The following is a 55,837-nucleotide window of genomic DNA, read 5'->3' as shown; positions in this document are numbered from 1 at the left end:
AGGCCGGCCTCGTCGGTGTTGAACACGTAGATGAACGGCTTGGCCGTGAGCAGCTGCAGCGACGCGACGTCGGCGAGGTCGAGCCCCTCGGCCTTCGCGCCCTGGAAGAGCGTCGTGCCGGACTCGAGGATCTTCTGCGCGGTGGTGGCGGCGGCGAACAGCGCGGCGTCGCCCCGCTTGATCTTGACCTCCTTCTCCATCCGCGGCAGCGCCTTCTCCAGCGTCTGGAGGTCGGCGAGGATCAGCTCGGTGGAGATGGTCTCGATGTCGCCCTCGGCGTCCACCGAGCCCTCGACGCGGACGACGTCGCCGTCGTCGAACACGCGCGTGACCTGGCAGATCGCGTCCGCCTCGCGGATGTTCGCGAGGAACTTGTTGCCCAGCCCCTCGCCCTCCGAGGCGCCCTTGACGATGCCCGCGATGTCGACGAACGACACCGTCGCGGGCAGGATCCGCTCGCTGCCGAAGATCTCCGCGAGCTTGTCCAGCCGCGGGTCCGGGAGCGGGACCACGCCGACGTTGGGCTCGATCGTCGCGAACGGGTAGTTCGCCGCGAGCACCTGGTTGCGGGTCAGGGCGTTGAAGAGCGTGGACTTGCCGACGTTGGGCAGGCCGACGATGCCGATGGTGAGTGCCACGTCGGGAGAGTCTACGTGGCGGGGGTCAGCGGGCCGCCCGGGCACGCTCCTCGAGGGTCGTGAGGTCACGCTCGACGAACTGCAGGTGCGCCCAGTGCTCCCGGGCGACGACGCCGAGGCTCTGGTGCACCGCGCGCGTGAGCCCTTCCGGCGCCCACGGCGGGAGCCGCGGGGCGTCGACCGTGACGTCCGTGCCGGCGAGGTCGTCGTAGGTCGCGTACACCTCGGCGATACGGTCGGCGTGCGCCGCCAGGGTCTCCTCCAGCGACGGCGCCGCGGCCAGGTCCACCCCGAGGGCCGCCACCTCCGGCTCGTACTCGGTGAACGGCAGCCCGGCGTACCAGAACGGGTCGTCGATCCCCCGCAGCCCGTACCGGATCCAGCCGTCCATGGCGAACACGAGGTGCCGCAGCGTCTGCGCCGTCGACCACTCGCCGTCGACCGGCTCGTCGACCGCGCCGGGCGCCAGCGCCGCCGCCCGCGCGAGGTGCGCGTCCCAGGCGCGCAACGCCGCGTCCAGCGACGCGCGCTGCTCGGCGAGGTCCGCCGACCGGGCCTGCTCGCGCCCCGGGTACCGCCGGTTCAGCTCCGCCTCGATCAGAGGCGCGACGTCGACGCCGTTGACCCGCAGCCCGGTGATCTCGCCGTCGAGGTCGGCGTCCGTGAGGTCGACGCCGCGCATGACGGCTCCGGGCATGAAGCTCTGGTCGAACCGCACGCCGTCGAGCTGCACGAGGCGGAACGTCGAGCCCGTCATGTCGGCCTCGACGAACCGGGCTCCCCGGAGCTCGTCGTCCGGCCCGAACCGTGCCTCAGCGCTGACCATGCGACGACCGTAGGTCCGGGCACCGACACTCAGACGTCGACGTCCTGGTGCCAGGACTCGGTGACGTAGGACGTGCGCCAGCCCCAGCTCTCGTACAGCGACGCGGCGCCGGTCGGGCTGTCGGCGTCGACCTCGAGCCCCACGCGGTCGCGGCTCCGCGCCGCCGCGTCACGGACGACGGCGAACAGCAGCGCCGTCGCCACGCCACGCCCACGGGCTCGCCGGTCGGCGCCCAGGTACTCGATGTAGCTGCCCTCCTTGCCCGACGGGCCCGACGGCAGGACGGCGCCCACGAGGGCGCCCATCGGCTCGGGCGGCGCGTCGGGCCGCTGGGGGTCGGAGACGAACGCCAGCCACCAGTGGTCCCACCGGTGCCCGGGGTCCGAGCGCAGCCGCACCAGGAACTCGCCGAAGCTCTCCCGGTAGGAGTTGAAGTGGTCCTCGAACGCGCTCTCGAGCACCCGGTGCACGGTCTGCAGGTCCTCGGCGACGGGCATGCCGTCGTCGTGCGTCGCGACGCGCCGCACCGTCACGCCCGGGCGCGGGTCCGGCAGCACGCCCCGGTGCGCCTCCTCCGCCACGACGGGCCGGGACATCTGCAGCCACGAGCGGGCCTTGGCGTACCCGGCGGCGGCGAGCCAGCCCTGCTGGGTCGTGTCGCCCGCGAACGCGCCGGCGTCGAGCTGGGTGCGGTGCACCCCGCGCTGCGCCGCGAGCTCCCTCCCCTGTCGCGCCGCCCAGGCGTAGCCCGCGGCCGCCAGGTCGTCGGCGGCCGGGGTCGCGCGGTCGACGTCGACCCCCACGACGACGCGGCCCGCGGCACGGTCGTGCGCCCACGCCCAGCCCTGGACCACGCCCTCGGGGTCGCGCGCCACGACCTGGCGGCGCGTCCACGACACCGGGCCCGCCACCTCCGCGGCGAGCGCGTCCTGGTTCACGACCGACGAGCCCGTGAACGGGGCGGCGACGGCCCCGCGCAGCTCGCCGAGGCGAGGCAGGTCGGCCAGGTCGGGGGCCGACGTCGTCCAGCCGTCGGGCAGGGGCAGGTGCTCGAGGTTCTCGGAGGTCACGCGTCCCATTGTCGCAAAGGGTCCCTTGAGCTCCCCATGACCGCCTCGTCACGAAGTCCCGCGCGAGCCCGCCGGGACGTCACCCGAAGGCCATCACCTGCTGCAGCAGCTCGGGGAGACGGCGGTCGTAGGTCCGGGCGCCCCAGCGCACGCCCAGCAGCAGCACGAGCACGCCGGTGACGAGCCCGACGCCGAGCGCCGCCCAGCCGAGGGCCGCCTGGGGCAGCAGGATCGCGGGCAGCGCGAGCGCGAGCGTGGGCACGCTCACCGCGAGGATGATCCCCATCGTCGCCATCTGGGCGAGCATCGTCGCCATCGTGGCGCCCTGCGGCGACTTGAACGGGCTCTCCCCCGGCTTCGGCACGGGATAGACGAGCCGCGCGGACACGGCGCTCGAGATCCCGAGCGACGCGCCCAGCGTGCCGGCCGTGAGGCCGAGCATGGCGGGCAGCGCGTCCCAGCGGCCGGCGACGGCGCACCCGACCACGGCGAACGCGACGCACAGGGGCAGCCCCGCCACCAGCACGGGCAGCACGCGGCCCCACCGGTCGGTCCTCCCCCGGACACCGGTCGCGACGTGCAGCGCGAACGCAGTGTTGTCGTAGCCGACGTCGTTCGAGATGCCGAAGCCGAGCAGCCACGCCGCCAGGGGCGCCATGAGGAGCAGGATCACCCCGCCCGCGCCGTTCGTCGTCCCGACGGCGAGCAGCACCAGCGGCAGCAGCGGCACCATCGCGATCGACGCGGCGTACCGGGGGTCGCGCACCCAGTAGGTCGCGGTCCGCGCGGCGACCGCCCCCAGCGGCGTGGCGGGCAGCCGGCCGAACCAGCCGAGACCCTTGGCCGCCGTGGCCGACGAGCCGCCGCCGTGCGGCGTCACGAGCTCGCGGGCGAGCGCGCGGTCCCACACCACCCAGGCGAGGGCGAGCGTGGCCAGGCAGATCGCGACCCGGGCCACGAGGAGGGCCCACGCGCCGTCGTGGACCGCCGAGGCCAGGGCCCACGGCGCCCCCAGCGGCGTCCAGCCCACGACGCCGGCCAGCGGTGCGATCGCCGCCCCCAGCGCGTCCGCGCCGGCCCCGTCCACGGTCACCTCGACGCCGTCCGCCAGCCAGCCGACCGCGGGCCCGATCAGCAGGAGCGGCACCACGGCGACGATCGCCAGCACCTCGCGGTACCGCCGCGAGTCGAGCAGCGGCGCGAGGGCGGTCGTCGCCGCCCGGGAGCCCACGACGCACAGCGCGGTGGCGAGGACGCCGCCGACCAGCGCCGCGACGAGCGCGGCCGGCTGCCGCCACCAGGCGAAGGAGACGCCCAGCGCGCCGAGCGTCGTGACCGCCGCGGGGATCGACACGAGCCCCGCCAGCGCGAGCCCGGCCAGCAGCGTGCGCCGCGGGATGGCGAAGGTGACGAAGCGCCGCGGGTCGAGGGTCGCGTCGACCCCGAACGCGAAGACGGGCACGACCCACCACGCGAGGACCACGAGCGCGCCCGCCAGGGTGAGGACGTGGCCCGTCACGACCGGGTCCGCGGTGCCTCCGGCCACGGCGGCGGCCACCACCAGGACCAGCACGCCGAGCCCGTACAGGGACCCGATCACCAGCCCGATCGTCTGCCACACGCTCCGGCGGAACGTGTTGGCCAGGAGGGTCAGCTTGAGGCGGACGAGCTGCGCAACCACGCCAGTCCCTCCGACTCCCGACGGCCGCCGACGAGGTCGACGAAGCGGTCCTCGAGGCTCTGCTCCCCGCGCACGTCGGCGACGGTGCCGGCCGCGAGCACGTGCCCGCCGGCGATGACCGCCACGTGCGAGCACATCCGCTGCACCAGGTCCATGACGTGGCTCGACACGACGACCGTGCCGCCGTCGGCCACGTACCCGTGCAGGATGTCGCGGATGTTCGCGGCGCTGACGGGGTCGACCGCCTCGAACGGCTCGTCCAGCACGAGCACGCGCGGCGCGTGGATCATCGCCGACGCCAGGCCGATCTTCTTCGTCATGCCGGCGGAGTAGTCGACGACGAACGTGTCGCGGTCGCCGACGAGGTCCATCGCCTGCAGCAGGTCCTCGGTGCGCTCCGCGACCGTGGCCCGGTCCAGCCCGCGCAGCAGGCCCGCGTAGGTGAGGAGCTGCGCGCCGGTGAGCCGGTCGAACAGCCGCACGCCGTCCGGCAGCACGCCGAGCGCGGCCTTCGCCTCCTCGGGCCGGGCCCACAGGTCCGTGCCGTGGACGTGCACGGTGCCGAAGTCGGGCCGCAGCAGGCCGGTCGCCATCGACAGGGACGTCGTCTTGCCCGCGCCGTTGGGGCCGACGAGGCCGAAGAACGAGCCGGTCGGGACGTCGAGGTCCACGCCGGCGACGGCGATCTTCTGGCCGAACCGCTTCCACAGGCCGCGCAGGCTCAGGGCGGCGGCGAGGTCGGGCGGAGGGACGGGGGCGGGGGCGGCGGGCGGCGGCCCGGTCTGGTCGCTCACGGGTCAACCGTAGTGCGCGGAGCGCCGCGTGGGGGCTGGGACGTGTCGGTGCCCCATGACACCGTGTGGCGCATGACGACGAGCCTCGCAGTGATCCTCATCCTCGGCGCCCTGGGCGTAGGAGTGCTGGTGGGGTGGCTGGGGCACGCGACCCGCGCCGCCAGGGCGGGCCGGTCCGACGAGCTCCAGCGGGTCCAGGAGCACGGCGAGCTCGAGGTCCTGCGGCGCGACGCCGCCGAGCTGCGCAGCCGCCTCGGGCAGGCGACGCAGGAGAGCGAGCGCCGGCTGGCGGAGCAGCGCGCGCAGTCCCGCGAGGAGGCGGACCGGCGCGTGACGGAGGCGCGCGAGCAGGCCGACCGGCTGCTCACCCAGGTGCGCGAGCACCTCGAGGAGCAGCTCGCCGAGGCCAAGGGCGACCAGGAGGCCGCGGCACAGCGGTTCCGCGCGCTGGCCAACGACGTCCTCACGGCGAACCAGAAGCAGTTCCTCGACCTCGCGGACGAGCGGCTGCGGCGCAGCACGCAGAAGAACGACGAGACGCTCGCGCAGCGTGAGCAGGCGATCCGCGCGCTGCTCGACCCGATGAGCAAGACCCTCGACAAGGTCAACGCCCGCGTCGACACCGCCGAGCAGGCGCGCCTCCAGGGACACACGGCCCTCACGGAGCAGCTGCGCCAGCTCGAGACGGTCAACTCGCAGCTGCGCGTCGGCACCAGCGACCTCGTCTCGGCGCTGCGGTCCAACCAGACGCGCGGCGTGTGGGGCGAGCTCCAGCTGAAGCGGGTGGTCGAGGCCGCCGGGATGGTGGACCACGTCGACTTCGAGGCGCAGGTGCACCGCACGACGGCCGAGGGCGACACCCTGATCCCCGACCTGGTCGTGAGCCTGGCGGGTGGCAAGAACATCGTGGTCGACGCCAAGGTGCCGCTCAGCGCGTACCTGCGCGCCCAGCAGGCGGAGAGCCCCGCCGACGGCGACAAGGAGCTCGACGCCCACGCCAAGGACCTCGCCAAGCACGTGGACGTGCTGGCGGGCAAGGCCTACTGGGCGCAGTTCGACGCGGCGCCCGAGTTCGTGGTGCTGTTCGTCCCGGCCGAGCCCATCCTGGCGGCGGCGGTCGAGCGCCAGCCCGACCTGCTCGAGACGGCGATCCGCAAGCGGGTGCTCGTCGCCACCCCGATGACGCTCGTCGCCATGCTGCGCACCGTGGCGTACGCGTGGCAGCAGGACGCCATCGCCGAGGACGCGCAGAAGGTGCTGCAGACCGGCAAGGAGCTCTACGCGCGCATCGTCACGATGACCAAGAGCATCACCAAGCTCGGTCAGTCGATGACCGCCGCGACCAAGCACTACAACTCGTTCGTCGGGTCGCTGGAGACCCGCGTGCTGCCGCAGGCGCGGCGGATGGTCGAGCTCAAGGTCGTGGACGCGGGCCAGGCCATCGAGCCGCTCAAGGCGGTCGAGGACACGACCCGCGCGGTCACCAAGCCCGAGCTGCTGGCGGTCGAGGAGGGCCTGGTCGTCGACCTCGGCACCCTGACCGCGGACGGGGACCGCGACGACTCGGTCGAGTCGCTCGTCGACGCCGCGCAGCGCGACCTCGAGCGCGCGGCCGGGGCCGCGGAGAAGGGCGAGTCGGCCGCCGGCTGAGCCGCGCGACCGGCGGCGTCAGGCCGGCTCGACGGGCAGCGCGGTCCGCGCGCCGCGACGGGGGCGCTTCTCCTCGTGGCCCGCGGCCTTGAGGCCGCGCGCCAGCTCGCGCGGCAGGGAGAACATCAGGTCCTCGGTGGCGGTGCGGACCTCCTCGACCGCGCCGAAGCCGTGGCTGTCCAGGTGCGCGATGACGTCCTGCACGAGGATCTCGGGCACCGACGCGCCGGACGTGACGCCCACCGTCGTCGCGCCGTCGAGCCAGGCGTCCTCGATCTCGGTCGCGCGGTCCACCCGGTACGCGGTGCGGGCGCCGGCCTGCAGCGCCACCTCGACCAGCCGCACCGAGTTCGACGAGTTCGCGGAGCCCACGACGACGACGACGTCGCACTCCGGGGCCAGCTTCTTCACCGCGACCTGGCGGTTCTGCGTGGCGTAGCAGATGTCGTCGCTGGGCGGGTCCTGCATCTCGGGGAACCGGTCGCGCAGGCGGCGCACGGTCTCCATCGTCTCGTCCACGGACAGGGTGGTCTGCGAGATCCAGACGACCTTGTGCGGGTCGCGGACCTGCACCTGGTCGACCTCGTCCGGGGAGTTGACGACCTGCACGTGGTCGGGCGCCTCGCCGGCGGTGCCCTCGACCTCCTCGTGGCCGGTGTGGCCGATGAGGAGGATGTCGTAGTCGTCCTTGGCGAACCGGACGGCCTCCTTGTGCACCTTCGTCACCAGCGGGCAGGTGGCGTCGATGGTGTCCAGGCTGCGGGCCGCGGCGGACGCGCGGACCGCGGGCGAGACGCCGTGCGCGGAGAAGACGAGCCGCGCGCCCTCGGGCACCTCGTCCGTCTCGTTGACGAAGATCGCGCCGCGGTCGCGCAGCGTCTCGACCACGTGCTTGTTGTGCACGATCTCCTTGCGCACGTACACGGGCGCGCCGTACGTCTCGAGCGCCTTCTCCACCGCGACCACCGCACGGTCCACCCCCGCGCAGTAGCCGCGGGGCGCGGCGAGGAGCACGCGCTTGGTGGTCGTCGGGGTGGCGGGGGCCGGGCTGGTCACAGTCACGCGGCCAGTCTAGGTGGGCGGGTGTGGACGTCCTGTGACGGGCGCCTGACGGCCGCCCGAGGAGCTCGTCGGGGGCGTGGGGCATGCTGGACGGCGTGTCGGACACGTCCCAGCCGGAATCCCGGACAACAGCCCAGCCGCAGCCCCTGCCCGAGCTCGCCCGCGACACGACCGTGGAGCGCCCGTGGCCGGTGCGGCTGCTGTCCGCGAAGATCCGGGACTACGTCGCGAGGATGTCGTCGGTCTGGGTCGAGGGCCAGGTCGTGGAGCACACCTACCGCCCCCGGGCGGGGATGCAGTTCGTCACGCTGCGCGACACCGACGCCGAGGCCTCGCTGCCCGTGCACCTGCTGTCGCGGATCTACGAGGGTCTCCACCACAAGCCCGAGGTGGGCGACCACGTCGTGGTGCAGGCCAAGCCCGAGTTCTGGGTCAAGACCGGTCGCCTGTCGATGCGCGCGACGGCGGTGCGCCAGGTGGGCGTCGGCGAGCTGCTCGCCCGCATCGACCAGCTCCGTCGCGTGCTCGCGGCCGAGGGCCTGTTCGACCTCGACCGCAAACGCCCTCTGCCGTTCCTGCCCGCCGTCGTGGGCCTCGTCTGCGGGCGCGAGTCGAAGGCCGAGCACGACGTCGTCGTGAACGCGCGCGCCCGCTGGCCGCAGGTGCGGTTCGAGATCCGCGAGGTCGCGGTGCAGGGCGTCGACGCCGTGCGCGAGGTGAGCGGCGCGATCGCCGATCTCGACGCCCGGCCGGAGGTCGAGGTGATCGTCGTGGCGCGCGGCGGCGGCTCGGTGGAGGACCTGCTGCCGTTCAGCAACGAGGCCCTGGTGCGGGCGGCCGCAGCCTGCACGACGCCGCTGGTCAGCGCCATCGGGCACGAGACCGACACCCCGCTGCTGGACCTCGTCGCCGACCACCGCGCGTCGACCCCGACGGACGCCGCGAAGCAGGTCGTGCCCGACGTCGCGGAGGAGCGGCTGCGCCTCGACCAGGCGCGCCGGCGGATGCGCGCCGCGGTCTCGGCCCGGGTGGAGCGGGAGCAGCACGGCCTCGACGCGCTGCGGACGCGGCCGGTGCTGGCCCGGCCCCAGACGACGGTCGACGTCCGCGAGCGCGAGATCGCCCAGCTCGTGCGGCACGCCCGCCACCGGCTGGACGCCGCGCTGCTGCGCGCCGCGGGCGAGGTCGGGCGGCTCGAGGCCCAGGTCCGCGCGCTCTCGCCGCAGGCCACGCTCGAGCGCGGGTACGCCGTCGTGCAGCGCGGGGACGGGCACGTGGTGCGCGCGGCCCGCGACGTCGCGACCGGCGACGCGGTGCACGTGCGCGTCGCCGAGGGATCGCTGGAGGCCGCCGTCACCGCGACGGCCGCACCCGCGCAGCCCGCCTGAACCGGTCCGCGAGCCGGCCGAACGCCGCGGCCAGCTCGTCCCCTTCGAGCACCTCGACGTCCATCCCGAGCTGCGTGATCCACAGGGCGAGCCGGTCGGGGTCGTCGCTGCCGACCTCGACCCGGCAGCTGGACGGCCCGGTCTCCTCCACCTCGAGCGGGGAGCCGACCTTCGCGACGACCTCCGCGGCCGATGCGTGCACGAGGATCCTGGCCCGGTAGCGCCACGTCGCCCGGCCCACCCGCGCCACGACGTGCCGCAGCACCACGTCCTCGGGGATGACGCGCGGCCGGAACCGCGACCCGGTGGGCGGGCGCAGTGCGATCCGGTCGGCACGGAAGACGCGCCAGTCCAGGCGGTTGAGGTCCCAGGCCAGCAGGTACCAGCGCGACCCCCAGCGCACCAGGCGGTGCGGTTCCGTGTGCCGGGACGACTCGGAACCGTCGTGGGTGGTGTAGCGGAACCGGAGCCGTTCGCCGGCCCGGATCGCGGCGGCGACACCACCGAGCACCTCCAGGTCGGGCGCCGGGTCCCCGTCCGGCACGACGCTCGTCGCCTCCCGGACGGCCTCGACGCGCCGCCGCAGGTGCGCGGGCATCACCTGCTCGACCTTCGCGAGCGCGGTGAGGGCGGTCTCCCCCTCGCCGAGCGGCCCGTGCGCGGCCGCGGTGAGCCCGATCGCGACCGCCACCGCCTCGTCGTCGTCCAGCACCAGCGGCGGCATCGCCGACCCGGCGGCGAGCCGGTACCCGCCGGCGACCCCGGGCCGGGCCTCGACGGGGTAGCCGAGCGAGCGCAGCTTGCCGACGTCGGTGCGCACGGTGCGGGTGCTCACCCCGAGCCGCTCGGCGAGGTCTCCGCTGGTCCAGTCGCGCCGCAGCTGCAGCAGGGACAGGAGCTGGAGGAGCCGGGCCGAGGTCTCGAGCATGTTCGGAGCATCTCACCCATCGCGGAAGCAAGTCTTCCGCGATTGCTGCGAGCGTGGAGCCATGACCGAGAACACCGCAGACACCGCCCTCGTCCCCTTCCGCGTCGAGGTCCCGCAGGCGGACCTCGACGACCTGCGCGACCGGCTGGCCCGCACCCGCTGGCCCCTGCCCGTGCCCGGCCGCGACGACCGCACGGACTTCGGCCGCGGCATCCCCCTGCCGTACCTGCGCGAGCTGGCCGCCTACTGGCGCGACGACTTCGACTGGCGCGCGCAGGAGGCCGCCCTGAACGCGCACGAGCAGGTCACGACCGTCGTCGACGGCCAGACCTTCCACGTCGTGCACGCCCGCTCCGCGGACCCGGACGCGATCCCGCTGCTCCTGTGCCACGGGTGGCCGGGGTCGTTCGTCGAGTACCAGCGCCTGATCCCGCTGCTCACGGACACGTTCCACGTCGTCGTCCCGTCCCTGCCCGGGTTCGGCTTCTCGACGCCGCTGTCCGGCACCGGCTGGGAGGTGGCGCGCACCACCGAGGCCTACGCCGAGATCATGACCCGCCTCGGGTACGACCGGTTCGCCGTGCACGGCACCGACATCGGGGCCGGCACCACCGGCCGCCTGGCGGGCCTGTACCCCCAGCGCGTGATCGGCACCCACGTCGGGAGCGACGGCCGGTCGCTCGGCATGGTGGGCACCGCGTATCCCGCTCCCGACGGGCTGACCGACGACGAGGTGGCGCAGATCGACGCGGTCCGCGCGCGCGACGCCGCCGAGCACGGCTACTTCGAGATGCAGAACCACCGCCCCGACACGATCGGCGCGGCCCTCACCGACTCGCCGGTCGGTCAGCTCGCCTGGGTCGCGGAGAAGTTCCAGACCTGGACCAACCCCGCGCACCCCACGCCTGCGGAGTCCGTCGACCGCGACCAGCTCCTGGCCAACGTGTCGCTGTACTGGTTCACCCGCAGCGGGGCGTCGAGCGCCCAGTTCTACTACGAGGCGTCGCACTCCGGGCTCGACTGGCTCTCCGCCTCCGACGTCCCGTCCGCGTGGTCCGTGTTCGACACGCACCCGCTCATGGCGAAGGTGTTCAACGGCTGGGGCGCGATCGACCAGTGGGTGGAGCACGCCGAGGGCGGGCACTTCCCCGCGATGGAGGAGCCCGAGCTGCTCGCCGCGGACCTGCGCGCCTTCTTCAGCGGCCGGTCGTGACCGGCGCCCGAACCTCCGACGCGCGTCACCGTGCGCGGGCGACCCGCCCCTCGTCCCAGACGGGCTCCGGCGTCTCGCGCACGGTGCCGTCCGCGCCGAACACCAGGAACCGGTCGAACGAGCGCGCGAACCAGCGGTCGTGCGTGACGGCGAGGACGGTGCCGTCGAACGCCTCCAGGCCGTCCTGCAGCGCCTCGGCGCTGGCCAGGTCGAGGTTGTCCGTCGGCTCGTCGAGCAGCAGCGCGGTGCAGCCGGCGAGCTCGAGCAGCAGGATCTGGAACCGCGCCTGCTGCCCGCCCGACAGGCGGTCGAACGCGCGGTCCGCGGCGACGGTCAGCTCGTAGCGGCGCAGCACGGACATCGCCGCCCCGCGGTCGCGGGCGTGGTCCTCCCACAGGATCTGGGTGAGCGTGCGCCCGAACAGCTCCGGGTGGGCGTGGGTCTGCGCGAAGACGCCGGGCACGACGCGCGCGCCGAGGCGCCACTCGCCCGTGTGCGCGACGTCGTCGCCCCCGAGCAGCCGCAGGAAGTGCGACTTGCCGGAACCGTTCGACCCGAGGACCGCGACCCGCTCGCCGTAGAAGACCTCCAGGTCGAACGGCTGCATGAGCCCCGTGAGCCCGAGCCGCTCGCAGGTCAGCGCGCGCACCCCCGTCCGGCCGCCGCGCAGGCGCATCCGGATGTCCTGCTCGCGCGGGGGCTCGGGAGGCGGGCCGGCCTCCTCGAACTTGCTCAGGCGGGTCTGCGCGGCGCGGTAGCGCGACGCCATCGCGTCGCTGTTCGCGGCCGCCTGGCGCAGCTCGCGCACCAGCCGCACCAGCTGGGCGTGCTTCTCGTCCCAGCGCCGGCGCAGCTCCTCGAACCGCGCGAACCGCTCGCGCCGCGCCTCGTGGAACGTGGCGAAGCCGCCGCCGTGCACCCAGGCGTCGGCGCCGGACGGCGCGGGCTCGAGGGAGACGATGCGGTCGGCGACGCGCGCCAGCAGCTCGCGGTCGTGCGAGACGAACAGCACGGTCTTCCGGGTGGCACGGAGCTGGTCCTCGAGCCACCGCTTGCCGGGCACGTCGAGGTAGTTGTCGGGCTCGTCGAGCAGCAGCACCTCGTCCGGCCCGCGCAGCAGCGCCTCCAGGACGAGCCGCTTCTGCTCGCCGCCGGACAGGGTGCGCACCTCGCGCCACCGTGCCTGCTCGTACGGGACGCCGAGCGCGGCGACGGTGCACACGTCCCACAGCGTCTCGGCCTCGTAGCCCTGCGCCTCGGCCCAGTCGGCGAGCGCCTGCGCGTAGGCGAGCTGCGCGGGCTCGTCGTCGACCTCCATGATCGCCAGCTCCGCGGCGTCGACGGCGCGCGCGGCGTCGCGCACCCGCGGCGGCGCGACGTCGACGAGCAGGTCGCGCACGGTCGTCTCGTCCCGCACGGAGCCGACGAACTGCCGCATGACGCCGAGCCCGCCCGTCACGGTGACGGAGCCCGCCTGCGGTACCAGGTCGCCCGACAGCAGGCGCAGCAGGGTGGTCTTCCCGGAGCCGTTGGGGCCGACGAGAGCCGTGGCGCTGCCCTCGGGGACGCGGAACGAGACGTCGTCGAGCAGCGTGCGCCCGTCCGGCAGCACGTGCTCGACGTGCGCCACCTCCAGATGACCCATGCCGCGCACGCTGCCCGACCGCCGGGCCGCCCGCAAGGCATTTCCGCCCGCAGCGCGGACGACGTCGGCGGCCTGTCGGCGAGGTGATGTTGACTGTCCCTCGTGACCGATGCGAACCCCGGTGCCCCCGACCTGCCCGCCGACGTCTCCGCCCTGACGTACGAAGCCGCCCGCGACGAGCTCGTCCAGGTGGTCGCCCGGCTGGAGGCCGGCAGCGAGCCCCTCGAGGAGTCGCTCGCACTCTGGGAGCGTGGCGAGGCGCTGGCGGCGCGCTGCCAGCAGTGGCTCGACGGCGCGCGCGAGCGGCTCGCGGCGGCGCAGGCGGCCTCGTCCGCTGCCGACGCCACCACCGAGGACGAGGAGGAGGACGCGTGAGCGCGCACGTCCTCGCGGTGGGCGAGGCGCTGGTCGACGTCGTGCACCGGCCCGACGGGACCAGCGAGGAGCACCCGGGCGGCAGCCTCGCGAACGTCGCCCTCACCCTCGGCCGCCTCGGCCGCGACGTGCGGCTGGCGACCTGGCTCGGTCGGGACACGCGCGGCGACGACGTCCGGTCGTGGCTCGCAGGGTCCCGCGTCGCCCTGGCCCCCGGCAGCGACGGCGCGTCGCGCACGAGCGTCGCGCAGGCGACGCTGGACGAGGCGGGCGCCGCGACCTACGAGTTCGACCTCGACTGGCAGGTCCCCGCCGGCGCGGGTGCCGGCGACGACACGCTGGCCGTGCACACCGGCTCCATCGCCGCGATGCTCCCGCCCGGGGACGCCGACGTGCGGGGGCTGGTGGAGGTCGCCCGGGCGACGTCGACAGTGACCTATGACCCCAACGCGAGGCCCGCGATCATGGGCGACGCCGACGTCGTGCGGCCGCGGGTCGAGGAGATCGTCGCGCTCTCGGACGTGGTGAAGGTCAGCGACGAGGACCTGGCGTGGCTGTACCCGGGCCGCGAGCCGCTGGACGTCGCGCGCGCCTGGCAGGCCACCGGGCCGGCGGTCGTCGTGGTGACGTTCGGCGGCGAGGGTGCGACGGCGGTGACGGCGGCCGGCGAGGTCGCCGTCGCAGCCCCGCGGGTCGACGTGGTCGACACCGTCGGCGCGGGCGACTCGTTCATGGGCGCCCTCCTGGACTGGCTGTGGGGTGCGGACCTGCTGGGCGCGGCCCGGCGGGACGCGCTGCGCGCCATCGACCGCGCGGCGACGGCCCGGATGCTCGTGCGCGCCGTGGCCGTGGCCGCCGTGACCGTCTCCCGGGCCGGCGCGAACCCGCCGTGGCCGCACGATCTCATCGGGCCGGACCGCGTGCGGGTCGGCGAGCACGGAACTGACGAGCGCGGAACAGACGAGCACGGAGCAGAGGAGCACTCATGACCCTGACCCCCACCGAGGCCTGGACCCGCCTGCGGGCCGGCAACGGCCGCTTCGTCCGCGACGAGCCGGAGCACCCCGACCAGGACGCCGTCCGCCGCCACGAGCTGCGCACGGTGCAGCACCCGCACACGGTGATCTTCGGGTGCTCCGACTCCCGGGTGGCGGCCGAGATCATCTTCGACCAGGGCCTGGGCGACGTCTTCGTCGTGCGCACCGCCGGCCACGTGGTGGACACGACCGTGCTCGGCTCCATCGAGTACGGCACGGAGGTGCTGCACACGCCGCTCGTGGTGGTGCTGGGGCACGACTCGTGCGGCGCCGTCGCGGCGACCGCGCACACCCTCGCGACCGGCGAGCAGCCCCCGGGGTTCGTGCGCGCCGTGGTCGACAAGGTCATCCCGTCGGTGGCGGAGCTCACCAGCCGGCAGGGCGTCACCGGGCCGATCGACCCGGACGTGCTGCGCACGGAGCACGTCAAGCACACCGTCGCGCTGCTGCGCGGCTACTCGGCCGCGATCGGCACGGCCGTCGACGAGGGTCGCCTGGCCGTGGTCGGCGTCGTCTACGACCTGGACGACGGCAGCGCGCGCCTCGTGGCGGTCGACGGCGAGGTCGGCGAGCAGCCGGCCGCCGCCTGACCTCCGCCTGACCGTGACGAGCGGGTGGCCCCGCCCGCTCAGGCCCGTGCGGCGGCCGCCAGCAGCCGCCGCACGGTGCCGAGGGTGCGTGTCGTGGCGACCCCGCCGGTGAGCCGCTCGACGACGGAGTTCGGGTCGCCGCCCGTCCCCGGGCCGCCCCGCACGACGGCGAGCACCACGCCCGGTCGGGCGGCGACGAGGTCGAGCAGGTCGCGCGGGTCCGTCCAGGGCAGGTCGACGGTCAGCGGCTCCCCGCCGTCCACGAAGGTCAGGGTGTCCCGGTACGTCCGCTCGTCGCGGGTGAGCGCGAACGGGTCTCCGTCGATCGCCGCCGCCACGTCGTCGAGCGGGCGCACCAGCGCGGGGTGCGCGTAGCCGGACCGCTCGGCAAGCCGCGGGGCGGCGGCCCGCACCACCCGCTCGGCCGCGGAGGGGTCGCCGCCCCCGTCGGGCTCCCCCGGGTCGAGCAGCACGGTGCCGTTGGTCTGGAACGACCGCACCGACCGCGCGCCCGCGTCCAGCAGCGCGGCCTCCAGCTCGGCGCGCACCGGGCTGCCGCGGTGTCCCAGGTTCATCGCGCGGTAGAGCACCACGTGGGTGAACGTCACCCCGCGATCCTCCCGCGCCGCACCGACGACCGCACCGACGACCGCCCCGAGAACGCACCGCGTCGGAGTGATCCGGCTCACGACGGAACGCCCGCGCGGGTGCGGCACGATAGAGGCATGACTTCCGACACCGTCGTCCCCGGCGCGTCCGGCGCGGGCGAGACCGAGTACCGCATCGAGCACGACACGATGGGCGAGGTGCGCGTCCCCGCGCACGCGCTCTACCGCGCGCAGACGCAGCGGGCCGTGGAGAACTTCCCGATCTCCGGCACCCCCCTCGAGCGCGGGCACATCGAGGCCCTGGCGCGCGTCAAGAAGGCCGCCGCGCGGGCGAACGCCGAGCTGGGCGTGCTCGACCAGGACGTCGCGGACGCCATCGTCGCCGCGGCCGACGAGGTCGCCTCGGGCGCGCACGACGCGCACTTCCCCGTCGACGTCTTCCAGACCGGCTCGGGCACGTCGTCGAACATGAACACCAACGAGGTGCTGGCCACGCTGGCCACGCGCTCGCTCGGCAAGGACGTGCACCCGAACGACCACGTCAACGCCTCGCAGTCCTCCAACGATGTCTTCCCGACGTCGGTGCACGTCGCCGCCACCGCCGGCGCGATCCACGACCTGGTCCCGGCGCTGAAGCACCTGGCCGACGCGCTGGCCGCCAAGTCCGACGAGTTCGCGACCGTCGTGAAGTCCGGCCGCACGCACCTCATGGACGCCACCCCGGTCACGCTCGGCCAGGAGTTCGGCGGGTACGCCGCCGCGATCCGCTACGGCGTCGAGCGCGTCGAGGCGGCGCTGCCCCGCGCGGCCGAGGTCCCGCTGGGCGGCACCGCGGTCGGCACCGGCATCAACACGCCTGCCGGCTTCCCGCAGCGCGTCATCGAGCTGCTCCGCGAGGACACGGGCCTGCCGCTGACGGAGGCGCGCGACCACTTCGAGGCGCAGTCGGCGCGCGACGGTCTCGTCGAGCTCTCGGGCGCGCTGCGCACCATCGCCGTGTCGGTCACCAAGATCTGCAACGACCTGCGCTGGATGGGCTCGGGCCCGAACACCGGCCTGGGCGAGATCGCGATCCCCGACCTCCAGCCGGGCTCGTCGATCATGCCGGGCAAGGTCAACCCGGTGATCCCGGAGGCCGTGCTCATGGTGGCGGCCCGCGTGATCGGCAACGACGCCACCGTCGCCTGGGCGGGCGCGAGCGGCTCGTTCGAGCTCAACGTGCAGATCCCGGTGATCGCGCAGGGCGTGCTGGAGTCGATCCGCCTGCTCGCCAACGCGTCGCGCGCGCTCGCCGACAAGACGGTCTCCGGCATCACCGCCAACGTGGACCGGGCCCGCGCGTTCGCCGAGTCCTCGCCGTCGATCGTCACGCCGCTCAACCGCGTGATCGGTTACGAGGCCGCGGCCAAGGTCGCGAAGCACTCGGTCAAGCAGGGCCTCACGGTGCGCGAGGCCGTGATCGACCTCGGCTTCGTGGAGCGCGGCGAGGTCACGGAGGCCCAGCTCGACTCGGCCCTCGACGTCCTGTCGATGACGCGGCCCCCGCAGGCCTGACCCGAGCACGACGACGGCGGCAGTCCCGGAGAGCGGGGCTGCCGCCGTCGTCGTCCTCCCGCAACCTGGACTCGGGGTTGGTAAGGCTAACCTCACCTGCTACTGTCGGCGTACGCGGGGAGGCGCCCCTCGGGGCGCGGGGCTGGGGGGTTCCACCTGAGACGTGCGGCGCCTCCCCGCACAGCACGTCGTCACGCCGGACGACCGGGTGGTGGCTCAGTAGTCGCGCGGGTCCAGCCGGCGCAGCACGACGGCGAGCAGGCGGCCGAGCTCGGCACGCTCCGTCTCGGACAGGTCCACCAGGGCCGCGCGCTCGTGCTCGATCTGGCGCGGGAACAGCTCGTCGACGAGCTCCTCCCCCTCCACGGTCAGCGCCACCAGCACGCCCCGCTTGTCGCGCTCGTGCACGGCACGCTCCACCAGCCCGGCCCGCTCCAGCCGGTCGAGGCGCTTGGTGATCGACGCGCCCGGCGACCCCGTCATCGTGGTGATCTCGCCCGCCCGCAGCGGGCGGCCGGAGCGCCGCAGCGCCGTGAGGACGTCGAGCTCGGCACGCGTGACGTCGCGAGCCGCGAGATCCCCGGACACCTCGACCTCCAGCAGGGCGGCGATCCGGCGCACCCGCGCGCCGACGTCGGCCGGGGACGTGTCGACACCGGGCAACCGCTCGGCCCACTGCGCGCGCACGCGCTCGATGTAGTCCACGGCGACAGGATAGAGGTCACACCGCTACTCCTTCCATGATGATTTACCTGTGAACTATCATGGTCGGCAATGCCTCCCACCTCCTCCCCCGTCCTGACGAGCGCCCGCGACGTGCTCGACCCCGCGCACCTGCGCTCCGCGCTCCGCGTCAACCCCGCCGACGCGACGCTCGCGGCCGCGCTGCGCGTGGGCGCCGCGGCCGCCGTCGTCCTCGCGCTCAGCGCCGCCGTGGGGCGCACCGACCTGGCGGCCTTCGCGTCCCTCGGGGCGCTCGTCATCCTGTACGGGCGGTACGAGCCGTACCGGCGCCGCGCGTCGCTGCTGGCCGGCGTCGCCGCCGTGTTCGTCGTGGCCTTCCTGCTCACGGCCTCCCTCACCGCCGCGGGCGCCCCCGTGCTCGTGGTCCTCGCGGTGGTGGCGCTCGTCGCCGGCGCGACGACGGCCCTGTGCACCCTGGTCCGCACCGGGCCTCCCGGGGCGAGCATCGTCGTCTTCGCCGCGGCGGGCGGCATGGTCGGCCCCCTGGCCTGGAGCGACGTCGGCGAACGGGGCGTCGCGTTCGCCCTCGGCACCGCCGTGGCATGGGTCGTCGGGATGAGCGGCTGGCTCGTGCGCCCGAGCGCACCGGCGCGCCTGGCCGTCCGTCGGGCGGCGGACGCGGTGCGGAGGTCGCTCGACGCCGGCCCCGACGCCCCGGAGGCCGCGCGGGCCGCGTCGGCCGCCGTGGCCCGTGCCGGCGACGTGCTGGCGGACGACCTCTCCTCCCGGCGCACCCGCGACACCGCGCGGGTGCTCGCCGCCGAGCTGGCCGCGGTCGCCGCGGCGCTGGACGCGCCGTCCGCCGCCGCGCCGAGCACCTCGGCCGCGCCCGCCGACGCGCTGCCGGCGCGCCGCCGTCTGCGCGACGACGTCCGCGCGGGATGGCGCGTCCCCGGCTGGCGGCTCGCGGGCGTCCGCGTGGTGCTGGCGAGCGTCGTCGCCGGTGCGGGCACGCTCGCCGCCGGCCTGAGCCATCCCGCGTGGGCGCAGCTCGGCGCCACGGCCACGCTGCAGGGGGCGAGCACCCGCCACGCCGTGGTCCGCGCGCTGCAGCGCGGGGGCGGCACCGTGCTGGGCGCCCTGCTCGCCTGGCCGCTCCTTTCGGCGCACCTGTCGTTCGCCGCGACCTGCGTCGTCGTCGTGGTGCTGCAGGTCGTCACGGAGGTCGTCGTCGGGCGTCACTACGGCCTGGCGATGCTCACCATCACCCCGATGGCCCTGCTGATGACCTCGCTCGGCGGGTCCGTCGACCCCGCGGGGATCGCGGCCTCGCGCGCCCTCGACACCGTGCTCGGCGCCGTCGTCGGCGTGCTCGCCGTCGTCCTGGTGCACCCGCGCCGCCGGCCGGCGATGCCGGCAAAGGCCTGACCGGCGGCGCGGCGCCCCGTCAGATCTCCAGCGACTCCAGCATCTCGGTGACCAGCGCCGCGACGGGCGACCGCTCGGAGCGCGTCAGCGTCACGTGCGCGAACAGCGGGTGGCCCTTCATCGCCTCGATCACGGCCGCGACGCCGTCGTGCCGCCCGACCCGCAGGTTGTCGCGCTGCGCGACGTCGTGCGTGAGGACCACGCGCGAGTCCTGCCCGATGCGCGACAGCACCGTGAGGAGCACGTTCCGCTCCAGGGACTGGGCCTCGTCGACGATGACGAACGCGTCGTGCAGCGACCGGCCGCGGATGTGCGTCAGCGGCAGCACCTCGAGCATCTCGCGGTCGATCACCTCGTCGACGACGTCGGGCGAGACGAGCGCGCCGAGCGTGTCGTACACGGCCTGGGCCCAGGGGTTCATCTTCTCGGACTCGGACCCGGGCAGGTAGCCGAGCTCCTGACCGCCCACGGCGTACAGCGGGCGGAACACGATGACCTTGCGGTGCTGCCGGCGCTCGAGCACCGCCTCCAGCCCGGCGCACAGCGCCAGCGCCGACTTGCCGGTGCCGGCGCGCCCGCCCAGCGACAGGATCCCCACCTCGGGGTCGAGCAGCAGGTCGATGGCGATGCGCTGCTCGGCGGAACGACCGTGCACGCCGAAGACGTCCTGGTCGCCGCGGACGAGCCGCACCGTCTTGTCGGGCGTCACGCGCCCGAGGGCGGAGCCGCCCGGCGAGTGGATCACCAGCCCGGTGTGGCACAGCAGCGGCGACGCGGCCTCGACCACCTCCGGGTCGAGGGCGGCCAGCTCCACCTCGCCCCCCTCGTACAGGGTGCCCACCTGCTCGTCGGCGACGTCGATCTCGCGCATCCCGGTCCAGCCGGAGTCGACGGCGAGCTCGTGGCGGTACTCCTCCGCGCGCAGGCCGACCGCCGACGCCTTGACCCGCATCGGCAGGTCCTTGGAGACGACGGTGACGTCGCGCCCCTCGGCCGCGAGGTTGGCCGCCACGGACAGGATCCGGGTGTCGTTGTCGCCCAGCCGGAACCCGGCGGGCAGCACCTGCGGGTCGGTGTGGTTGAGCTCCACGCGGAGCGTGCCGCCGGCGTCGCCGACGGGGATGGCGGCGTCGAGGCGGCCGTGCTTGAGGCGCAGGTCGTCGAGCATCCGCAGCGCGCTGCGGGCGAAGTAGCCGAGCTCGGCGTGGTGCCGCTTGGCCTCCAGCTCCGTGATGACGACGACCGGCAGGACGACGTCGTGCTCGGCGAAGCGGTGGATCGCCCGAGGGTCGGACAACAGCACGGACGTGTCGACGACGAACGTGCGCGGGGCGGTGCCGTCCGGGTCGACGGCGTCGACGGTGTCGCGCTCAGGGACGGGTGCAGTTCGGGCCACGGCGAGCTCCCTCCAGGTGGACGGGCGGCCGCCCCGGGGGCGCCGCGCGGCGCCGGACCGGAGCCGGCCCTCCCGCACGGAGCGTGAACCCCATCGGCTGGCCTCCCCGAGGACGGCTGGACACCGTCCCTGCCGCCAAACTACGACGCTGTGATTCGCGCCACCACCCCCGCGTCGGCGGGTCGGGAAGTTGTCACCCGGCGTTCACGCCCCGGACCCCGCCGCGACGCACGCGGGCAGGGCGAGCACCATGGAGCCGTGACCCCGAACCCCTCCAGGCCCACCGACGACCCGACCGCCTGGGTCGTGCTGCTGCGCGGCGTGAACGTCGGCGGCTCGCGCCGCGTGAGCTCCGCCGACCTGCGCGAGGCCGCCGCCACCGCGGGCCTCACCGACCCCCGCACCTACGCCAACAGCGGGAACCTGGTCGCGGTGGGGCCGGCGGACGACGCCGACGTCGCCGAGCGCGTCACCGCCGCGCTCGCCGCGCAGCTCGGTGGCGACCTGCGCGCCGTCGCCGTGACGGCGGAGCGCGTGGCGGCGTTCCTCGCCGCCGACCCGTTCCCGGACGCCGTCGCCGACCACCCGGCCCAGGTGCAGGTGCACGTCTCCCCCGCACCCGTGGACGCCGACGCCCTCGCGCGGCTGGCCGAGGGCCGGCCCGAGCGGTTCGCCGTCGTCGACGGCGTGCTCTACGTGGACTACGTGGCGGGCATCGGCCGGTCGAAGCTCACCCCGGCGGCGATCGACAAGGCCGCCGGTACCTGGACCACCGCCCGGAACTGGAACACCCTGACCAAGCTGGTCGGGATGGCCCGCGAGGCGACCTGACGGACGCCGGGGCCGGGCACCCGCCGCGGACGTTAGGCTGGCCCGCGGGTGAGCCGGGAAGTCTGGTCGGTGGCACCGGCTGCAACGCCGGGAGACCAGCGACCCCACGACCGGACAGGAGAAAGAACCCTGACCTCCGAGACCGCCACCCAGCCCCTCGGCACCCGGCTCCGCCGCTTCGCCTCCCGCGAGACCACGGGCGGGGCGCTCCTCATCGGCGCCGCCCTCCTCGCCCTGATCTGCGCGAACGCCCCGTGGCGCGAGTGGTACTTCGCCCTGTCCGAGGCGGTGCTCGGCTTCGACCGGCTGGGGCCGCTGTCCGTGCACCTCGACCTCACGGTCGCGGAGTGGGCGGCGGACGGCCTGCTCGCGATCTTCTTCTTCGTCGTCGGCGTGGAGCTCAAGCACGAGTTCGTCGCCGGCAGCCTCCGCAGCCCGAAGGAGGCGGGCGTGCCGATGCTCGCCGCCGTCGGGGGCATGGCGGTGCCCGCCGTCCTCTACTCGGTGATCGTCGTCGCGCTGGGCGAGCCCGGTGCTCTCCAGGGGTGGGCCATCCCCACGGCCACCGACATCGCTTTCGCGCTCGGCGTGCTGGCCGTGTTCGGCAAGGGCCTGCCCGCCGCGGTGCGCACGTTCCTGCTCACCCTCGCGGTGGTCGACGACCTGCTCGCGATCATCGTCATCGCCGTCTTCTACACGGAGTCCCTGAACTTCGGCTACCTCGCCGCCTCGCTCGCCGTGATCGTGGTGTTCGGGCTGGTCGTCCGGTCCCGGCGGCCGTACTGGTGGATGCTCGTGCCGCTCTTCGCGGTGGCCTGGGCGTTCATGCACGCCTCCGGGGTGCACGCGACCGTGGCCGGCGTGCTCATGGGCTTCACGGTGGCGGCCCGGCCCACCCACGGCGAGGCGGTCCCGCGCACGCACCGCTACGAGCGGGCGGTCAAGCCGTGGTCGCAGGGCGTCGCGCTGCCGGTCTTCGCGTTCTTCGCGGCCGGCGTGGACCTGGTCGACGGCGGCGGCGTCACCGAGATCCTCGGGCAGCCGGTGGTCCCGGCGATCACCGTCGGGCTCGTGGTGGGCAAGCTGATCGGGGTGCTGGGCACGACGGCGCTGGTCACGCGCCTCACCCCGCTCCGGCTCGCGCAGGGCATCGGCGTGCGCGACCTGCTGCCCGTCGGCTTCCTCGCCGGCATCGGGTTCACGGTGGCGCTGCTCGTGTCCGAGCTGTCGTTCGGGCACGCGTCGGAGCACACGGAGGGCGCCAAGGCCGCCATCCTGCTGGGGTCGGTGATCGCCGCGGTGCTCGGCGCCCTCACGTTGCGCTGGGACGCCCGGCGGGCCCGCACCTCCGACATGAACCTCGACGGCGTCGACGACGCCGTCGCCGACTTCATCGGGGACGAGAAGGACCGCAGGGAGCACTGAGGGCGGCCGCGGCGCGGGCAGGGACCCGCGGCGCGGTGCCGCCCGCGAGCGCCGGCTCCCGCTGTGCCACGGCGGCTGCCCCCGATGCCGTCCGCGGCGCGGGCGCGGCACGACGGCCGCGGGCGGCCCAGGCCGTGAGGACGCGGTCGACGACGAACCCGAGCAGCGTGCCCACGACGATCCCGACGGCGACGGCGAGCAGCGGGTGGTCGCCCAGCGGCTGGGCGGCCACCACCCCGAGCAGCACGGACCACGTCGCCCACGCCAGGGACGCGACGGCCGACAGGCCCATGAAACGGCGCCGCGAGAACCCGACCGCGCCCGCGGTGACGTTGACCGCCGTCCGCCCGACCGGCACGAAGCGCGCCCCGAGGACGACGGACGCGCCGCGCCGCTCGAAGGAGCGGGCCGCCCAGGCGACGGCGCGCTGCCCGCGCGGGCCGCGCAGGAACGGGACGCGCGACGTGCCCAGGGCCCGCCCGAGCGCGTAGGCCACCTGGTCGCCGCACCAGGCGCCGAGGGCCGCGACGAGGACCACGAGCGCGAGGTTCACGCCCTGTCCGGTCTCGGCGCCCACCGCCATCATGATGATCACGGTCTCGCCGGGCACGGGCGGGAAGAAGCCGTCCGCCGCGGTCGCCCCGAAGAGCGCGGGGAACGCCCATGCGGAGGACACGAGCGCGAACAGCGTGCTCTCCAGCTGCCCCCAGACCTGGGCCAACCCGGTGGCGATCGCGTCGATCATGCCTCCCACCCTGCGGCGCCGGCCCCGCCCGCGACCATGGGGTGTGCCCCCGGTTCGACCCTGGGGGAACCCTGAGGCGCCCCGGTCAGCCCGGCCGGCCGCCGACGCCGAGGAGCGCCTCGCGGCTGCGTGCCACCTGGTCGCGCAGGGCCTCGAGCAGCGCCGCGACGGCGGGTCGCCGCCACGACTCCGGGTGCACCACCGCCCAGTACGGCAGCCGGTCGCGCACCTCGCCCGGGAGCAGGCGCACCAGGTCGGCGTGCCGGTCGGCCATGAAGCACGGCAGGAACCCGACGCCCGCGCCCGCCCGGGTGGCCTCGACGTGCACGAAGACGTTGGTCGACGTGAGCGCGTCGCGCATCCCGGGTACCAGCCGCCGCGGGGCGTCGAGCGCGTCCACCTGCAGCATCGAGTTCACGAAGTAGACCAGCCCGTGGTCCGCGAGGTCCGCCACCGTCGCCGGGGCGGCGTGACGCGCGAGGTAGTCCCGCGACGCGTACATGCCGAGCTCGTAGTCGCCGAGCCGCACGGCCTTGGCGCGACCCACCTGCGGCTCGCCCACCACGACCTCCACGTCCACGCCGGAGCGGTGCTGCATGGCGTGCCGGGTGACGGTGACGAGCTCGACGGACAGGTCCGGGTGGCGGCTGCGCAGCGCGGCCACGGCGGGCGACGCGACGTAGGCGCTGAACCCGTCGGTCGCCGTCATCCGCACGACGCCGGTGACCGGGTCCGGCTCGCCGTCCGGCGTGGCGAGACCGGAGACGGCCGCGGCGACCGCCTCGGCGGCGCGCGCGGCCCGCTCCCCCAGCCGCGTCAGCTCCCAGCCGTCGGCGCCGCGCACCAGCACCCGGCCGCCGAGCGCGCGCTCGAGCGCGGCCACGTTGCGGGCGACGGTCGTGTGGTTGACGCCGAGCACCTCGGCCGCGGTGGTGTACCGACCGGTGCGGGCGACCTCGAGCAGCACGAGGAGCTGGTCGGGCGAGGGCGGCGTCGTCGGCACGCCGGCACCCTACTGCCCGCCGCACCCGATGTGCATCCGTGCACACCACGCGTGCTCGGTTGGACGTTGCGCGCACACGGGCGGGACCGGCAGCATCCTCGGCGTCAGGTGGCGACGACGCCACGGTGTCAACGACGACACGGAGGAACCATGGCCGCGGGCCAGAGCACGGCGCCGGACGGCGCGACGCACGGCACGGGCGACGGCGGCAGCGACCGCTCGTTGCTCACCAGGATCGTGTCCGCCTCGATGGCCGGCACGGTCGTCGAGTGGTACGACTTCTTCCTCTACGCGACCGCCGCGGCGCTCGTGTTCGACAAGGTGCTGATGCCCGCCATGGGCAACCAGTACGACGGCATCATCGCCGCCTTCGTCACGTACGCGATCGGCTTCCTGGCCCGTCCGCTGGGCGGCGTGATCTTCGGGCACCTCGGCGACAGGCTGGGCCGCAAGCACACCCTCCAGGTCACGATCATGATGATCGGCGCCGCGACCGTGCTCATGGGCTGCCTGCCGAGCTACGACGCGATCGGCCTCGCGGCGCCCGCCCTGCTCGTGCTGCTGCGCTTCGTGCAGGGCATCGCGCTCGGCGGCGAGTGGGGCGGCGCCGTACTGCTCGTCGCGGAGCACGCGCCGGACCGCAGCCGCGCCCAGTGGGCCGCGTGGCCGCAGGCCGCCGTGCCGGTGGGCAACCTGCTCGCGACCGCCGTGCTGTGGATCATGTCCACCACGCTGTCCGACGCCGCGTTCCTCTCCTGGGGCTGGCGCGTCGCCTTCTGGCTGTCGGCCGTCGTCGTGCTGGTCGGCTACTGGATCCGCACCACCATCACCGACGCCCCCATCTTCGAGGAGGCGAAGGCCGAGCTCGAGGAGGGCACGACGTCGGGCTACGGCGTCCGCGACGTCGTCCGGCGGTACCCGCGCGGCGTGCTCACCGGCATGGGCCTGCGGTTCGCGGAGAACATCATGTACTACCTGGTGGTGAGCTTCTCGATCGTCTACCTCGGCACCGGGCTCGGGATGGACACGGCGTCGATCCTCGGCGTCGTCGCGATCGCCCACGCCTTCCACTTCGTCGTGATCCTGTGGGTCGGGCGCCTGGCCGACCGCCTCGGCCGCAAGCCCGTGTACCTCGCCGGCGCGATCCTGGGCGGCACCTGGGGCCTGTGGGCGTTCCCCGCGTTCGGCACGAGGAGCACCGTCGTGGCGCTCGTCGTCATCATGGTCGGCCTGCTGTTCCACGCGCTCATGTACGCCGGGCAGCCCGCCATCATGGCCGAGATGTTCCCGACCCGGATGCGGTACTCGGGGGTGTCGATCTCCTACCAGGTGACGTCGATCGTCGCCGGCTCGCTGGCCCCGATCCTCGCCACCACCTGGCTCAAGACCACCGGCTCGTGGTGGCCCACCGCCGTCTACCTGCTCGTGGCCGGCGCGATCACCACCGTGGCCGTGCTGAGCATGCGCGAGACCCGCGGCATCTCCCTGCGCGACCTCGACGCCCGCGACCGCGAGACCGCCGGGGCGGCGGCATGACGGGCGGCTCCACCCGCCCGTCGCCCGGCGAGCGCACGCTCGCCGGGCGTCGGGCCCTGGTCACCGGCGGCGCCTCCGGCATCGGCGCGGCCTGCGCGCGGGAGCTCGCCGCGCGCGGCGCCGAGGTGGTCGTCGCGGACGTGGAGCCCGACGGCGCGAAGCGCCTCGCCGACGAGCTCGGCGGCGAGGCGTGGGTCGTCGACCTCGCGGACTCCCGCGCCCTCGACGACCTGCGTCTCGACGTCGACGTCCTGGTGAACAACGCCGGGATCCAGCGCGTGAGCCCGGTGCAGGACTTCCCGCCCGACGACTTCCGGCTCGTCCACCGCCTCATGCTCGAGGCACCGTTCCTGCTGGTACGTGCGGCCCTGCCCCGCATGTACGCCCGCGGGTGGGGGCGGGTCGTCAACGTCTCGTCGGTGCACGGGCTCGTCGCCTCGCCGTTCAAGGCCGCGTACGTCTCCGCCAAGCACGGCCTCGAGGGGCTGTCCAAGACGGTCGCGCTCGAGGGCGGGCCGCACGGCGTCACCAGCGTCTGCGTGAACCCCGGCTACGTGCGCACCCCGCTCGTGGAGGCGCAGATCTCCGACCAGGCCGCCGCGCACGGGATCCCCGAGGAGGAGGTGCTGGCCCGGGTGATCCTGGCCGAGCCGGCGGTGAAGCGCCTCGTGGAGCCGGAGGAGGTCGCGTCGCTGGTGGGGTGGCTCACCGGGCCGGACGCGTCGATGGTCACCGGCGCCTCGTGGACGATCGACGGCGGATGGAGCGCACGATGACCGGGCTCGACAAGGTGGTCGCGACGGCCGCCCAGGCCGTCGCCGACGTGCCGGACGGCGCCTCGCTCGCCGTCGGCGGCTTCGGTCTCTGCGGCAACCCGGTCGCCCTGATCGAGGCGCTGCTCGCCCAGGGCACCACCGGCTTGTCCGTGGTGAGCAACAACTGCGGCGTCGACGACTGGGGCCTCGGCCTGCTGCTGGGCGCCGGGCGCATCCGGAGGATGACCAGCTCGTACGTGGGCGAGAACAAGGAGTTCGAGCGGCAGTTCCTCGCCGGCGAGCTCGAGCTGGTGCTCACCCCGCAGGGCACGCTCGCCGAACAGCTGCGGGCGGGCGGCGCCGGGATCGCCGGGTTCTGGACCCGCACCGGCGTGGGCACGCAGGTGGCCGACGGCGGCCTGCCGCGCCGCTACGACGGCGCGGGCGGCGTCGCGGTGGCCTCGCCGCGCAAGGAGGTCCGCACCTTCGCCTCCGGCGACGGCGCCGACGCCGAGTTCGTGCTCGAGGAGGCGATCACCACCGACTACGCCCTCGTGCACGCGGCGCGGGGCGACCGGCACGGCAACCTCGTGTTCCACCGTTCGGCCCGCAACTTCTCCCCCCTCGCCGCGATGGCGGGGCGCGTGTGCGTGGCGCAGGTCGAGGAGCTGGTGGAGCCCGGCGAGATCGACCCCGACGACGTGCACCTGCCCGGCGTGTACGTGCACCGCGTGGTGCACGTGCCCGGCGGCGAGAAGCGGATCGAGAAGCGCACCACCACCCCGACGTCCACCGCGACGTCGGGCCGAGAGGAGGGCTGAGCCGTGCCGCTCACCCGCGACGAGATGGCCGCGCGCGCCGCGGCGGAGCTGGCCGACGGCTGGTACGTGAACCTGGGCATCGGCCTGCCGACGCTCGTGCCGAACCACGTGCCCGCCGGCCGGCACCTCGTGCTCCAGTCCGAGAACGGCCTGCTCGGCGTCGGCCCCTACCCCGCCGAGGCCGACGTCGACCCCGACCTCATCAACGCCGGCAAGGAGACCGTGACGCTGCTGCCCGGCGCCTCCGTCTTCGACTCCGCGACCAGCTTCGGCATGATCCGCGGCGGCAAGATCGACGCGGCGATCCTCGGCGGCATGCAGGTGTCGGCCGCCGGCGACCTGGCCAACTGGATGATCCCCGGCAAGATGGTCAAGGGACCCGGCGGCGCGATGGACCTGGTGCACGGCGCGCGGCGCGTGATCGTGCTCATGGAGCACACCGCCCGCGACGGCTCCCCCAAGCTGCTGCCCGCGTGCACCCTGCCGCTCACCGGCCGCGGCGTGGTGCACCGTGTCATCACCGACATGGCGGTGCTCGACGTCGCCCCCGAGGGCTTCGTGCTCCGCGAGCTCGCGCCCGGCGTCTCCGTCGACGACGTCGTGGCGGCCACCGGCGCCCCCCTCACGGTGTCCCTCGACGCCGTGCGGGCCGCGTGAGCCGCCCAGCTCTCAGGCGGCGGCCCGTCGCGAGCGGGCCACGAGCACGAGGGCGACCAGGACGCCGACCACGCTGACCACGGTCGCGACCCAGAACGCGGCCGAGTAGGCGCCGGCCGGGTCGGTCGCGCCGGCCGCCAGGAGGGCCGTGACCACCGGGGCGGCCGCCGCGGAGCCCACGGTGCGCACGACGCTGTTGAGGCCGGTCGCCGCGCCCGTCTCCGTGGGCGGCGACCAGGTCACGACGAGCTGCGCGCAGATCGCGTACCCGATGCCGTTGCCGAGGCCGAGCACGGAGAACGCCACGACGACGGCCCACGGCGTCGCGGGCCAGAGCGCCAGGCCGACCGCGCCGACGGCCATGACCCCCGCGGCGAGCGCCCCGGTGCCGCCCGGGCCGATCCGCCGCACCAGGGCCGGCGTGGCGCGGCCGCCGAGGAAGACGAGCACGGCGCTGGGGAGCATGGCCAGGCCGGACACGGTGACGCTCATCCCGTGGCCGTACCCGGTACCCGCGGGCGCCTGCAGGAGGAGCGGGAGCGCGACGTAGCAGACGTAGGGCACGAAGCCCACGGCCACGGTGAGCAGGCTGACGAGCACGATCGGGCCGTGGCGGAAGGTGCGCACGTCCACGACGGGGGCCGCCGTGGTACGCTCGACGAGCACCAGCACGGCGAGCAGCGCCACGCCGACCAGGCCGACGACGAGGGTCCGCGCGGAGGTCCAGCCCCACGCGCCGCCCTGCGAGACGGCGAGCAGCACGCCGACGAGGCCGCCCGCGAGCAGCGCGATGCCGGGCCAGTCGGTCCGGCGCCGCACGGCGGGCGCGCCGCCGCGCGGCACCCACGCGGCCACCAGCGCGCCCGAGCCGAGGATCAGGACGGCGCCGAGGACGAACAGCCAGCGCCAGCCGAGGGCGTCGACGACCACGCCGCCCACGACGAGCGCGGCGCCCGCGCCGAGGCCGATCATCCCGGGGATCCACCCGAACGCTGCCGCGAGCCGCGGCCCGGTCAGCACGGACCGCGCGAGCGCCAGGGCCAGCGGGAAGGTCGCGGTGCTCACGCCCTGCACCACGCGGGCGGCGAGCAGGACGCCGAGCGTCGGGGCGGCGGCCGCCACGAGGGTCGCCGCGGCGAACACGACGATGGTGCCGAGCAGCACGCGACGGTGCCCGAACCGGTCGCCGAGGTTGCCGACCACGGGCGCGAGGACCGCCCCGGCGAGCAGGAACGCCGTGAGGATCCAGCCGGTGCCCTGCGCGGTCGCACCGAGCTCGCGGCCGAGCGTCGGCAGCGCCGGGACGACGAGCGTCTGCATCAGGGAGAAGGCGAGCACGGCGGCGCTCAGCGCGAAGGTCACGCGGCCGGGGTGCCGCACGACGGTGGCGTCGGCGGGCTGGCCGGGGGCGGCGTCGGGCGCCGGGCGGGACGGAGGCACGGTCGTGCTCGCTCTCTGTGGTGGGGGTGGCTGCGCCTCGTCGCGCGTGGCCGATCGAAACGGAACGGAATGCTCGTTCCGATTCACTCTAGCACCGGGAAGGCGGCTACCGTGAGGCCATGCCCTCCGCCCCCGCCGACGACCGCGCCGACGACCGACCGCTCCCCGGCCGGCTGCGGGAGGCGCGCGCCAACGACACCGCCGTGCTCGCTGCGGCGCGCGAGGTCTTCGCGGCCCAGGGGCACGGCGCCTCCATGGCCGACGTCGCCCGGCACGCGGGCGTCGGCGTCGGCTCGGTCTACCGCCGCTACCCCACCAAGGAGGCCCTGGTCGAGGCGCTCCACGTGCAGGCGGTGCGCGGGGCGGCGCGGCTCGCGACCGAGGTGGCGGACCAGTGCGGGACCGACGCGGTGCCCGAGGCCGACGGCGCCGTCGGCACGTTCCTCGCGCGGCAGATCACCGGCGCGTCCGGCCCCATCCTCCGGCCGCCGGGAGCCGGCGGGCCCCTCCCCGCCGACCTCGCCGCGGCGACCCGCGACCTGCGCGTCGGCCTCGAGCGGCTGGTCGCGTACGACCGCGCCGCGGGCCTGCTGCCGACCGGGTTCACCACCGCGGACGTCATGCAGCTCCTGCTGCACCTGCGCCCCGCGCTCCCCTTCCCCCGCGCCGAGGCGGACGCCCTGCACCTGCGCTACCTCCGGCTCGTCCTGGCCGGGCTGCGCTCCCGGGCGGGCGAGGACGCCGGCCTCGACGGCGCCGGGATCGGCGACGGCCCGAGCTGGGACGAGTGGGTCGGCGCCTGGCACGACTGAGCGGCACCACGACCGCGCGCCGAGCAGGCGGTTGCGCACGGAATGCCTGCTCAGAACGTGCGCAACCGCATGGTCGGCGTCATTCGTCCCCGGGCGCGTGCCGCTCCAGGAACTCGTAGACCTCGGTCGTGTCCACGCCGGGGAACGCGCCGGACGGCATCGCCGCCAGCATCGACGCGTGCGGGCGGGCGCTCGGGAACGCGTGCCCGCCCCAGCGGCGGGCGAGCGGCTCGGCCGGCCGCCGGCAGCAGCTCTCGTCCGGGCAGCGCGACGTGCTGCGCGCCGTCGTCTCCCGCCCCAGGAACCACTTGACCTGCGCGTACGGCACGCCGACGCTCACGGAGAACCGCCCGTCGGGCGTGTCCTGCACCCGGGAGGTGCACCAGTACGTGCCGGTCGGCGTGTCCGTGTACTGGTAGTACGGGCTGAGCCGGTCGGCGATACCGAACACCACCCGCGCCGTCCAGTGTCGGCACACGTGCTGCCCCTCCACGGTGCCCAGCGGATCGGCAGGGAACCGCACGCCGTCGTTCTCGTACGCCTTGTGGATCGACCCCGACTCGTGGACCTTCATGAAGTGCACCGGGATGCCCAGGTGCCGGGTCGCCAGGTTCGTGAAGCGGTGCGCCACCGTCTCGTAGGAGACGGCGAACGCGTCTCGCAGGTCCTCCAGCGAGATCGACCGCCGCTCCTTCGCCTCGCGCAGCTGCTTGACCGCGTCACGCTCGGGCACCAGCAGCGCCGCGCACAGGTAGTTGGCCTCGACGCGCTGGCGCAGGAACTCGCGGTAGTCGCGCGGCTCGGCGTGCTCCAGCACGTGCGACGCGAGCGCCTGCAGCACCGCGGAGCGCGCCTCCGACCGTCCGCGGATCCCGTTGCTCGGCAGGTAGACGCGCCGGTGGAGCTGGTCGATGACGGCGCGCGTGGACTGCGGCAGGTCCGGCTCGTAGTGGATCGAGAAGCCGAGGTGGGCGGCGAGCTCCCCCACCGCCCGCTGCGGCAGCGGGCCGCGACCGTGCCCGACGTCGTCGAGCAGGCCGCGCGCGACGATCTCCAGGTCGGGGAAGTAGTTGTCCTGCGCGCGCATGTCGGCGCGCAGCTCCGTGTTCGCCCGGCGCGCCTCCTCCGGGGTCAGCGCGCGCTCGGAGTGCAGCCGCTCCAGCTCGCGTTGCAGGCCCACGATCGCCTCGAGCGCGTCGGTCGGGAGGGACTTGCCGACCTTCACAGGGTGCACGCCGAGCGCGGAGAAGAGCGACCCCCTTTGCACGCGCTCCAACTCGATCTCGAGCGCGTCCCGGTGCGACGGCGCCTGGGCGGAGAGCAGGTCCTCCACGCTCGCGCCGAGGGCGCGGGCCACCGCCTGCAGGCGCGCGATCGTGGGCTCGCGCTTGCCGTTCTCGAGCATCGAGACCTGCGACGGCGCACGTCCGATGGCCTCTCCGAGCTGTTCCAGGGTCATGCCGCGGCGGGTGCGCAGGTGCCGGATGCGGCGGCCGATCGTCAGGGCGTCGGCCTCCTGGTCGATCGGCAGCGTCGCGTCGTCCCGGGTACCGGGCCGGGGGTCGGTCGAGATGGCCATGCTCGAGGGTGACACGTGCCACACCTTCCGTCCAGGAGAAGAACCCCGGAATTTCTCCTCAGAATTCCTGGCCGCGGGGTGGCACGGCACGCGAGGGTCGTGGTCATCGGCACCGCCACCGACGACCGAGACACACGAAAGAGGCTCGACATGACCGCCATCCTCGACTCCCGCAGCACCACCCGCGCCGGCGACCAGGCCCAGACGGCCACGCAGCTCGCCGAGCAGTGGGCCACCGACCCGCGCTGGGACGGCATCAGCCGCGACTACACCGCGGAGGACGTCGTCGCGCTGCGCGGGTCGGTCGGCGAGGAGTTCACGCTGGCCCGGCGCGGCGCCGAGCGGCTGTGGCGCCAGCTGCACGAGGAGGACTTCATCAACGCGCTCGGCGCGCTGACCGGCAACCAGGCCGTGCAGCAGGTCAAGGCGGGCCTGCAGGCGATCTACCTCTCCGGTTGGCAGGTGGCCGGCGACGCGAACCTGGCGGGCCAGACCTACCCCGACCAGTCGCTCTACCCGGCGAACTCCGTGCCCGCCGTCGTGCGCCGCATCAACAACGCCCTGCTGCGCGCCGACCAGATCGACGTCTCCGAGAACGGCGCCCCGACGCGCGACTGGCTCGCCCCGATCGTGGCGGACGCCGAGGCCGGGTTCGGCGGGCCGCTCAACGCGTACGAGCTGATGCGGTCGATGATCGCGTCGGGCGCCGCGGGCGTGCACTGGGAGGACCAGCTCGCCAGCGAGAAGAAGTGCGGCCACCTGGGCGGCAAGGTGCTCATCCCGACCCAGCAGCACGTGCGCACCCTCAACGCCGCGCGCCTCGCGGCGGACGTCTCCGACGTGCCGTCCGTGGTGATCGCCCGCACCGACGCCGAGGCCGCCACCCTGATCACCTCCGACGTCGACGAGCGCGACCGCCCCTTCCTCACCGGCGGCCGCACGGGCGAGGGCTTCTACGAGGTGCGCAACGGCGTCGAGCCGTGCATCGCCCGGGCCAAGGCCTACGCCCCGTACGCCGACCTCATCTGGATGGAGACGGGCACCCCCGACCTCGAGCTCGCGCGGAAGTTCGCCGAGGCCGTCAAGGCCGACTTCCCGGACCAGATGCTGGCCTACAACTGCTCGCCGTCGTTCAACTGGAAGAAGCACCTGGACGACGACACGATCGCGAAGTTCCAGCGCGAGCTCGGTGCGATGGGCTTCCGGTTCCAGTTCATCACGCTGGCCGGCTTCCACGCCCTCAACTACTCGATGTTCGACCTCGCCCACGGCTACGCCCGCGAGCAGATGTCCGCCTACGTGCGGCTCCAGGAGGCCGAGTTCGCCGCCGAGGAGCGCGGCTACACCGCGACCAGGCACCAGCGCGAGGTCGGCACCGGCTACTTCGACCGCGTGTCGACGGCGCTCAACCCCGACGCCGCCACCCTCGCGCTCGCCGGCTCCACCGAGGCCGCGCAGTTCTGAGAGCCGCGAGGCTCTGAACCTCCCCCACCCGCTCAGCCCCGACAGACCGGAGGCACGCCATGACCACGCTCACGTCCCCGACCACCGCCCCGGTGCCCGCCGTCGCGCCCGCCGTCGGCACCCCCCTCGCCGACACCGCGACCGACCCGTTCGTCTGGGGCGGGACGTCGCTCGCGGAGGGGCACCTCACCGTCACCGCCCCGCTGGAGGCGCGCGACGAGGAGATCCTCACCCCGGAGGCGCTGGCGTTCCTGGCAATGCTGCACGACCGGTTCGCCGACGACCGCACCGGGCTGCTGCTGGAGCGGCAGCGGCGGATGCGACGCGTCGCGGACGGCGAGGACCCGGACTTCAACCCCGCCACCCGGCCCGTGCGCGACGACCCGTCCTGGCGGGTCGCGGGCGCGGCCGGGGCGCCGGGGCTGAGCGACCGACGGGTCGAGATCACGGGCCCGACGGACCCGAAGATGACGATCAACGCGCTGAACTCGGGCGCCCGGTGCTGGCTGGCCGACGCCGAGGACGCGCAGTCCCCGACGTGGCGCAACGTGGTGGAGGGGCAGCTCGCCCTGCGCGACGCGATCCGCGGCACGCTGACGTTCACCAACCCGGCGGGCAAGCAGTACGCGCTGCGCTCCACCGACCTCACCGGGCTGCCGACGATCGTGTTCCGCCCGCGCGGTTGGCACCTGTTCGAGTCGCACCTGGCGTACACCGGGCCGGACGGCTCGACCCAGCCGGCGTCGGGCTCGCTGGTGGACTTCGGCCTGTACCTGTTCCACAACGCGCACGAGCTGGTCGCCCGGGGCCGGGGGCCGTACTTCTACCTGCCGAAGCTCGAGGGCTACCGCGAGGCGCGGCTGTGGAACGAGGTCTTCGAGGCGGCGCAGGAGGCGCTCGGCCTCCCGCGCGGCACCATCCGCGCGACCGTCCTCATCGAGACGCTGCCGGCCGCGTTCGAGATGGAGGAGATCCTCTACGAGCTGCGCGACCACTGCGCCGGCCTCAACGCGGGGCGCTGGGACTACCTGTTCAGCGTGATCAAGTGCTTCCGGAAGCGGGGATCGTCGTACGTGCTGCCCGACCGGGGGCAGGTGACGATGACCGCGCCGTTCATGCGGGCGTACACGGAGCTGCTGGTCGCCACGTGCCACAAGCGCGGGGCGCACGCCATCGGCGGCATGAGCGCCTTCATCCCCGACCGCCGCTCCCCCGAGGTGACCGAGCGCGCCGTCGAGCAGGTCTGGGCCGACAAGACGCGCGAGGCCCACGACGGCTTCGACGGCACCTGGGTGGCCCACCCGGACCTGGTCGAGGTGGCGCGCGGGGCCTTCGACGAGGTGCTCGGCGACCGCGAGAACCAGACCGACCGCCTGCGCGACGACGTCGAGGTGGGGCAGGCGGAGCTGCTCGACGTCGCCTCCGCCCGGCGCGGGGGCGCCACCGTGACGGCGGGCGGGCTGCGCACCAACGTGTCCGTGGGGCTGCGGTACATCGAGTCGTGGCTGCGCGGCACCGGCGCGGCGGCGATCGACCACCTCATGGAGGACGCGGCCACGGCCGAGATCTCCCGGTCGCAGGTGTGGCAGTGGGTCGCGTCGGGCACGACGACGGACGACGGCCTGCCCATCACCCGCGTGCGCTGCGAGGCCGTGCTGCGCGACGTCCTGCGCGGCCTGCCCCGGTTCGCCGGCGACCGCTTCGAGGACGCCGCGGCACTGTTCCGCGAGGTGGCCCTGGGCGAGGAGTTCCCGCCGTTCCTCACCACCGGCGCGTACGCCCGCTACCTGGCCGGCTGAGCGCCCTCCCGTCTGTCGCCGAACAGGCGGTTGACACCGTGATCGCGACCCAGCGGGGCCGACAACGGTGGCAACCGCCTGTTCGGCGTTGCCTCGGGCAGGATCGAGGGATGACGACGACGCTGCGCGAGCTCCTGCTGGGCCAGGTCGAGTTCTACTGGGACGTGCACCTGTGGCCGCGGCTGCATGGCCTGACGGATGACGAGTATCTCTGGGAGCCGGTCGACGGCGCATGGAGCCTGCGGCGTGACGACGCGGGCACCGTCCGGATCGAGCTGACGCCGGTGGACCCGCCCGTGCCGCCGGTGACGACGATCGCGTGGCGCTGCGCGCACCTGGGGCGCGACGTCTGGGGCAAGCGGGGCCGCGCGCTCTTCGGCCCCACGCCCGCCCCCGCGGACGCCGACATGTTCGACGCACGGCACTGGCCGGAGCCCCTCCCGCTGACCGCCGGCGGCGGCCTCGACCTCCTGCGCGAGGGGTACGGGCTGTGGCGCGATCACCTCTCGCGGCTCGACGACGACGCGCTCGCCGCGCCGCTCGGGCCCCGCGGCGGGCCGTACGCGGAGGACTCGCTCGCCGCCCTCGTCGTGCACCTCAACCGCGAGGCGATGGCGCACGGCGCCGAGATCTGCCTGCTGCGCGACCTCTACCGCGCGCAGAGTCAGCGCCGCGACCCCCTCGTCGCGACGGCGCTCGGCGGCAGCTCGGCCGACCTCGAGCGGATGCTCCGGCTCGACGGCGGGCTGGGCGACCTGCCCGACCGGCACCCGACTCTGGTCGTCGAGCTGGCCGGGCTGGGCCGCTGGGACGCGGTCCGGTCGCTCGTGGAGCGCGGCTTCCCGGTCACGGTCGCGGCCGACGACGGCTCCACGGCGCTGCACTTCGCGGCCACCACCGGCACCCCGGGCGACGCCCGGCGGCTGCTCGACCACGGCGCCGACCCCGCGGCCGTCGACGGCCGCTTCGGGACGACCCCGGCCGGCTGGGCGGGATTCCTCGGCCGCACGGAGCTGGCCGAGGTGCTCACCCCCTGACCGCCGAGCATGCGGTGGCGCACCTTCTGAGCGCTCAGAACGTGCGCCACCGCATGCTCGGAAGCGGGGGGGTGGTGTGGCCTGTGGATCACCACGGCGGGCGGCCTCTCCGGTGCGGCAGGGTGACGGCGCCTGGAACCGCGACCTGCGCGAGCAGGCCGACGCCCAGGGCGTACGGCTGCGCGGGTTCTTCGTCGCGGCGGGCGGCCAGGTGCGGCCGCTGGTGCTCGACGGGGCGTGAGCAGCACGAAGCCCCCGCCACGGTCTCCCGTGGCGGGGGCTTCGCAGATGGGTCTCAGCCGATGGGCTCAGATCCCCCGAGGGTCACGCCTCGGTGTGGCCCTTGCGGCGCCGGATGCCCAGGGCCGCCAGGCCCGAGGCGAGCAGCGCACCGACCAGGGCCAGCAGGCCTCCGGTGTCCATGCCGGTCCGCGGCAGCGTCCCGCTGGTGCCGGTGGTCGCGTCCTGCGAGCCGGAGCCCACCACACCGGACTCCACAGCACCGGAGCCGCCGTCCGAGCCGCCCGAACCGAGACCCGAGCCGGCGAGCGATCCGACCGTGCCGGCGCTCGATCCGTCCGTGCCACCGGCGCTACCAGCACCGTCGGTGCCGTTGGTGCCGTTCTCACCGTCAGCGCCGTTGGTGCCGTCGGTGCCGTCGGTGCCGTCGGTGCCGTCGGTGCCGTCGGTGCCGTCGGTGCCGTCGGTGCCGTCGTCACCGCCCGGACCCTTCGCCCGGGTGACCTCGATGGTCACCGAGTCGTCGACCACCTCGCCCGTCGAGTCGACGGCCGTGGCCGTCACCTCGTACGAACCCACCGGCAGGTCACGGAACAGGGCGTCGTAGGTCGTCGCCTGTGCCGCGGCCCGGGCGACCGGGCTGTCGGTCTCGGCGACCTTCAGGCTCCGCACGAACTGCTCGCCGGAGTCCCGTACCGCCGTGATGGTCACGGACTGGATCCCGTGGGACCCCTTGGTGAGGGCCGAGCCGACCTGCACCGCGTCGTCCGTGGTGAACGTCGTGCCGTGCTTCGGGGTGGTGATCTGGATCTGCGGGGCCACGTACCCGATCGCCGCGTACGCACCCGAGGCCGTACCGGTGAACTTCTGCACCTGGCGGCCGTCGCGGACCACGCGGGTCATGTCGACCGTCACGTCACCCGCCTCGACGCTGCGGATCCCCGTCAGAAGCTTCTGCCAGGGCACCTCCTCGCCGGCGCGGACCAAGCCGAGGTCGATCGTCGTGCCGTCCGGAAGTCTCAGCACGGCCTTGACCGCACCCGAGCTCGTGTTGGTGAACGTGCCCGCGAGGATGACCTCGCCGTGCGCGTCCAGCGACGACTCCGCGACCACCGTGCCGGTGACCTCGACGGCGTCGGCCTCCTGGTAAGGAGCCTCGGCCGTGACGCGCTGGCCCGTCGGGTGCGAGCCCACGGAGGCGATCACGTCGATCACGCCGGCGCTGATCCAGGCCTTGCCCGAGTCGAACTCGTACTCCAGGACGTCCCCGTTGCCGACGCCCGTCGTGACGAGGTTCTCGCCCCAGGGGTTGACGATGGTGACCGTGGCCCCGTCCGGGCCCGTGTAGGTCACCGTGCCGGAGACCCGGACGGTCCCGCTGTCCGCATCGGCCTGGGCCGTGGCCGTGGCCTCGACCGCCGCCTTCGCGACGACCTTGAGCTTGGCCGCCTTCGACTTCACGACCGCGCCGCGACCGTCCGTCACCGACGCGACGACCGAGTACGTGCCCGGCGCCAGGTCCGTCGGGGTGTCGACCTCGAAGCTGCCGCGGAAGCCGGTCGTCGCCGTCAGGGTCCGCACGTCGTCACCCTGAGTGAGGGTCACCGACACCGTCGAACCCGACGGGACCTGCGGGGACCCACCGGTCACGTGTCCGTCGAGCTCGACCGACCGGCCCTCGATCACCGAGCCACCGTCCACGGAGACCGTGGGCGCCTCGTACTTCTTGACCTCGAACTGCTTCTGCTGGACCGGGGACACGTTGTCCTTGACGTCCACCGCCCGGACGGACACGGTGTGATTGCCGCCCTGGAGGCCGTCCTTCGACAGGGTCCACGTGCCGTCGGCACCGACCGAGACGTCCTGCCACTGGCCGTTGTCGATCCTCACCTGGACCTTCTGGAGGTCGTGGGAACCCTTGGTCGCGGTGCCGGAGAACGTGAACGTCTCGTCCGACCAGTGACCGTCCGCGCCGTCCGAGGAGACCTTGGGCGCGCTCACCGACGGCTTGACCAGCGTGGCGACCTTGAGCGTCGCGGTGTCGGTCGCGTTGGTGCCGATGACCTTCGCCGTGACGCGCCACTCGCCCTCGGTGAGCCCCGTGATGTCGATGGTCCAGGTGCCGTCTGGGGCGACCTTCGCCTCGCCCGACTTCTGCACGTGGCCCTTCGTCAGAGTGACCCGGACGCCATCGCCGTCACGGCCCTGCGTCGAGGTGCCGGAGATCGTCGCGGTGTCGCCCTCGACGATCTGGGCGGTCCCGGTGATGTCGATCGCGGGCCGCACGACCTTCTTGACCTCGAAGCTGACGTTCGCCTCGTCGGTCTTGCCGTTCTTGTCGGTCACCGTGATGGTGCCCGAGTACTTGCCAGCCTTCAGCTCGCCCATGGCCTTGGTGGCTGTGCCGTTGCTGTACGCCATGTCGTACGAGTTGCCGTTCAGCACGAGCTTCGCGCTCTGGACGTCGGCCGAGCCCTTCGTGACGCTCGCCGACACCGTGACCTTCTCGTCGTCGTAGTGCTCGGTCGCGCTCTGGCCGGTCGACTTGACGCTCGTACCCGTGATCTGCGGCGGGAGCTTCTGCTTCTCGGTGACCGACAGGCTGCCGGTGGCGTGACCGACCTCCCTCCAGCCGAGGAGGTACCACTGGTAGGTCGTTGCCCTCACCGTGTAGGTTCCGGGCGCGAGGTTGGTCCCGAAGTCGGCCGTCCACTGCCTGGCGTCGACCGTCCTGGACGCAACGCGAATCCCGTTCTTGTAGAGGTGGACGCGTGTCTCGAAACCGGTGCCAGCCTGGGTGGTCGTGCCGGACACCCTCGCCGACTGCCCCTCCTCGACCGTCACGTCGTCGACGCTGACGGTGGCCCGGGCTTGCTTCTCCTGCGTCTGTGCGTCCTCCGTCTTCTCCGGGGCGCGCTGCGTGGTGGCCTTCTGATCGGTCGAGCCGGCCGACGTCCCGTCGTCCTTCGACGAGCTGCTCGCCGGAGCCTCGGGGGCCGCCGACTCCGGGGTCTCGGGCTCCGGGGTCTCGGGCTCCGAAGTCTCCGGCTCGGGGGTCTCGGTCGCCGGGGCCTCGTCGGACGATGAACCGCCGCTGGCGGAACCGTCCTCGCCCGACCCGTCGGCGGGGGCCTCGTCCGCCGTGCTGGTCGCGGTGGCGCCATCGTCGGCCTGTGCGCCGGCGCCGAGCGCCACGCCCGAGAGCGCGATGCTTGCCGCGAGGAACGAGCTTCCCGCCGCACGTGCCATGCGCCGGCCGTTGCGGACCGGACGCGTCGTTCTGTTCGACATGGTGTTCTCTTCCTGTCCTGCGAGGGCTCTCCCTCGCGACGTCTGTGGCGGCCTGCTGCCCTCGCGTTCGGGGGCGCGGCCTCGAATCGATTCAAGGCGCCGATGCGCGATGCACGACCGGTTGCTCGCAGCACGTGCCTCGATGGCCGCCTGGTCGTGCGCCGAGCGACGCCGCCGTGCGCCGTGGGGCCGACCCGTGCAGGCCGGGCGTGCGAGCCTCCCCGCGCCGTGCCGTCCCGCCGCGGCTAGCGTGTGGCCGTGGCCACCGGACCCGAACTGCTGCACCGGGGGATGCGCGACGGCATCGTCAGACAGCTGCAGGCGGGCACGAGCGTCGAGATCGTGGGCCTTCCGGGCTCGGGCCGCAGCACTCTCGCCGGCGCGGTCGCCGCCGCGCTGGAGGACGCCGGCTGGACGGTGCTGCGCGTCTACGGGGTCCGTGTGCTCCAGAACCGCCCGCTCGAGGTGCTCGCCCTCGCCGGTCTGGTCCCCCGCTCGGACGCGCGCAGCAGCTCTGCCGTGGCCGTGGCGTCCGCGCAGCTCGAGGCAGCGCTCGCGCCGCACCGCGCGGTCCTCGTCATCGACGACGTCGACGCGATCGACGAGACGTCGGCGGGTGTCGTCGCGGCGACGCACGCGCGCCACGCGTTCCCGATCCTGACGACCTCACGCCCCCGCCGCGGCGCGCACCTCATTCCCGGGGTCGACCTCCAGCCGGCGACCCGGGTCACCCTGTCGGCCCTCGGCCTGGACGCGCTGCAGGACCTCGTCGCCGGCGTGCTGCCCGGCTCCGTGTCCGCGTCGCTCACGGGAAGGCTGTTCACCATGTCGGGCGGCCTGCCGCGGCTCGCGCTGGCGATGCTGTCGATCGCCCAGCGGCGAGGCGACGTGCGGCAGGATCACGGGACCTGGCACCTCGACGGCGACCTGTTCTCACTCGAGCTGGCACCTGCGCTCGAGCCTTTCCTCGACGGGCTCGGCGCCCACGCCCGCTCCGCGATCGAGACTCTCGCGGTCGCCGGCACGCTGCCGGTCGCCACTGCTCGAGATCTCACGTCCACGGAAGCCTTGGCGGAGCTCGAGGCAGCTGGCCTGCTCCGGTACGGGACCCGGGGCGAGGATCTCGTCGTCGGCCTCTTCCCGCACGCCGTCGCCGAGTACCTCCGCCACGTCCTGCCCCGCATCCGCCGCTTCGAGCTCGACGAGCGGCTGGGGGCCGTGCGTCCCGAGGGCCGCCCGGCCCCGATAGACCGCCCGCTGCCGGTGCGCCTTCCGCTCCCCTCGACCCTCGTCGACCCGTTCCTCTCGGGCGAGGGACCTGAGGAGGCGGGCACGGTGCTCAACCGGCTCTTCGCCGAGGAGTGGTACCGCTCGACGCTCACCCGCCGGCACGAGTGGGAGGCGGGCCCGTCGCCGAAGACGGCGATCCCCTACATCCGCACGCTGGTGATCGGGGCTGCGGACTCCGCCTCCGTCCACGCCGTCATCGACGCGACGCCCCCGGGCGACGACCCGGTCTGGCGCACCCGATGGACCATCTGGTGCGCGAACGTCGCGGCCGAGGTGGACGACGACCTGTCGGGCGCTCTTGCGACCCTCGCCGTGGCGCGGGCGACGGCGGGCGACCTCGCGCCGTGGCTCGAGGCCGAGGAGCGCCGGCTGCGGATCCTGCACGACCGGGTGCCCTTCGGCGCCCAGGAGCTGGACGCCCCAGCGGTGCCCGAGGTGGCACGCCAGACGGTGGAGCGGGTCGAGACCCAGCGCCGGCTCGCGTCCGCCGACGCGGACGGGGCGCTCGCCTGGGACGCGGCGTCGGCCCCTGGTCAGGACGTCGAGCAGACCGTGTGGTCCGGCGTCGTCCGCGGGGTCGCCCTCGTCGCGGCCGGCCGGCACGACGAGGCCCTGAAGGTCTCGCGGGCCCTCCTCGAACGAGGTCGGGCCGAGCTGGACCCCGACGTGATCCACGGGCACGGCTACGTGGTGTCGCTGGCCCTCTTCCTGGGCGCGCGCATGAGCGAGCTGCACACCCATCTCGGGACGGTGCTCTCCACGGGGCTGCGTCCCACGCTGCACCGGCAGTTCGAGGCCGGGAACCGGTCCGTCGCGGCAGCGCTCGCCGCCATGGAAGGGCGGAGGGAGTCCGCGAGCGTGCTCGTGCAGCAGGCGTACCAACAGCACGGCACGCTCGGCCCCTACCCCTTCACGACGCCCACCTGGGCGGCGGGGCTGCTGGACACCCGGGCTCACGGCGAGTCCACCGATTCCCGCCGTCGTGCCGCGGACGACCTGTGGGCGGAGGCCCAGACCTTGTTCGGCCGTGGCGCGATCCTGGCGGGCAGCGTCGCCGGAAGTCTCGCCGTGGACTTCGCCGTGGACGCCGAGCGGCTCGCCACCCTCGACTCGCTGCGCTCCTCGACGAGCTGCCGTCTGGTGTCGGCGCTGGTGCAGCTCGCGCACGCGTCGGACGCGACCGCGGAGGAGGCCTTCGACATCGGACGCCAGCTCGTCACCGAAGGGCAGGTCCTCCTCGGCGCCCGCGCCTTCGCGCACGCCGCCGGCCGCGTGCAGGACACCGGGGACGCGACCGCACTGCGCCGGACCCTCGCCGAGGCCCGCGAGCTGGTGCGCAGGCACGGGGGCGAGCCCGGGGCGATCGTGCGGCCGGTGGACCGCGCCGTGGGGCTCACGCCCCGCGAGCGGCAGCTCGCCTCGCTCGTCTCCGCCGGCACCTCGAACGAGGAGATCGCGCGCCAGCTGCACCTCAGCGTCCGCACCGTGCAGAACACGCTCGGCCGGGTCGTCGCGAAGCTCGGCGTGGACAGCCGCAACGAGCTCACCCCGGACCTGCTGGGCACCTGAGCCTGTGGATAACGGCAGCGGAGCCCTCGTCGGCTCCGGCAGGGTGGCCAGGCATGGACACCATCACCCCGTTCCGCCCGGGCGACGAGGTCGCCGACGACGCCGAGCTGCTGGAGCTCGCCCACTTCCTCGCGGGAGGCGTCCACCCCCGGGGGCGCACGCTCACCGTGACCTGGCTCGACGCCGACGACCGGCTCCTCGGCCTCGCCCTGCCGATCGAGGACGTTCCGCTGCGCCCCGACGCCGCGGCCCTCGTCGGTCTGGGCACCGTGCTGCGCAGCGTCGTCGACGACGAGGCGCCCGGCGGCTGCGCCGTCGTCGTGCTGGAGCGCCCCGGCGACGCGACGCTCACCGTCGACGACCGCGCCTGGAACCGCGACCTGCGCGAGCAGACCGACGCCCAGGGCGTGCGGCTGCGCGGGTTCTTCGTCGCCGCCGGCGGCCAGGTGCGGCCGCTGGCGCTCGACGACGCGTGACCTCAGTCCTCGACGTGGACCGACTGGCTGCCGTCGACGACGTCGGCGGTGCCGTGCCGCAGCGGCCGCGGCTCGAGCTCCAGGAACACCAGCCCGCTGTCGCCGATGCGCGACCACGTGACGGCGAACCCGGACGGCGCGGCGCCGTCGTCGAACAGGCGCGCGCCGGAGCCGACGACGACGGGCGCGACGACGAGGCGCCAGACGTCGACGAGCCCCAGGTCGTGCAGGGTGCTCGCGAGACGCGCGCTGCCGTGCACCTGCAGCTCGCCGTCGCGCCCGTCCTTGAGGGCCTGCACCTGGGCGGCCAGCGAGGCGTCGCCGGCGGGGTCGATGACGGTCGTCCCCGCCCACGCCGGGTCGCGCAGGGTCGAGGACACGACATAGCGCGGCCCGGCGTCGATGCGGGCGGCGAGGGCGTCGTCCGGGTCGGTGACCTGCCCCCACGACGCCCAGAACATGTCGTAGGTGGTGCGGCCGAGCAGGAAGGCGTCGACCTCGGCGAACCAGCCGTCCACGACCTCCCCGAACACCGGGTCCGTGGTGAACGGGACGAACCAGCCGCCCTCGGTGAAGCCGTCGCGGGTGTCCTCCTCGGGCCCGCCCGGACCCTGCACCACCCCGTCGAGCGACGTGAAGATGTTGACGCTGAGCCGCATGGGATCCTCCGTCATCGACCACCCGGCCGGCCTTTGCCCTGGACTTCCGCGCCTCGGCGGCATACTTTCACCTCGGCAGCATGCTGTGACCGGATTCACACACGCTACCGGACCGACGAGGAGGGAGCCGGGCCGTGGCCGACGTGCTGGTGCTCAACGCGGGCTACGAGCCCCTGCACCGCGTGTCGGTCAAGCACGCCATCACGATGCTGGTCCGCGAGGTCGCGGTCGTCGAGGAGGCGGTCGAGGGCCACCGCTTCGGCCCGTACCCGATGCCCCGCGTGCTGCGCCTGGTGCGGTACGTCGCGATGCGCTGGCGCTACCGCAGCGCCGGGCGGCCGGCGGTCACCAAGGACGGCGTGAAGCGTCGCGACGGGGCGTGCGCCTACTGCGGCGGCCCGGCGGAGACCGTGGACCACGTGATCCCCCGCTCCCGCGGCGGCGACTCGTCGTGGCTGAACCTCGTCGCCGCCTGCGAGGCGTGCAACGGGCGCAAGGCCGACCGCACGCCGCTGGAGGCCGGCATGCCGCTGCTGCTCGCGCCGTTCGTCCCGCCCGCGGAGCACGGGATCGTGCGCCGTCGACGGCGCACCGCCGTGACCGCGGCGGCCTGACGCCCCGGCACCAGCCGGGGCGTCGGCGGGCCGTCAGGCCGCGGGGGCGTCGTCCGGCAGGTCCGGCACCACCGTGAGCGACCCGGTGGCGGGCAGCGCGTTCGCGCCGCCGTGGTCCGCCGGGGTGAGGGCACGGGACGCGATGACGCTGCTCGCGAAGTTCGCGTGGCACTCGGTGCAGTACCACTCGGGCGTGGGCACGGGCACCTCGAAGCCGCCGTACACGACGTCCGGCTCGGCGTTCATCACGTCGTCCTGGAACGTCATGCCCCACACGATCCGCTTGGTCTTGCCGCGCGCGCCGCAGCCCGGGCACTGGGGCCGCATCCGCGCGCGCTGCGACGCCACGGTGTGCGCGTGCAGCAGGTCGTGGCACTGCCCGCACAGCAGGTGCACGTCGCGCACGAGCTGCTCGAGGGTGCGCCCGCCGGCAGTGGTGGTGCCGAGGCGGACGGCGCCGTCGTCGTGGGCCTGCATGCGGTGCACGTCGACGAACCGCTCGCAGGTGGCGCAGCGCTCCTCGCGGCGCATCGACCAGCCCGTCACCGCCCGGTGGCCGAGGATGCGCAGGGCGTGCACGTCGGGCGCGGTGGCGCCGGCTCCGCAGTCGCCCGGGTCCAGCGTGTGGACGGGCCCGCCGCGGAACTGGTCCGCGACACCGTCGAGCACGAGGCGCGCGTGCTCGGGCGGCAGCCAGCCGGACGTGCCCGTGTAGGTGTCGGCGCCCTCGAACAGGTCGGCCCAGACGATCGGCCGGTCCGGGCCGAACAGGTCGTCGCTCACCCAGCTCTCGCCGTCGCTGGCGCCCATGAGCTCGACGGCGGCGACCACACCGGCATCGCCGAGCACCGTGACGACCACGTCCCCGCGCTGCGGACCGTCCGGGCCGGCCGGCAGCCGGTGCTCGGGCGAGCGGGTCGCGATCGCGACGGACTCCGTCAGCCAGTCGGCCGACCAGTGCAGGAACACGGACGGCACGAGCCACGCGGGCAGCGCCGACAGGGAGGGGAGGGTCTCTCGGGTCACCGGGAGAACATATCGGGCGCCGACCCTCCGACACCACGGGCATGGTCGTTCCGGTCGCGACGTCCCCGCGCTAGGTTCCCAGCAGGCACGACGGCGACGCCGCTCCGCACCGTGCACGACACCAGGCACCGCCGCCGCCCCGCCGACGAGCTTCTGCCGCGAGGAGGCACGGATGAACATCGGATTGTGGGTCGCCGCCGGGCTGCTGGCCCTGCTCTACCTGGCGGTGGGCTTCGTCAAGCTGACCCGCGGCCGCGAGCGCCTGCGCGCGTCCATGGGGTGGGTGGAGGACTTCCCGGTCGTCGTGGTGCGCTTCATCGGCCTGGCGGAGATCGCCGGCGCGTTGGGTCTGATCCTCCCCCTGGCCGCCGACGTCCAGCCGTGGCTCACCGCGACCGCCGCGACCTGCCTCGTCGTGCTGCAGGCGTTGGCGATCTCGGTGCACGTCCGCCGTGGCGAGCTGGCGCAGCTGTGGGTCAACGTGCTCCTGCTGCTCGCCGCGGCGTTCGTGGCCGTGGGGCGGTTCGCCGGCTGGTAGGAGCCGTGCGCCGCCGGGCCCCGGCCGTCAGCAGACGCTGTCGCGCGGCGCCGGCACCCCGAGACCGAACAGGGGCCGCAGGCGGAGCCCCACCCAGGTGCCGAGGAGCGCGACCGCGCCCCAGATCCAGCCGTGCGCCGACCCGGACGCGATGCCGGCGAGATAGGCGCCGATGTTGCAGCCACCGGCGATGCGCGCGCCGATCCCCATCGCGATGCCGCCCAGGACCGCGCCGAGCGCCAGCCGGGCGGGCACGCGGGTGTGCAGCCTCCACACGCCGGCCGCGGACGCCGCGAGCGCCGCGCCCACGATGATGCCGATGTCGGTCAGGCTCGTCTTGTCGGTGAGCACCGGGCCGGCGAGCGCAGCGGCCTGCGGCTCCGGCTGGAAGTAGGCCCAGGCCTCGGGGTTGCCGCCGAGCAGCCCCACGAGCTTCGAGCCCCACAGCGCGAACGCGCTGGTGATGCCCCACGCACCCCCGGAGACGAGCATCACCAGCCCGCCCAGCACGGCGAGCACGAGGGCGCCCACGACCAGCGGCCACGACCCGCGCACGACGCGCGCCCACGGCGTGCGGGCGGACGGGACGGCACCCTCGGGCGGCGGCGTGCGGCGGGCCTGCACGACGCGCGACGCGGCCCACACCAGCGACAGCAGCGCCAGCGTGACGGCCAGGGAGCCGGCCCACGCCCAGCCGCTGCCGCCGAACCAGTCCGCGAACAGCACCGGCTCGAGCGCGGGCAGGTCCTGCCAGAGCGGCGCCTGCCAGGCGGCGAGCGTCGACCCGACGACGAACCCGCCGAGCGTGAGCACGATCGACGTCTGCCCCGAGCCGACGGCGAACAGCGTGCCGGACGCGCACGCGCCCCCGACCTGCATCCCGACCGCGAAGAGGAACGAGCCGAGCAGCAGGCCCACGCCGATGGTCCCGGCGCTGGGCGCGGGCACCGAGCCGAACAGCCCGACGCCGGAGCCGATGAGCAGGGCGAACAGCACCGCCGTCGCGCCGAGCAGCACGGTGTGCGCGCGCAGCCCGGCGCCGTTCCCGACGGCCACGAGGCGCCGCCACGCGGACGTGAAGCCGAACCGCGAGTGGAAGAGCGCCGTGCCCAGGCCGATGCCCAGGAGGAGCAGCACGGCGGGCTTGGCGCCGTGCTGCGCCGCGGTCCAGGCCACGAGCGCGACGCCGGCGACGGCACTCACGGCCAGCGGGACCCGGGACACGGGCGGCGCCGGGGGCGCGGCCGGGGCGGGCACGCTGGTCGGGGCGGGCGCGCGCAGGGAGCGCTGCGGACGGACGGGGGCGGCGGTGGTCACGACGGATTCCTCGGGACGGGGGTGCGGACGGTCGGACCGTACCCCTCGGCAACCGTCGGTCTCTAGGTCCGGGCCGCGCCGTCCCACATCATGGGACCGCCCGCGCTCAGCGCAGCGCTCCCCACTCGGCGTCGGTGAGCAGCCGCGACCGGATGAGGAACCGCACGCCCTCCGGCGCCTCCACGCTGAACCCTGCGCCGCGGCCGGGGACGACGTCGATCGTCAGGTGCGTGTGCCGCCAGTACTCGAACTGCGCGCGGCTCATCCAGACCGGCACGGCGAAGGTCTCCCCCGTCGCGCCGGGCTCGTCCGCCGGCCCGTCGGTCACGGCGAGGTCCCCGAGGTGCACGTCCGCGTCCCCGAGGAGGAAGTCGCCGTCGGGGTAGCACATGGGGCTGGAGCCGTCGCAGCAGCCGCCGGACTGGTGGAACATCAGCTCGCCGTGCTGGCGCCGCAGCCGGGCGAGGAGCCCGGCTGCGGCGTCCGTCACGGCGACACGGGAGATCGTGTCGTCGGTCATCGGTCTAGAAGAACCCGAGCTTCTGGCCCGAGTAGCTGACCAGGAGGTTCTTCGTCTGCTGGTAGTGGTCGAGCATCATCTTGTGGTTCTCGCGCCCGACGCCGGAGCCCTTGTACCCGCCGAACGCCGCGGCCGCCGGGTACGCGTGGTAGCAGTTCGTCCACACGCGCCCGGCCTCGATGGTGCGCCCGGCGCGGTACGCCGTCTCGCCCTGCCGGGACCAGACGCCGGCGCCGAGCCCGTAGAGGGTGTCGTTGGCGATCTTCATGGCGTCGTCGAAGTCCGCGAACTCCGTCACCGACACGACCGGCCCGAAGATCTCCTCCTGGAAGATCCGCATCGAGTTCTTGCCCTCGAAGACGGTGGGCGTCACGTAGTAGCCGCCCGCCAGGTCGCCGTCCATCTCCGCGCGGCCCCCGCCCGTGAGGACCTTGGCGCCCTCCGCCTTGCCGATGTCGATGTACGACAGGATCTTCTCGAGCTGGTCGTTGCTCGCCTGCGCGCCGATCATCGTGTCGGTGTCCAGCGGGTTGCCCTGCTTCACGGCCTTCGTGCGCTCCAGCGCGTCGCCGAGGAACTGGTCGTAGATGTCGGCCTGGATCAGCGCGCGCGACGGGCAGGTGCACACCTCCCCCTGGTTGAGGGCGAACATCGTGAACCCCTCGAGGGCCTTGTCGTAGTAGTCGTCCTTCGCCGACGCGACGTCCGAGAAGAAGATGTTCGGGCTCTTGCCGCCGAGCTCCAGCGTCACCGGGATGATGTTCTGCGACGCGTACTGCATGATCAGGCGGCCGGTCGTCGTCTCGCCGGTGAACGCGATCTTGCGGATGCGCGAGCTCGACGCGAGCGGCTTGCCCGCCTCGACGCCGAACCCGTTGACGACGTTGACCACGCCGGGCGGCAGCAGGTCGCCGATGAGGTCCATGAGGAACAGGATCGACGCCGGGGTCTGCTCGGCCGGCTTGAGCACGACGGCGTTGCCCGCCGCGAGCGCCGGGGCCAGCTTCCACGTGGCCATGAGGATCGGGAAGTTCCACGGGATGATCTGCCCGACCACGCCGAGCGGCTCGTGGAAGTGGTACGCGACGGTGTCCTCGTCGATCTCCGAGATCGACCCCTCCTGCGCGCGGATGGCGCCCGCGAAGTAGCGGAAGTGGTCGATGGCGAGCGGGATGTCGGCGGCGAGGGTCTCGCGGACGGGCTTGCCGTTCTCCCAGGTCTCGGCGACCGCGATCTCCTCGAGGTGCGCCTCCATGCGGTCGGCGATCCTGTTGAGGACGTTCGCCCGCTCCGTGACGGACGTGCGCCCCCACGCGGGCGCCGCTCCGTGGGCGGCGTCGAGCGCGCGCTCGATGTCCTCGGCGTTCCCGCGCGCCACCTCGGTGAAGGTCTGCCCCGTGACCGGGCTGGGGTTCTCGAAGTACTGCCCGCTCGCCGGCGGGACGTACTCCCCGCCGATCCAGTGGTCGTACCGGGCGCGGTACTCGGCGATCGCCCCGGGCTGACCGGGGGCTGCGTAGACGGTCATGCTGCCTCCTCGCACGTGCGGCGCCTCGTCGCGCCGCGATGGACGCGACGGTAGGAGGCGCAGGGTTGCAGTTCCGTTGCAGTGCGGTCCGCACGACGGTCCGGGCTGGACCCTGGCCCGAGCGGACCGCAGGATCGCCGGAGGGCCGGGAGCCGGCCCGCGACGGGACGGGAGGCGTCGATGCGCGGCAGGTCGCGGTTGCTGATCGGCGCGGGAGTGGTGCTCGCCGTGGTGGTGGGCGCCTTCGTGCTCACGCCGGGCGCGCTCGCCCGGTCCCTGTTCGTCCTCCGGGAGCAGCGCACCTCCTGCGGCGAGGTCGAGCACGGCGCGCAGGGTGGCGGGATCCCTGCCGACGCGCGTGACTGCCTCGACGCGGCGTGGGAGTCCGGGGCCGAGCTCACGGTGATGTCTCCGACCACCGAGGGCGACCCGACGTTCACCTACTACCGCGTCGGGGGCGGCGGCCTCGAGATCTTCCGCGACACGACAGGCGACACCTATGGGTCGGGCACCTGGAGCCGCAGCGTCTGCCCCGGCGACGACCTCGAGGGCGCGCTCGAGCGCTGCTGACCCTCAGCCCAGCTCGGCGTCGAGCAGCCCGGCACGGGCGCGGGCGCGCACGGCCTGCGGGCTGCCGGCCGGGGCGACATCGAGCAGGCGGGTCCAGGCGGCGTGGTCGTCGGCGCCGTCGGCACCGCGCACCCATGCGTCCAGGGCGTCCGGGTCGCCGGCGGCCAGGACGGCGGCACGGACCTCGGCCGCGAGCTCGGCGCGCAGCTGCTCGACGCCCGGGGCCACGGACCGCGGCAGCAGCGGCGCGTAGGCGTCGACGGCGCCGCGCGCGTCGCCGTCGGCGAGGGCCGCGCGCACGTCGCCCGCGTCGGTGCGCAGGGGGCGGGCGAGCCGGTACGGCCGCGACCCGGCCAGCAGCGCGCCGACGACGTGCCGCAGCCGGGAGACCTCGGCCCGCACGGTGACGTCGGAGAGCTCCCCGGGGTGCAGCAGCACGGCGAGCTCGTCGGCGGCGAGACCCGACGGGTGCTCCGCGAGCAGCAGCAGGATCTCGGCGTGCCGCAGCGACAACGACCGCTCCCCTGCGGGCGTCCGCAGCACGGGCCGCCCGAGCACGCGGAGGTCGACGGGGCCGACGCCTGCCGGGTGCGCGGCCGCGGCGGCGCGGGTCGCGAGCTCGCGCTCCACGGTCGCGACGGTGGCCCGCACGAGCGACAGCACGACGTGCGTCGCCGCGGCCCGCCGCCCCGTGACGTCGAGGACGCCGAGCACCCGGCCCGTGGCGGGGTCGCGGATGGGCGCGGCGGCGCAGCTGAGCTCCTGCACGGGTCGGGAGAAGTGCTCGGCGCCGATCACCTGGACCGCCCTGCGGGTCGCGAGCGCCGTGCCCGGCGCGTTGGTGCCCACGCTCTCCTCGCCCCACACGGCGCCCTCGACGAAGCCCACGCGGTCGACCGCGCCGCGGAGGCGACGGTTCCCCTCCACCCAGAGCAGGCGGCCGATCTCGTCGGAGACGGCGACGACCAGGCCGTCGTCCGCCGCGCCGTCGACGACGAGCTCCCGCACGACCGGCATGACGGCGGCGAGCGGGTGGGCGGCGCGGTAGGCGGCGAGCTCGGCGTCGGCCAGCGCGACCTGCGGGTGCGGGGTGTCCGGGTCGACGCCGTTGCGCAGGGAGCGGCGCCAGGAGTCGGCGACGACGGGGTCGATGCCGCCGGGCGGCTCGCCCGTGCCGAGGAAGCGTTCGTACGCGGCGCGCACGGTGCGCGGGTCACGACGCACCCCGACCCCGCGCGGGCCGTGCCCCGCGGAGAAGCTGTCCCCGTGCATCGCGACCTCCCGACGTCGTCGTCCGGGCGCCGCCAGTCTAGGGGGCGGACGGCCCGGCCACGGATCGCCGGACCCTGGATCACCCCCGAGCCGTGGGCAGCGTGGTGCCCATGGCACGCAGCGCGCACGACCTCACCCCGAACAAGGTGGCCGTGGGCGCTGTCCGAGGAGCTCACCGGGGTCGCGTTCGACCGAGGCGGGTCAGGCGCGCCCGAACGCCTTGCGCAGCTCGTCCTTCGCGCGCTCGAGGACGTCGCGCTGCGCGGCGGGGAGGTTCTTCCCGGCGCGGTTGACGTAGAACGTCAGCATCGACATGGCCGAGCGGTACGCCGAGCCCTTGCGCCGGTCGCTCGCCTCGGCCGACCGCTTCAGGGATGCCGCGATGCGCGCCGGGTCGTCCCAGGTGAAGACGTCGTCCTCGAGGTCGAGCGCGTCGGAGTGCTCGGTCACGTCCTGCGACCACCGCTCGCCGTCGTCGCCCTTCGTCATGCCCTCGACGCTAGACGCGGGGCCAGGATGCTCGCAGCCCCGCCGGCGCCGCTCAGTCGCGCAGCGCGAGACGGCGCGCGAGCACGGCGCACACCACGAGCTGGAGCTGGTGGAAGATGATCACCGGGACCGCGATCACGCCCGCCGCGGCGACGGGGAACAGCACGCTGGCCATGGGCAGGCCGGTGGCGAGGGACTTCTTGGACCCGCACATGAGCAGCGCGATCCGGTCCTCGGCGGGCAGCTTGAGGGCCGCCCCGCCCCACCACGTGAGGCCCAGCATGATCGCGAGGAACACGCCGCTGACCACCAGCAGCGCCACGATCGCCCAGCCGGAGATGCCGGCCCACACGCCCGCGGAGCTCGCCGCCGCCACGGCGGAGAACACCACGACGAGGATGGTGCCGCGGTCGACCGACAGGGTGAGCCAGCGCCGCGCGCGGACCCGGTCGCCCACCCAGGGCTGCAGCAGCTGGCCCACGACGAACGGGAGCAGCAGCTGGAGCAGCACCGTCTGCAGCCCGTCGAGGCCGTGGCCGGCGGTGGCGCTCCCGCCCTCCGCGTCGGTCATGAGCCACAGCACCAGCAGCGGCGTGAGCACCATGCCGAGCACGTTCGACACCGTGGCCCCGCAGATCGCGCCCGCCACGTTGCCGCGCGCCACGGACGTGAACGCCACCGACGACTGCACCGTGGACGGCAGCAGGGACAGGTAGAGCATCCCGGCGGCGAGCGGAGCGCCGACCAGCGGGGCGATCGCCCACGCGACGACGAGCCCGAGCACCGGGAAGAGCACGTACGTGGCGACGAGGATGCCGCCCTGCAGACGCCAGTTGCGCAGGCCCGCCCACACCTCACGGGTCGAGAGGCGCGCGCCGTAGACGAGGAACAGGATCGTCACCGCGACGTCGGCCGCGACGTCGACGACCTGCTGCACGCCCGGGCCGACGGGCACCACCAGCCCCAGCACCATCACCACGACCAGCGTGACGACGAACGGGTCCACCCAACGGCTCAGCACACGACGCACCGGGCGAGTGTAGGGAGTCTCGCGCCCGGGGCACGGACACGTCCGCGGGGTGCGGGTGCCGTGCCGCCGGTCGCCGACCGCCGGGTCAGGCCTCCAGGCCCTGGCGCAGCCCGTCGAGGAGCGGCGTGGTGGGGCGACCGATCAGGCGGGCGAGGTCGCCCGACGTCTCGGCGAGCAGGCCCGCGCGCGTGTCGCCGTCGAGGGCGACGACGAACCCGGCGGTGCCCTCGTCCAGGCCTGCCGCGAGCAGCTGCTCGCGGTGCTCGTCGGCGGTGAGCCGCCGGTACGTCACGGGCCGGCCGACGATCTCGGTGGCCGCGGCGGCGAGCTCGTCGAAGTCCCACGCCACGTCCCCGGACAGCTCGTACACGGCGCCGTCGTGGGCGCCGTCACGGCGCGCGTCGAGGGCGACGACGGCCGCGGCCTCGGCGTAGTCCGCGCGGCTCGCGCTGGCGACGCGGCCGTCCCCGACGCTGCGCGCGATCTCGCCCGTCTCGCGCGCCTGCTGCACGTCGCCGAGGTAGTTCTCGGTGTACCAGCCGTTGCGGAGCACCGTGGTGGCCAGGCCCGAGGCCGCGAGCAGCTCCTCGGTCGCCTTGTGCTCGGGGGCGAGGATCAGGGGCGAGGTGTCGGCGTGCGGGGCGCTCGTGTAGACGACGCGGCGGACGCCGGCGCCCTTGGCCGCCTCGATCACGGCCTGGTGCTGCGGCACCCGGCGGCCGACCTCGGAGCCGGAGACGAGCACCAGCACCTCGACGCCGTCGAGTGCGGGGACCAGGGTCTCGGGGCGGTCGTAGTCGGCCTCCCGGACCACGACGCCGGGCCCGTCCGGCCCCGCGAGGTCGGCGACCTTCGCCGTCGAGCGGGCGAGGGCCACGACGTCGGCGGGCGCGGCGCCCCGGGCGAGGAGGGACTCGACGACGAGGCGGCCCAGGTGGCCGCTGGTACCGGTGACGGCGATGGTCATGGTGATGCTCCTTCGGAGGCAGGCTCAGGTCGGGATCGCGGCCGGCCCGTGCCGGGCCGACCCCGCCAGCATGCACTTACTTTTCGTAAGTGCCAACCCACGGCAGGTGCGGTGATCATCACAGTGCCCGCCTCCGCGCCGCGCCGTATCCTGGGCGGGTGACCACCGACTCCCCCGCAGCCGCTCTCGACGGCGTCCGCAGCGACGACGTCGCCCCGGGCCCGACCGACGCGATGATCGCCGACGTGTTCTCCCGCGGCTGCACCTCGCGCCAGGCGCTCGAGGCGGTCACCGGCCGCTGGGGCGTCCTGACCGTGGCCGGGCTGCGCGACGGCGCCGTGCGCTTCAACGCGCTGCGCCGCCGGATCGACGGTGTGAGCGAGAAGATGCTGGCCCAGACGCTGCAGACGCTCGAGCGCGACGGCATGGTCGCCCGGGAGGTCCGCACGACCATCCCCCCGCACGTCGAGTACTCGCTCACCGACCTCGGCCGCCGCGTCGCCGACCGGCTCGTCGGGCTCCTCGACGTCCTCGAGGGCTCGGTCGACGAGGTCAGCGCGGCCCAGCGGGCGTACGACGCGCGCCGGGACGCCTGAGCCTCACGTCCGCGAGGTCACGTACCAGAGCACCAGCGCGACGACGACGAGGAGCACGACGAGCACGGCGACCGTGATCTTGACCGCGCTGAACGGCCGCCTCCCGACCACCTGCCCCGTGTTCGCGTTGACCATGACCTGCCACTGCCGGCCCGCGTACACGTAGGTCGCGATCCACAGCGGGAGCAGGACCAGCTTGAACATCACGTCGGTGTACGCCGTCGCGACCGAGCCGACCCGCTGCTCGTCGCCACCGATGTCCCGGCGGACGTCGGCCGTGATGGCCTTCGCCATCGTCGCCTTGGCCCGCTCGAGGCCGGCGGCGGGCTCCACCTCGTACCGCGCCGCGGAGTACCCGGCCAGGTACTCGGCCCGGAACGGCACGGCGTCCTCGAGCGCCCACGGCCCGAGCCGGCGCAGATCGGTCTCGGACACCTGGGACGAGGCCGGGACCAGGACGTCGTCGAAGGACCGCTCGACCCGGCCCGAGACCGGCGTCCAGCTCACCCGCCGCTCCTGGCGCCCCTCGTCGCCGTCCTTCACGGTGACGTGGTACTCGTCGCCGCGCTGACCCGTGTACGACGACGACGTCTCGGCGTCGAAGGTCCAGTGGGGCACGTACGAGCCGTGCAGCGACTCCGTGTCGCCGACCTTCTTGAGCTCGCTCGGCGCGAACGGTCGCGAGCGCACCCACCGGCGGAACGCCTCGCGTGCCCGCGCCTGCTCCACGCCGAACGGGACGACCGCCTCCGGCTGCACGAGCCCGTCCGCCTCCGCGACCGCGACGAGGTGGCCGCCGCAGAAGCGGCAGGCCGCGGACAGGTCCGTGCCGCGCGTCGTCGCGCCGCACCCGTCGCACGTGAGCAGGCGGTCCTCCAGGAGGCCCGCGCGCGACCCCTCCTGTGCGGCGGCCCACGCGTCGAACGAGTGCTCGTCGACGGCGTCGCCCGCCGCGTGGACGATCTCCACCTCACCGCCGCACGCCCCGCACCGCAGGTGCTGCGTGCCGGGCACGTAGGCGAGCTGGGAACCGCACGCGTCGCAGCGCGTGCGCACGAGGTCGTCCCGCACGTCGCTCACGGCCGGCCCCCGGTCCCGCTCGACGGGCCCGCCTGCGGCGGCAGTGGGGGCGGCGTCGCCGCGAGGAGCGGGGCGAGCACGGGCACCTGCCCGGCCGGCGTCCACGCGGCCATGCCCTGCTGCCACACGAGGGTCTCGCGCGTGAGGTCGCCGGTACCCACGAGCGCGGCGAGGTCCGCCGCGGTGCCCGGGCCGGCCTGCGACCCGGCGGCCGACCAGAACCACGGGGACTCGGCGACCGGCAGGGGCGGCGGGCCCGCGGGCGGCGGCGCGGCCGCCGCGGGCGGCGCGGGC

General features: G+C 74.5%; 52 protein-coding genes (1 of these 52 cut by a window edge). 25 read left to right on the top strand and 27 right to left on the bottom strand.

From position 1 onward, the window contains the following. The 5 genes from ychF to ACFQ8Y_RS06960 form a co-directional block, all read right to left on the bottom strand. On the bottom strand, window positions 1-638 hold the 5' portion of the coding sequence (ychF, locus tag ACFQ8Y_RS06980; protein ID WP_430549636.1) for a redox-regulated ATPase YchF. The gene continues 448 nt to the left of window position 1, outside the view; the window shows 638 of its 1,086 coding nt (coding positions 1-638); it begins with the start codon at window positions 636-638; its stop codon lies off the left edge, out of view. A gap of 25 nt (window positions 639-663) precedes the next feature. After that, window positions 664-1,464: a DinB family protein gene (locus ACFQ8Y_RS06975; RefSeq protein WP_430585022.1), complete on the bottom strand. Its 801-nt coding sequence runs from the start codon at window positions 1,462-1,464 to the stop codon at window positions 664-666. Window positions 1,465-1,493: 29 nt separating this feature from the next. Continuing rightward, window positions 1,494-2,534 carry a GNAT family N-acetyltransferase gene (locus ACFQ8Y_RS06970; RefSeq protein ID WP_430585021.1) on the bottom strand — a complete coding sequence of 347 codons (1,041 nt, stop codon included), beginning with the start codon at window positions 2,532-2,534 and terminating at the stop codon, window positions 1,494-1,496. Window positions 2,535-2,613: 79 nt separating this feature from the next. Continuing rightward, window positions 2,614-4,215 carry a hypothetical protein gene (locus ACFQ8Y_RS06965; RefSeq protein ID WP_430563862.1) on the bottom strand — a complete coding sequence of 534 codons (1,602 nt, stop codon included), beginning with the start codon at window positions 4,213-4,215 and terminating at the stop codon, window positions 2,614-2,616. Then, window positions 4,185-5,009, bottom strand: a complete 825-nt coding sequence (locus ACFQ8Y_RS06960; RefSeq protein ID WP_430549632.1) for an ABC transporter ATP-binding protein — start codon at window positions 5,007-5,009, stop codon at window positions 4,185-4,187. Before ACFQ8Y_RS06960 ends, ACFQ8Y_RS06965 begins: the two co-directional genes overlap by 31 nt. 72 nt (window positions 5,010-5,081) lie before the next feature. Between ACFQ8Y_RS06960 and rmuC the strand changes: the two genes are divergently transcribed. Next, the gene (rmuC, locus tag ACFQ8Y_RS06955) at window positions 5,082-6,659 is read left to right on the top strand and encodes a DNA recombination protein RmuC (protein WP_430585020.1); all 1,578 of its coding nucleotides are present in this window, start codon (window positions 5,082-5,084) and stop codon (window positions 6,657-6,659) included. 18 nt (window positions 6,660-6,677) lie between these two features. On the opposite strand, the gene ACFQ8Y_RS06950 is transcribed toward rmuC, so the two are convergent. Further along, window positions 6,678-7,721 carry a 4-hydroxy-3-methylbut-2-enyl diphosphate reductase gene (locus ACFQ8Y_RS06950; RefSeq protein ID WP_430549630.1) on the bottom strand — a complete coding sequence of 348 codons (1,044 nt, stop codon included), beginning with the start codon at window positions 7,719-7,721 and terminating at the stop codon, window positions 6,678-6,680. A gap of 83 nt (window positions 7,722-7,804) precedes the next feature. On the opposite strand from ACFQ8Y_RS06950, the gene xseA reads away from it, so the two are divergent. Further along, the gene (xseA, locus tag ACFQ8Y_RS06945; protein ID WP_430585019.1) at window positions 7,805-9,109 is read left to right on the top strand and encodes an exodeoxyribonuclease VII large subunit; all 1,305 of its coding nucleotides are present in this window, start codon (window positions 7,805-7,807) and stop codon (window positions 9,107-9,109) included. On the opposite strand, the gene ACFQ8Y_RS06940 is transcribed toward xseA, so the two are convergent. Next, a complete protein-coding gene (locus ACFQ8Y_RS06940) occupies window positions 9,075-10,037 on the bottom strand; it encodes a helix-turn-helix transcriptional regulator (RefSeq protein ID WP_430585018.1) in 963 nt (320 codons plus the stop codon). The two genes, xseA and ACFQ8Y_RS06940, sit on opposite strands and share 35 nt — an antisense overlap. A gap of 61 nt (window positions 10,038-10,098) precedes the next feature. On the opposite strand from ACFQ8Y_RS06940, the gene ACFQ8Y_RS06935 reads away from it, so the two are divergent. After that, complete coding sequence (locus ACFQ8Y_RS06935) at window positions 10,099-11,250, top strand: epoxide hydrolase family protein (RefSeq protein ID WP_430563859.1); 1,152 nt, start codon at window positions 10,099-10,101, stop codon at window positions 11,248-11,250. Between the two features lie 25 nt (window positions 11,251-11,275). Here ACFQ8Y_RS06935 and ACFQ8Y_RS06930 read toward each other — a convergent pair whose 3' ends face one another. Then, a complete protein-coding gene (locus ACFQ8Y_RS06930) occupies window positions 11,276-12,895 on the bottom strand; it encodes an ABC-F family ATP-binding cassette domain-containing protein (protein WP_430563858.1) in 1,620 nt (539 codons plus the stop codon). 102 nt (window positions 12,896-12,997) lie between these two features. Between ACFQ8Y_RS06930 and ACFQ8Y_RS06925 the strand changes: the two genes are divergently transcribed. The 3 genes from ACFQ8Y_RS06925 to ACFQ8Y_RS06915 are packed head-to-tail and all read left to right on the top strand — an operon-like array spanning window position 12,998 to window position 14,897. Then, window positions 12,998-13,270 carry an exodeoxyribonuclease VII small subunit gene (locus ACFQ8Y_RS06925; RefSeq protein WP_430549625.1) on the top strand — a complete coding sequence of 91 codons (273 nt, stop codon included), beginning with the start codon at window positions 12,998-13,000 and terminating at the stop codon, window positions 13,268-13,270. Next, window positions 13,267-14,259, top strand: coding sequence for a PfkB family carbohydrate kinase (locus tag ACFQ8Y_RS06920; protein ID WP_430585017.1), 993 nt, complete (start codon window positions 13,267-13,269; stop codon window positions 14,257-14,259). The genes ACFQ8Y_RS06925 and ACFQ8Y_RS06920 overlap by 4 nt, the downstream gene beginning before the upstream one ends. After that, complete coding sequence (locus tag ACFQ8Y_RS06915; RefSeq protein WP_430549623.1) at window positions 14,256-14,897, top strand: carbonic anhydrase; 642 nt, start codon at window positions 14,256-14,258, stop codon at window positions 14,895-14,897. Before ACFQ8Y_RS06920 ends, ACFQ8Y_RS06915 begins: the two co-directional genes overlap by 4 nt. Window positions 14,898-14,935: 38 nt before the next feature. On the opposite strand, the gene ACFQ8Y_RS06910 is transcribed toward ACFQ8Y_RS06915, so the two are convergent. Continuing rightward, a complete protein-coding gene (locus tag ACFQ8Y_RS06910) occupies window positions 14,936-15,505 on the bottom strand; it encodes a DUF1697 domain-containing protein (RefSeq protein ID WP_430585016.1) in 570 nt (189 codons plus the stop codon). Window positions 15,506-15,622: 117 nt separating this feature from the next. On the opposite strand from ACFQ8Y_RS06910, the gene ACFQ8Y_RS06905 reads away from it, so the two are divergent. Then, window positions 15,623-17,059 carry a class II fumarate hydratase gene (locus tag ACFQ8Y_RS06905; RefSeq protein WP_430549621.1) on the top strand — a complete coding sequence of 479 codons (1,437 nt, stop codon included), beginning with the start codon at window positions 15,623-15,625 and terminating at the stop codon, window positions 17,057-17,059. 216 nt (window positions 17,060-17,275) lie between these two features. On the opposite strand, the gene ACFQ8Y_RS06900 is transcribed toward ACFQ8Y_RS06905, so the two are convergent. Beyond that, window positions 17,276-17,764 carry a MarR family winged helix-turn-helix transcriptional regulator gene (locus tag ACFQ8Y_RS06900; protein ID WP_430585015.1) on the bottom strand — a complete coding sequence of 163 codons (489 nt, stop codon included), beginning with the start codon at window positions 17,762-17,764 and terminating at the stop codon, window positions 17,276-17,278. Window positions 17,765-17,833: 69 nt separating this feature from the next. On the opposite strand from ACFQ8Y_RS06900, the gene ACFQ8Y_RS06895 reads away from it, so the two are divergent. Next, window positions 17,834-19,171, top strand: coding sequence for an FUSC family protein (locus ACFQ8Y_RS06895; RefSeq protein ID WP_430585014.1), 1,338 nt, complete (start codon window positions 17,834-17,836; stop codon window positions 19,169-19,171). Between the two features lie 19 nt (window positions 19,172-19,190). Here the strand turns inward: ACFQ8Y_RS06895 and ACFQ8Y_RS06890 are convergent, their stop codons facing one another. Further along, the gene (locus ACFQ8Y_RS06890; RefSeq protein WP_430549618.1) at window positions 19,191-20,567 is read right to left on the bottom strand and encodes a PhoH family protein; all 1,377 of its coding nucleotides are present in this window, start codon (window positions 20,565-20,567) and stop codon (window positions 19,191-19,193) included. Window positions 20,568-20,825: 258 nt separating this feature from the next. Between ACFQ8Y_RS06890 and ACFQ8Y_RS06885 the strand changes: the two genes are divergently transcribed. Together ACFQ8Y_RS06885 and nhaA are read left to right on the top strand one after the other, a co-directional pair. Beyond that, window positions 20,826-21,398, top strand: coding sequence for a DUF1697 domain-containing protein (locus ACFQ8Y_RS06885; protein ID WP_430585013.1), 573 nt, complete (start codon window positions 20,826-20,828; stop codon window positions 21,396-21,398). Window positions 21,399-21,467: 69 nt separating this feature from the next. Beyond that, complete coding sequence (nhaA, locus tag ACFQ8Y_RS06880) at window positions 21,468-22,823, top strand: Na+/H+ antiporter NhaA (protein ID WP_430585012.1); 1,356 nt, start codon at window positions 21,468-21,470, stop codon at window positions 22,821-22,823. Here nhaA and ACFQ8Y_RS06875 read toward each other — a convergent pair. Then, window positions 22,789-23,568, bottom strand: a complete 780-nt coding sequence (locus ACFQ8Y_RS06875) for a DedA family protein (protein ID WP_430563851.1) — start codon at window positions 23,566-23,568, stop codon at window positions 22,789-22,791. The genes nhaA and ACFQ8Y_RS06875 overlap by 35 nt on opposite strands. Before the next feature lie 85 nt (window positions 23,569-23,653). Further along, window positions 23,654-24,571, bottom strand: coding sequence for a LysR family transcriptional regulator (locus tag ACFQ8Y_RS06870; protein WP_430585011.1), 918 nt, complete (start codon window positions 24,569-24,571; stop codon window positions 23,654-23,656). Between the two features lie 150 nt (window positions 24,572-24,721). Between ACFQ8Y_RS06870 and ACFQ8Y_RS06865 the strand changes: the two genes are divergently transcribed. From ACFQ8Y_RS06865 to ACFQ8Y_RS06850, 4 genes are read left to right on the top strand one after another with little or no spacing between them, the layout of a single operon-like run. Beyond that, window positions 24,722-26,107, top strand: a complete 1,386-nt coding sequence (locus tag ACFQ8Y_RS06865; protein WP_430549613.1) for an MFS transporter — start codon at window positions 24,722-24,724, stop codon at window positions 26,105-26,107. Further along, complete coding sequence (locus tag ACFQ8Y_RS06860; RefSeq protein WP_430585010.1) at window positions 26,104-26,883, top strand: 3-hydroxybutyrate dehydrogenase; 780 nt, start codon at window positions 26,104-26,106, stop codon at window positions 26,881-26,883. Before ACFQ8Y_RS06865 ends, ACFQ8Y_RS06860 begins: the two co-directional genes overlap by 4 nt. Next, the gene (locus ACFQ8Y_RS06855) at window positions 26,868-27,683 is read left to right on the top strand and encodes a CoA transferase subunit A (protein WP_430585009.1); all 816 of its coding nucleotides are present in this window, start codon (window positions 26,868-26,870) and stop codon (window positions 27,681-27,683) included. The genes ACFQ8Y_RS06860 and ACFQ8Y_RS06855 overlap by 16 nt, the downstream gene beginning before the upstream one ends. Before the next feature lie 3 nt (window positions 27,684-27,686). Then, entirely contained in the window at window positions 27,687-28,340 is a 654-nt protein-coding gene (locus ACFQ8Y_RS06850) for a 3-oxoacid CoA-transferase subunit B (RefSeq protein ID WP_430585008.1), read from the top strand. Between the two features lie 12 nt (window positions 28,341-28,352). Here ACFQ8Y_RS06850 and ACFQ8Y_RS06845 read toward each other — a convergent pair whose 3' ends face one another. Further along, a complete protein-coding gene (locus ACFQ8Y_RS06845) occupies window positions 28,353-29,780 on the bottom strand; it encodes an MFS transporter (protein WP_430585007.1) in 1,428 nt (475 codons plus the stop codon). A gap of 119 nt (window positions 29,781-29,899) precedes the next feature. Here ACFQ8Y_RS06845 and ACFQ8Y_RS06840 point away from each other — a divergent pair, with 119 nt between their 5' ends. Continuing rightward, window positions 29,900-30,592 carry a helix-turn-helix domain-containing protein gene (locus ACFQ8Y_RS06840; protein WP_430585006.1) on the top strand — a complete coding sequence of 231 codons (693 nt, stop codon included), beginning with the start codon at window positions 29,900-29,902 and terminating at the stop codon, window positions 30,590-30,592. 79 nt (window positions 30,593-30,671) lie between these two features. Here ACFQ8Y_RS06840 and ACFQ8Y_RS06835 read toward each other — a convergent pair whose 3' ends face one another. Next, window positions 30,672-32,171: a helix-turn-helix domain-containing protein gene (locus ACFQ8Y_RS06835; protein ID WP_430563844.1), complete on the bottom strand. Its 1,500-nt coding sequence runs from the start codon at window positions 32,169-32,171 to the stop codon at window positions 30,672-30,674. A gap of 150 nt (window positions 32,172-32,321) precedes the next feature. Here ACFQ8Y_RS06835 and aceA point away from each other — a divergent pair, with 150 nt between their 5' ends. The 4 genes from aceA (at window position 32,322) to ACFQ8Y_RS06815 (ending at window position 36,712) form a co-directional block, all read left to right on the top strand. Further along, the gene (gene aceA, locus ACFQ8Y_RS06830) at window positions 32,322-33,635 is read left to right on the top strand and encodes an isocitrate lyase (RefSeq protein ID WP_430585005.1); all 1,314 of its coding nucleotides are present in this window, start codon (window positions 32,322-32,324) and stop codon (window positions 33,633-33,635) included. A 59-nt stretch (window positions 33,636-33,694) separates the two neighbouring features. Beyond that, on the top strand, window positions 33,695-35,434 hold the full coding sequence (aceB, locus tag ACFQ8Y_RS06825; protein ID WP_430585004.1) for a malate synthase A: 1,740 nt from the start codon (window positions 33,695-33,697) through the stop codon (window positions 35,432-35,434). Between the two features lie 110 nt (window positions 35,435-35,544). Further along, window positions 35,545-36,471 carry a DinB family protein gene (locus tag ACFQ8Y_RS06820; RefSeq protein ID WP_430585003.1) on the top strand — a complete coding sequence of 309 codons (927 nt, stop codon included), beginning with the start codon at window positions 35,545-35,547 and terminating at the stop codon, window positions 36,469-36,471. A gap of 112 nt (window positions 36,472-36,583) precedes the next feature. Continuing rightward, entirely contained in the window at window positions 36,584-36,712 is a 129-nt protein-coding gene (locus tag ACFQ8Y_RS06815) for a hypothetical protein (protein WP_430585002.1), read from the top strand. Window positions 36,713-36,795: 83 nt separating this feature from the next. Here the strand turns inward: ACFQ8Y_RS06815 and ACFQ8Y_RS06810 are convergent, their stop codons facing one another. Continuing rightward, window positions 36,796-39,960, bottom strand: coding sequence for an Ig-like domain-containing protein (locus tag ACFQ8Y_RS06810; RefSeq protein WP_430585001.1), 3,165 nt, complete (start codon window positions 39,958-39,960; stop codon window positions 36,796-36,798). Window positions 39,961-40,260: 300 nt separating this feature from the next. Here ACFQ8Y_RS06810 and ACFQ8Y_RS06805 point away from each other — a divergent pair, with 300 nt between their 5' ends. Both ACFQ8Y_RS06805 and ACFQ8Y_RS06800 read left to right on the top strand, forming a co-directional pair. Beyond that, window positions 40,261-42,861: a LuxR C-terminal-related transcriptional regulator gene (locus tag ACFQ8Y_RS06805; RefSeq protein ID WP_430585000.1), complete on the top strand. Its 2,601-nt coding sequence runs from the start codon at window positions 40,261-40,263 to the stop codon at window positions 42,859-42,861. 53 nt (window positions 42,862-42,914) lie between these two features. Beyond that, window positions 42,915-43,337 (top strand): hypothetical protein, encoded by a 423-nt coding sequence (locus tag ACFQ8Y_RS06800; protein WP_430584999.1) that lies wholly within the window; start codon window positions 42,915-42,917, stop codon window positions 43,335-43,337. Window positions 43,338-43,339: 2 nt separating this feature from the next. Here ACFQ8Y_RS06800 and ACFQ8Y_RS06795 read toward each other — a convergent pair whose 3' ends face one another. Beyond that, window positions 43,340-43,996 (bottom strand): dihydrofolate reductase family protein, encoded by a 657-nt coding sequence (locus ACFQ8Y_RS06795; RefSeq protein ID WP_430584998.1) that lies wholly within the window; start codon window positions 43,994-43,996, stop codon window positions 43,340-43,342. Between the two features lie 134 nt (window positions 43,997-44,130). Between ACFQ8Y_RS06795 and ACFQ8Y_RS06790 the strand changes: the two genes are divergently transcribed. Continuing rightward, the gene (locus ACFQ8Y_RS06790) at window positions 44,131-44,610 is read left to right on the top strand and encodes an HNH endonuclease (protein ID WP_430549599.1); all 480 of its coding nucleotides are present in this window, start codon (window positions 44,131-44,133) and stop codon (window positions 44,608-44,610) included. Window positions 44,611-44,643: 33 nt separating this feature from the next. Here the strand turns inward: ACFQ8Y_RS06790 and ACFQ8Y_RS06785 are convergent, their stop codons facing one another. Further along, window positions 44,644-45,636, bottom strand: coding sequence for a hypothetical protein (locus tag ACFQ8Y_RS06785; protein WP_430565114.1), 993 nt, complete (start codon window positions 45,634-45,636; stop codon window positions 44,644-44,646). A 172-nt stretch (window positions 45,637-45,808) separates the two neighbouring features. Between ACFQ8Y_RS06785 and ACFQ8Y_RS06780 the strand changes: the two genes are divergently transcribed. Beyond that, window positions 45,809-46,174 (top strand): DoxX family protein, encoded by a 366-nt coding sequence (locus tag ACFQ8Y_RS06780; protein ID WP_430549597.1) that lies wholly within the window; start codon window positions 45,809-45,811, stop codon window positions 46,172-46,174. 27 nt (window positions 46,175-46,201) lie between these two features. On the opposite strand, the gene ACFQ8Y_RS06775 is transcribed toward ACFQ8Y_RS06780, so the two are convergent. The 3 genes from ACFQ8Y_RS06775 to ACFQ8Y_RS06765 all read right to left on the bottom strand — a co-directional run bounded on the left by ACFQ8Y_RS06775 (window position 46,202) and on the right by ACFQ8Y_RS06765 (window position 49,539). After that, complete coding sequence (locus tag ACFQ8Y_RS06775; protein ID WP_430584997.1) at window positions 46,202-47,491, bottom strand: YeeE/YedE family protein; 1,290 nt, start codon at window positions 47,489-47,491, stop codon at window positions 46,202-46,204. A 106-nt stretch (window positions 47,492-47,597) separates the two neighbouring features. Beyond that, on the bottom strand, window positions 47,598-48,011 hold the full coding sequence (locus tag ACFQ8Y_RS06770) for a DUF779 domain-containing protein (protein WP_430549595.1): 414 nt from the start codon (window positions 48,009-48,011) through the stop codon (window positions 47,598-47,600). 4 nt (window positions 48,012-48,015) lie between these two features. Further along, window positions 48,016-49,539, bottom strand: coding sequence for an aldehyde dehydrogenase family protein (locus ACFQ8Y_RS06765; protein WP_430549594.1), 1,524 nt, complete (start codon window positions 49,537-49,539; stop codon window positions 48,016-48,018). A gap of 180 nt (window positions 49,540-49,719) precedes the next feature. On the opposite strand from ACFQ8Y_RS06765, the gene ACFQ8Y_RS06760 reads away from it, so the two are divergent. Then, complete coding sequence (locus ACFQ8Y_RS06760; protein ID WP_430584996.1) at window positions 49,720-50,109, top strand: hypothetical protein; 390 nt, start codon at window positions 49,720-49,722, stop codon at window positions 50,107-50,109. 3 nt (window positions 50,110-50,112) lie between these two features. On the opposite strand, the gene ACFQ8Y_RS06755 is transcribed toward ACFQ8Y_RS06760, so the two are convergent. The 4 genes from ACFQ8Y_RS06755 to ACFQ8Y_RS06740 all read right to left on the bottom strand — a co-directional run bounded on the left by ACFQ8Y_RS06755 (window position 50,113) and on the right by ACFQ8Y_RS06740 (window position 53,867). Next, a complete protein-coding gene (locus tag ACFQ8Y_RS06755) occupies window positions 50,113-51,381 on the bottom strand; it encodes a GAF domain-containing protein (protein WP_430584995.1) in 1,269 nt (422 codons plus the stop codon). Between the two features lie 201 nt (window positions 51,382-51,582). Further along, window positions 51,583-51,870, bottom strand: coding sequence for a DUF3175 domain-containing protein (locus ACFQ8Y_RS06750; protein WP_430584994.1), 288 nt, complete (start codon window positions 51,868-51,870; stop codon window positions 51,583-51,585). 52 nt (window positions 51,871-51,922) lie between these two features. Further along, window positions 51,923-52,900, bottom strand: a complete 978-nt coding sequence (locus tag ACFQ8Y_RS06745; RefSeq protein ID WP_430584993.1) for a bile acid:sodium symporter family protein — start codon at window positions 52,898-52,900, stop codon at window positions 51,923-51,925. 85 nt (window positions 52,901-52,985) lie between these two features. Further along, window positions 52,986-53,867, bottom strand: a complete 882-nt coding sequence (locus ACFQ8Y_RS06740; protein ID WP_430584992.1) for an SDR family oxidoreductase — start codon at window positions 53,865-53,867, stop codon at window positions 52,986-52,988. Window positions 53,868-54,025: 158 nt separating this feature from the next. Here ACFQ8Y_RS06740 and ACFQ8Y_RS06735 point away from each other — a divergent pair, with 158 nt between their 5' ends. Further along, on the top strand, window positions 54,026-54,463 hold the full coding sequence (locus ACFQ8Y_RS06735; RefSeq protein ID WP_430563906.1) for a winged helix-turn-helix transcriptional regulator: 438 nt from the start codon (window positions 54,026-54,028) through the stop codon (window positions 54,461-54,463). A 3-nt stretch (window positions 54,464-54,466) separates the two neighbouring features. Here ACFQ8Y_RS06735 and ACFQ8Y_RS06730 read toward each other — a convergent pair whose 3' ends face one another. Both ACFQ8Y_RS06730 and ACFQ8Y_RS06725 read right to left on the bottom strand, forming a co-directional pair. Continuing rightward, entirely contained in the window at window positions 54,467-55,543 is a 1,077-nt protein-coding gene (locus tag ACFQ8Y_RS06730) for a hypothetical protein (RefSeq protein WP_430584991.1), read from the bottom strand. After that, a partial coding sequence (locus ACFQ8Y_RS06725) for a DUF4339 domain-containing protein (protein WP_430584990.1) occupies window positions 55,540-55,837 on the bottom strand: 298 nt, incomplete at its 5' end. The genes ACFQ8Y_RS06725 and ACFQ8Y_RS06730, both read right to left, overlap by 4 nt.

Origin of the sequence: Isoptericola sp. NPDC056605 (assembly GCF_042792795.1) — a bacterium.
Lineage (GTDB): Bacteria > Actinomycetota > Actinomycetes > Actinomycetales > Cellulomonadaceae > Isoptericola.
The sequence above is the reverse complement of the archived record's forward strand: the minus strand, read 5'-3'. Positions and strand labels throughout refer to the sequence as shown.

Excerpts from the sequence above, each read along its gene's own strand:
- rmuC (WP_430585020.1), top strand. The coding sequence starts at position 5,082 with ATGACGACGAGCCTCGCAGTGATCCTCATCCTCGGCGCCCTGGGCGTA.
- ACFQ8Y_RS06915 (WP_430549623.1), top strand. The coding sequence starts at position 14,256 with ATGACCCTGACCCCCACCGAGGCCTGGACCCGCCTGCGGGCCGGCAAC.
- ACFQ8Y_RS06795 (WP_430584998.1), bottom strand. The coding sequence starts at position 43,996 with ATGCGGCTCAGCGTCAACATCTTCACGTCGCTCGACGGGGTGGTGCAG.
- ACFQ8Y_RS06760 (WP_430584996.1), top strand. The coding sequence starts at position 49,720 with ATGCGCGGCAGGTCGCGGTTGCTGATCGGCGCGGGAGTGGTGCTCGCC.
- ACFQ8Y_RS06750 (WP_430584994.1), bottom strand. The coding sequence starts at position 51,870 with ATGACGAAGGGCGACGACGGCGAGCGGTGGTCGCAGGACGTGACCGAG.
- ACFQ8Y_RS06895 (WP_430585014.1), top strand. The coding sequence starts at position 17,834 with ATGCCTCCCACCTCCTCCCCCGTCCTGACGAGCGCCCGCGACGTGCTC.
- ACFQ8Y_RS06875 (WP_430563851.1), bottom strand. The coding sequence starts at position 23,568 with ATGATCGACGCGATCGCCACCGGGTTGGCCCAGGTCTGGGGGCAGCTG.
- ACFQ8Y_RS06835 (WP_430563844.1), bottom strand. The coding sequence starts at position 32,171 with ATGGCCATCTCGACCGACCCCCGGCCCGGTACCCGGGACGACGCGACG.
- ACFQ8Y_RS06820 (WP_430585003.1), top strand. The coding sequence starts at position 35,545 with ATGACGACGACGCTGCGCGAGCTCCTGCTGGGCCAGGTCGAGTTCTAC.
- ACFQ8Y_RS06740 (WP_430584992.1), bottom strand. The coding sequence starts at position 53,867 with ATGACCATCGCCGTCACCGGTACCAGCGGCCACCTGGGCCGCCTCGTC.
- ACFQ8Y_RS06840 (WP_430585006.1), top strand. The coding sequence starts at position 29,900 with ATGCCCTCCGCCCCCGCCGACGACCGCGCCGACGACCGACCGCTCCCC.
- ACFQ8Y_RS06865 (WP_430549613.1), top strand. The coding sequence starts at position 24,722 with ATGGCCGCGGGCCAGAGCACGGCGCCGGACGGCGCGACGCACGGCACG.
- ACFQ8Y_RS06770 (WP_430549595.1), bottom strand. The coding sequence starts at position 48,011 with ATGACCGACGACACGATCTCCCGTGTCGCCGTGACGGACGCCGCAGCC.
- ACFQ8Y_RS06755 (WP_430584995.1), bottom strand. The coding sequence starts at position 51,381 with ATGCACGGGGACAGCTTCTCCGCGGGGCACGGCCCGCGCGGGGTCGGG.
- ACFQ8Y_RS06780 (WP_430549597.1), top strand. The coding sequence starts at position 45,809 with ATGAACATCGGATTGTGGGTCGCCGCCGGGCTGCTGGCCCTGCTCTAC.
- ACFQ8Y_RS06810 (WP_430585001.1), bottom strand. The coding sequence starts at position 39,960 with ATGGCACGTGCGGCGGGAAGCTCGTTCCTCGCGGCAAGCATCGCGCTC.
- ACFQ8Y_RS06800 (WP_430584999.1), top strand. The coding sequence starts at position 42,915 with ATGGACACCATCACCCCGTTCCGCCCGGGCGACGAGGTCGCCGACGAC.
- ACFQ8Y_RS06860 (WP_430585010.1), top strand. The coding sequence starts at position 26,104 with ATGACGGGCGGCTCCACCCGCCCGTCGCCCGGCGAGCGCACGCTCGCC.
- ACFQ8Y_RS06765 (WP_430549594.1), bottom strand. The coding sequence starts at position 49,539 with ATGACCGTCTACGCAGCCCCCGGTCAGCCCGGGGCGATCGCCGAGTAC.
- xseA (WP_430585019.1), top strand. The coding sequence starts at position 7,805 with ATGCTGGACGGCGTGTCGGACACGTCCCAGCCGGAATCCCGGACAACA.
- ACFQ8Y_RS06930 (WP_430563858.1), bottom strand. The coding sequence starts at position 12,895 with ATGGGTCATCTGGAGGTGGCGCACGTCGAGCACGTGCTGCCGGACGGG.
- ACFQ8Y_RS06855 (WP_430585009.1), top strand. The coding sequence starts at position 26,868 with ATGGAGCGCACGATGACCGGGCTCGACAAGGTGGTCGCGACGGCCGCC.
- ACFQ8Y_RS06940 (WP_430585018.1), bottom strand. The coding sequence starts at position 10,037 with ATGCTCGAGACCTCGGCCCGGCTCCTCCAGCTCCTGTCCCTGCTGCAG.
- aceB (WP_430585004.1), top strand. The coding sequence starts at position 33,695 with ATGACCACGCTCACGTCCCCGACCACCGCCCCGGTGCCCGCCGTCGCG.
- ACFQ8Y_RS06905 (WP_430549621.1), top strand. The coding sequence starts at position 15,623 with ATGACTTCCGACACCGTCGTCCCCGGCGCGTCCGGCGCGGGCGAGACC.
- ACFQ8Y_RS06975 (WP_430585022.1), bottom strand. The coding sequence starts at position 1,464 with ATGGTCAGCGCTGAGGCACGGTTCGGGCCGGACGACGAGCTCCGGGGA.
- aceA (WP_430585005.1), top strand. The coding sequence starts at position 32,322 with ATGACCGCCATCCTCGACTCCCGCAGCACCACCCGCGCCGGCGACCAG.
- ACFQ8Y_RS06935 (WP_430563859.1), top strand. The coding sequence starts at position 10,099 with ATGACCGAGAACACCGCAGACACCGCCCTCGTCCCCTTCCGCGTCGAG.